Consider the following 57,671-nt stretch of genomic DNA (forward strand, 5'->3'; position numbering starts at 1 on the left):
GTCAGCGATGTTAATATGACCGTTTATACCAACAAGACCCGCAATAACACAATTTTTACCAATCTCAGTGCTGCCGGCAATAACACTACAAGCGGCCATAGCGGTATTCTCACCGATGATAACATTATGAGCGATCTGTATTTGATTATCTAAAATAACACCGTTCTTAATAATAGTGTCACTTAAAGCGCCACGATCTATTGTCGTACTCGCCCCTATTTCGACATTATCGCCAATAATAACAGTGCCTAATTGCGGTATCTTAACCCAACTACCTTTATTATTTGCATAACCAAAACCATCAGAGCCGATAACGGTGTTAGCATGCACTGAGCAATTTTTGCCAATAATCACGCCATGATAAATACTAACGTTAGACCAAATGCTAGAGTTAGCACCTATTTGAGCGCCAATACCAATAAAGCTCCCTGCACCTATACTAACGCCATCAGCAATATTAACACCGGTTTCAATCACTGCATTAGCGCCAATAGTTACACCTTCACCAATAATAGCGCCATCATCGATGGCAGCGCTAACATGAATACTGTGAGCAGGTTTTGGCGTAGTATCAAGTAACTGTGCAACTAAAGCATAGCCCATGTAAGGGTTGCCCATAACCAAAGCATTGGTTTGACATTTTTTTGCTTCAGCTTCGGTTACAATAACTGCACTGGCATTAGTTGTTGCTAATTGATCACTGTATTTACTATTCGCTAAAAAAGCGATTTGCCCGGCTGATGCCCCAGCTAAAGTGGCAATACTTAATATTTCACATTGCCCATCGCCCTGAACAACGGCCCCTATTTTTTCTGCAATGTCTGCAAGAATGTAACTCATAAGTATTAACTTCTTTTAAATGTTGTCTAAAGTAAGGACTTAAAGAAAAGTGCTAGCCATCTTAGGGCTAAACGCAATATTCCGAATCAACTTGATTCGGAATATTAAATAGGCGAGAAAGCAAAGAATAAAAGCTGGTTTAGCTTTTATTCAAACTACCTGACAATAAATTATTATTTCAGTACACTAACTTGCTTAACCACTTCTGCTGTAATAGCAGAGTCTGGTTTTGAGTAAACTACAGCACTTTGTTCCAACACTAAATCATAATCACCTTTAGCAGCGATATTGTCGATTGCTTGACGTACCAATGCAATAATTTTATTAGTTTCTTCGTTTTTACGCTCACCAGTTTTTTGTTGAAACGCTTTGCCTTTCGCTTGGTAATCTTGATAAAGCACACTAATTTCAGCTTCTAAATCGGCAATGTCTTTAGCACTCATTAAAGAACCATCGCGTTTGCGCTTTTCTTGAAGGTACTTAATATCTGTCTCAAGTTGTGATAATGCAGCTTTTTCGTCTTTAAATTCGGCTTCTAAGCTTTGCATTACTGCGGCAGTTTGCGGAATTTTGCCCATGACTTCTTGAAAGTTAACCACACCAATTTTTTGGTCTGCTGCCATAGCTGAACTTGCTAATAAAAACCCTGATGCTGCAGTAACCATTACAATAGATTTAATCAATTTTTTCAATTTTTACTCCTGGAATATTTTCCAATATTTTTATTTAATTTTATTACGCGGTAGTTATACCGCCTCAGTTAATTTGGTTCAAGCCTATTTATTTAAAGCCAGGTCAATTTTAGCAATTAACCACTTTTATTTCAGTAGCGCTTAAAAGGTTTGGCCAATATTAAAGCTAAAGAATTCGGTATCATCGCCTTTAACTTCTTTCAATGTTTTAGCAAAACTAAAAATCATCGGCCCCATAGGTGATAACCATTGTACAGATAATCCTGCTGACGCGCGATAACGACCGACGTCAGAATAGTCTGCAATCTTTTCACGCTCAACGCTATTCAAATCCTTATAACTATTTAAATCAAATTCCGTATCCCAAACATTACCCGCATCAATAAATATACTTGAACGAACACTATTACTAAAACCTTCATCTAAAAATGGCGTCGGTACAATAAGTTCAAGACCCGCAATAGCAATGGCATTACCACCAACAGAACGCCTAGACGTTTGGATGAAATCATGATCAGGACCTAAACAACAGCCGCCATCAGAGCCAACTGAATCAGGTGTACCTGGAATTGAGGTTGGTCTGCGGTATATGGCACGTGGTCCAACGATATTAGATTCAAAGCCTCTTAAAGTGCCAGAGCCACCCGCTCTAAAGTTTTCCCAAAAAGGTAAAACTTGATCGTTACCCTCAATTGAGCCATAACCATTACCATAACCTAGCTGAAACTTAGCTAAAACAGTCCAACGTTGGTCCTGCGTTAACGGGAAATACCATTTAGTATCTAAGTTAATTTTAAAATAATTCACGTCTGAATTAGGCGTGGTCATCTTATAAGACAGGCTTTGTTGCGAGCCGGCTGTAGGAAATGTTCCTCGGTTCAGTGTCGAGCGTGATATAGCGGCATTAATATCAAAGTTTTCAAAATTTAAACCACCATCCGGATCATCAGGATCTGAATATAGTTCGTAAAACTTCTGAATTTGTTCGTAAGATTCTAAACGAGTAATACCATTGTTTTTATAACCTGCTCCAAAACTTAAGCGCACATACTCATTAATAGGAAAACCTAAGGTCATACCTGCACCGTAAGTTTTGTTATTATACTCAACTAGGTTAGCATTACCGGCATCAAATTCTTGATAAAAAAGATTACCACCTAACGAAACGCCATCAACGGTAAAATAGGGGTCAGTGTAAGAAACATTGGCACTTTTTGAGTAACTTGAGGTATTAATACTAAAACCTAAGCGGTTACCGGTACCCAGAAAGTTATTTTGCTGTATGCCAGCGTTTAAACTTAGTTGTGTGGTTGAGCCATAGCCAATACCTGCAGTAAATGAACCCGACGGCTGTTCTTTGACTTTAAAGTCAATATCAACGAGATCGTCTTCACCAGGTAATTGATTAGTTTCAAATTCAACCGTTTCCATGTATGGCAGACGTTGTAACCAAGCTTTTGAGCCTTCAACGAGGTTATTAGATAACCAAGCACCTTCCATTTGACGCATTTCACGGCGTAAAACGGTCTCAGAGGTCACATTATTACCTGTAAAGTTAATGCGATTAACATAAACCCGTTTACCTGGATCGATGGACAACACCAATTTAACAGTTTTGTTTTCTTCGTCAATCTCTGGAATAGTCACTACTTTTGGATAGGCATAGCCATAGCGGCCTAGGAACTTGCTAACTAACTCTTCTGAGTAAGTCACTAGGGCACCATTATAAAGCTCTTCGGTTTTAATCGGGGTAATGGCACGAATCGTTTTTTCAAAGCCAGCCATATCACCCATAAAGTCAACTTCACTCACGGTGTAAATCTCACCTTCAGTGACATTAAGTGTGATGTATACCGCTTCTTTATTCGGTGTCATTGATACTTGCGTTGAATCAACTTTATATTGCAAATAACCTCGGTCGAGGTAATAGCTTTTAATGGTTTCCATATCACCTTGCAAGGTTTGCTTTTGATAGCGATCTTGCGCCATAAAATCCCACCAAGGTGAATCATAGGTTAATTCAATCCGCTCTAGCAATTCAGTATCTGAAAACTTTTCATTACCAACAATATTAATTTGCTCTATCGCTGCCGCATCACCCTCTTTAAAAACAAAGTCGATATTAACGCGGTTACGTGGCAAGTGAGTGACATTGGCTTTAACATCGGCGTTGTATTTCCCCACACTGTGATAAAAATCTTCTAACCCGACTTCAAGACCTGAAATAACCGTCATATCTAGCGTTTCACCAACGCGAATATCACTGCCATCAAGGCTTTCGGTTAATTGCTCTTCTTTTAGATCTTTATTACCATCAAAAGTAATAGCACTTATCGTTGCTCTTTCTCGAACCCGATAAATAACAGCATTAGCATCTCTTGACACCACAACATCACTGAAGTGGCCAGACTTATAAAGTGCCTTAATTGATTGTGATACCCGAAACTCGTTTAAGTTATCACCGACATTGAATGGGATATGAGTTAAGGCTGCTCCTAGCGCAACACGCTGCAGGCCTTTAACTTGAATATCTTCTACTTGAAAATCATCAGCCGCTTGCACTGAAGTTCCCAAACTACCTAATAATACCGCCAGGGCAAGTTTTTTAATAATCATAAAATATTAACTTTATATACTTCTTTTAGTTATAATCGCGATAAATCGTTAAATATGGCGATACTCATTAAGCTTAGTAGCGCTATAGTACCAAATTTAAAACCTATTTCTTGTATTTTTTCTGGCACGGGTTTCCCCGTTAAAAGCTCGATAAAATAATAAAATAAATGTCCTCCATCTAAAACAGGTAAAGGTAAAAGGTTAATTATACCAAGGTTGATACTAATTAACGCTAAGAAGCCCAAAAAGTAGACAAAACCATAACTAGCGCTATTACCTGCACCTTGTGCAATTGATATCGGGCCACTTAAATTTTTAACTGATACGTCACCGGTAATTAACTTACCAATCATATCAAAACTTAAGGTCACTAAATTCCACGTTTTTACCACACTTTGCTCAAGTGCTGATATTGGACCATAAGCTTGTTCAAATAAATATTCTTTTGGATAGGGATCTGATATCGGCTGTACACCTAGATATCCAATGACCTTGTCTTGCTGTTTTTTTGCTTCAGGTTGTACGTTAAGAGTTAATTCTTTGCCATCTCGTAATACCCTTATTGGAACATTTTTGTTTGGATAAAGTTTAATTTGATCAGAAAACCTCTGCCACTGGCCATTAATATTTTCATCCGCAATAGCCAGTAATTCATCACCAACGGCTAATCCTGCTTTTGCTGCTGGGCTACCTGCTGCAACAACCGCTAACGTAGCTTGCACATTAGCGCGGTATGGCATAAAACCTAAGCTCGCTATCGAAGATTCTTTTTCCGGAGCAAAGGTCCAATTCTTGGTGTTTAAATTAAAATCTTGACTTGATGTTCTATCCGCGGTCTTTACCGTAAAGATGATATTACTGTCGCCTATTGCGCTCACTAAGGCTAAATTAACCGCTTGCCAGTCTAAGGTTTTCTGCCCTGAAATAGCAATTATTTCGCTATTTTTTGGGAGATTCGCTTTGCTAGCAATTGAACCAACAGTAACTTCGCCAATAATGGGCTTAACGCTTGGCACACCGATTAAGAACATTAAGTAAAAAGCGACAATCGCAAAACCAAAATTAGCAAAAGGTCCGGCAGCGATAATAGCAATGCGTTGATAAACTGACTTGGCATTAAAAGTGCGACTTATTTGCGCTGCGCTTACGTCATCAACTCGACTATCAAGCATCTTAACGTATCCACCCAATGGTATCATAGCAATAACAAATTCAGTGCCGTGGCGGTCAACTTTACGCCAAATCGCTTTGCCAAAACCAATAGAAAAACGGTCTACTTGCACACCATTTTTACGTGCAACCCAAAAATGACCGTATTCATGAACAGTAATTAAAATACCCAGTGCAACGACAAAGGACGCGAGGTTCCATATAAACTCTATCATGCTACTACTCTTTAATTGCGCTAATGTTGGCTTCAGTAATCAGTGATTGTGCAAAAATTCTAACATTTTTATCCAGAGCAACAACGTCTTCAATTGAAGTCACCTGTTCTGAGACAAATTTATTGACAGAAGTTTCATTTATTTTCGCAATATCAGTGAATTTAATTTTTTCGTTCAAAAAAGCGTCAACCGCAATTTCATTGGCAGCATTGAGTGCTGTACAGGCGCCTTGACCACTTTTACAGGCGTCAATAGCTAGTTTTAAATTGGGGTATTTTATTAAGTCAACTGCTTGAAATTCTAATGATTTTGCGGCAAAGAAATCAAAGGGTGCGACGCCAGATTCAATACGTTGCGGGAAACTTAACGCATGCGCAATCGGGGTACGCATATCAGGATTGCCCATTTGAGCAATAACAGAACCATCTTTATATTGCACCATAGAGTGAATCGTACTTTGTGGGTGCAGCACAACTTGAATGTCATCAGGGTCAAGATTAAACAGCCATTTAGCCTCAATAAACTCTAAGCCTTTATTCATCATAGTGGCTGAATCAACCGATATTTTACGGCCCATATCCCAGTTAGGATGAGCACAAGCTTGTGCAGGAGTGACCTTTTCTAACTCAGCTTTTTCCCAGGTTCTAAACGGCCCACCTGAGCCCGTTAATAATACTTTGCTTACGCCATTATCAGCTAGGTCACAATAGCCAGGCTGTTGTTGTGCACTTAAAGGTAAACACTGAAATATTGCATTATGCTCGCTATCAATCGGTAAAAGTTGTGCGCCGAATTCTTTTACCGCTTCAATAAATATGGCGCCAGAAGTCACTAAAGCTTCTTTATTAGCCAGTAGTACTTTCTTACCGGCTTTTACCGCCGCTAGTGTCGGTAATAAACCTGATGCGCCCACAATAGCAGCCATAACCGTATCAGTGGCCGGGTCTTGCGCAATGGTTTCAAGCGCACAAGAACCTGATGTTACTTCGATGTTAGTAATTTTTGCCACAATTAATTTATTAACAAGCAACTGCGCATGTTTTGTAGAGACCATAACGACTCTATTAGGGCGAAACTCCAAGCATTGGCTAAACATATCATCAACGCTTGAATAAGCCGACAGACTCACAACATTAAATTTTTCAGGATGCAGCCGCACAACATCTAACGTACTTTTACCAATAGATCCGGTGGAGCCTAAAATACACAGTTTTTGCATTTATTCTACCAACCCAAATATACGTAACATAACGCATAGATAGGTGCTGTTGCGGTTAAACTATCAATACGGTCAAGCACACCACCGTGCCCTGGCAGTATTGTACCACTGTCTTTTACACCCGCTTGACGTTTGAACATACTTTCATTTAAATCACCCAAGACAGAAATAGTGGTAATTAAAATCGTTACCGGTATAACGACACGATATTGCGCTACAGACCAATCGATAAAATAACCAGCAACTGCCACCATAATACAGGCAAAAATAACACCACCTAAGAAACCTTCTAAGGTTTTACCTGGGCTGACATTAGGTAACAATTTGCGCTTACCAATAGACTTACCAACAAAATAGGCACCAACATCGGCACTCCACACCATTAAAAACAGAAACATCAATAATTGCGCACCATGATAGCTATCAGCTTGGTAATCGCTACTTCTAAGTACCATAAAAGCCAGCCATGTAGGCACTAAAGTTAACCAGCCAAAAAGTCCACGTACGGAACGGTGACTTGACCAAAATGTACTGCAGCGTGGATATAAAAATGTTAAGCCGGCCGACAACAACCACCAGGCAACCGCTAACCATAGCACTATATTGGCTTGTTCAAGTAAAAGCTTTGGTGCTTGCCACAATTGTTCAAGCGGTAAAAAATACCATAATGTCGCTATTAATATGCTGGTAATACTAACAAAAGCTATACGATAACGTTTGCTAGCACAGCCCATCAGTGGACCCCACTCCCATGCGCCGATGGCCATAACAGCCAGCATAACCGCTGCAAAGTTAGTTAGAGATAAATAAAAAATCGCCCAAACCGCAGCAGGTGCGAGTAGTAATGCAGTGATAATTCGTTGTTTTAACAAACGATATTCCTTAATTATGCGCGGGTTTTTTTTGCTCTTTCACTTTACTTATAATAATAATCTGAAAGTTCAATAACCCTTTAGTATTTTTAGTTTTTATTAGTTACTTGTTCACCCGTTTGACCGAAACGTCGTTCTCGTTGGTCAAACACAGTAATCGCTTTTGTAAACTCTTTTTCATTAAAGTCTGGCCATAGCACATCAGTAAAATATAACTCTGCATAGGCAGCTTGCCAAAGCAAAAAGTTACTGATGCGGTAATCGCCACCTGTTCTAATTAATAAATCTAATGCAGGTAACTGCGCTAAACTTGTCTGTTCATTAAGCGCTGCTTCGGTAATATCATCAGCGGTGATCTCTTGACGTGCTACTTTTTCTGCTAATTTTTTTGCTGCATGAGTGATGTCCCAACGTCCGCCATAGTTAGCAGCAATTGATAATACCATACCGGTATTTTCAGCCGTTAAAGCTTCTGAGTCTTCGATCATTTTCTGCAATTTGCTGGAAAACTTACTCAAGTCACCGATAACATTAAATTTAATACCATTTTTATGCAATCGTTTAACTTCTCGGGTTAGAACGAACATAAACAAGTCCATTAAAACGCCGACTTCACTTTCGGGGCGTTGCCAATTTTCGCTACTAAAAGCGAACAAAGTCAAAGCCTTAACACCATTTTTTGCTGCCGTAGCCACTGAAGATCTCACCGACTCAACACCAGATTTATGCCCTGCTGCGCGCTTTTTTCCTCTTAACTGTGCCCAACGGCCATTACCATCCATAATAATAGCAACGTGCTGAGGTATTTTCGCATCTGCTGCTAGCAATGGGTTAATTTGGTTATCTGTTTTACTCACATACTCTCCATAGTAAGCTTAACGCTGAGTATTAAATTGGTCTATGCAAAAACGCCGTAGTCATTATCTACGGCGTTATGGATTAAGCAATGAAAACTTTAAATTTCCATTAATTCCTTTTCTTTAGTGCTCAAAATATCATCAACTTGTTTGATAAACGTGTCTGTTATTTTTTGCACGTCATCTTCCGCTTGATGCATTTCATCTTCGCTAATTTCTTTTTCTTTATTCAATGATTTAATATCAGTATTTGCATCACGACGGATATTACGTATCGCAACTTTACCGCCTTCTGCCTCACCACGAACAACTTTAACTAAGTCTTTACGTCGCTCTTCTGTTAACACAGGTAGAGGAATGCGAATTAGCGTACCTTGTGACGAAGGATTAAGACCTAAGTCAGACTTTAAAATCGCTTTTTCAACCGCACCAATCATACCTTTGTCAAATACGGTAATAGCTAGAGTACGTGCGTCTGGCACAGCAATATTGCCCACTTGGTTAAGCGGTGTATCCATGCCGTAATATGAAACAACAATATTATCGAGTAATGAGCGATGTGCTCGCCCGGTACGTACTTTGTTCAAACTAATTTTTAATGACTCGATACTTTTCGCCATTCTTTCTTGAGCGTCTTGTTTTATTTCGTTTATCACTATGTTATTCCTGCACTAATTAATTTAAATTTTTGGCGTGATCTATTGTTGTACCTTCATCACCACCCATAATGACAGACTTTAACGCGCCAGGTTTATTCATGTTAAACACCCGTAGCGTCATACTGTGATCACGCGCTAGCGTAAAAGCAGCTAAATCCATCACTTGCAATTCTTTTTCTAAAACGTCTTGATAGGATAAATGGCTGTATAAAGTTGCGTCTGGATTGGCAACCGGATCTTCTGAATAAATGCCATCAACCTTGGTCGCTTTTAAAACCACGTCCGCTTCAATTTCAATACCACGTAAGCAAGCAGCTGAGTCAGTGGTAAAAAACGGGTTACCTGTGCCGGCGCTAAAGATAACCACACGGCCAGATTTTAGTAAGCTAATCGCTTCAGCCCAATTGTAGCGGTCACAAACACCGGCTAAATCGATTGCTGACATTAGACGCGTATTAACAAAAGCACGATGTAAAGCGTCACGCATAGCTAAGCCATTCATAACGGTTGCCAACATGCCCATTTGGTCACCTACAACACGATTCATACCGGCTTCAGCCAAGCCTTTACCACGAAACAGATTACCACCGCCAATAACTAAGCCAACCTGAATGCCCATTTCAATTAATTCTTTTATTTCTTGCGCCATGCGATCCAATACTTTTGGATCTATGCCGAAACCTTCTTCGCCCATTAGGGCTTCACCACTAAGTTTTAAAAGAATTCGACGATACATTGGTTTGGGGTTGATGCTCATGTAATAAACATTCCTTAAGAATTTTTAAATAAAAATAGACTAGGCCTGATCGACCACGATTATTTTAATACGTTTAGCCACGGTTCGAAAGTCAAATATGAAAAAAGTCTACCGTAGAAGCTATTTATCCTTTTTCGCTGATAAAATAGTACGATATTTGAGCAAAAAACAGTGTTCATCAAAAATAGTAGACTTATTAAGGCCTGAATTACCTGCAAAATTTTGCCATAAAAAAAGCGCCAACCGGCGCTCTTTCAAGAAATATGCTTTAACTTACATTAATTCACCAGAATGAATTAAGCTTTAGCCGCAGCGATTTGTGCTTCTACTTCAGCAGCGAAATCTTCTTGTTTTCTCTCAATACCTTCACCAACTTCTAAACGAACAAAGTTAGTAACTGAAAGGCTCTTCTCAGCTAAAATAGCACCAACAGTTTTCTTAGGTTCCATGATGAAAGGTTGACCGGTTAAAGAAACTTCACCCGTAAACTTCTTCATACGACCAATAATTATTTTTTCAAGCAATTCAACAGGTTTTTTCTTGTTTTCTTCAAGAGCATCGTTTTCAGCTTTTAAAATATCTAATTGAATACGCTGTTCATTTTCGACTACGCTAGCAGGAACATTTTCAGGGTTGATGTAATCTGGCTTGCTTGCAGCAACGTGCATAGCGATGTGCTTAAGTGCTTCAGCATCACCTTCACCAGCAACAACAACACCAATAGAAGCACCATGGCTATATGAAGCTAATAAAGTGCCTTCAATATATTCTACGCGACGAACATTGATGTTTTCACCAATTTTTGTCACTAGCGTAATGCGCTTTTCTTCGAATTGAGCTTGTAACTCTTCGATAGTTGCTTTAGAAGCAACAGCCGCATCAGCAACTTCATTAGCAAAAGCTAGGAAGTTATTATCTTTTGCTACGAAATCAGTTTGGCAGTTAATTTCAACTAAAGCAGCAACGCCAGCTTCAGTTTTAATTAAGATTGTACCTTCAGCAGCGATATTACCCGCTTTTTTAGCCGCTTTCGCTTGGCCAGACTTACGCATATTTTCAATCGCAAGTTCCATATCGCCGTTAGCTTCTTGTAAAGCTTTTTTACAATCCATCATGCCCGCAGCTGTGCGTTGACGTAATTCTTTAACTTGTGCAGCAGTAATTGTCATGAAATTTTCCTCAATATAAAAATTTATCAGTGATTACCACAACAACAGGAGTTGTTGTGGTAATAAAAGCATAAAACGCTATTTAAAACTGAATTTATTCAGTTTCAACAAAACCGTCTTTTTCAGCTTGTACTGCGATGTTTTGCTCGCGACCTGAAAGTACAGCGTTAGCTGCAGAATCTAAGTATAAGGTCACAGCGCGAATCGCATCATCATTACCTGGAACGATGTAGTCAACGCCATCTGGATTTGAGTTTGTATCAACAACAGAAATTACTGGAATGCCTAAGTTGTTAGCTTCTTTAATAGAAATATGCTCGTGATCGGCATCAATGATGAATAAAACATCAGGTAAACCACCCATGTTTTTGATACCACCAAGGCTTTTCTCAAGTTTTTCCATTTCACGAGTACGCATTAAAGCTTCTTTTTTAGTAAGCGCTTCAAATGTACCGTCAGAACTTTGAGCTTCAAGATCTTTTAAACGTTTGATTGATTGACGTACTGTTTTCCAGTTAGTCAACATACCACCTAACCAACGGTGATTTACGAAGAATTGATCACATTTTATCGCTGCATCTTTTATAGCATCGCTTGCTGCGCGTTTAGTACCAACAAATAGAACTTTACCTTTCTTCGAAGAAACATTGCTTAGTACAGCAAGAGCTTCGTTGAACATTGGTACAGTTTGTTCAAGGTTGATGATATGAACTTTATCACGAGCACCAAAAATGTATGATTTCATTTTTGGGTTCCAATAACGGGTTTTGTGACCGAAATGAACACCTGCTTTAAGCATATCGCGCATAGAAACGTTTGGCATGTTTTTTCCTTTGTGGGGTTAAGCGTTCATACATCCAATATACACGACCCTTATTGCGCTTTACTTATTGTAAATTCGCTGAGCACCCCGGTATATCTTTGCTAGATGTATGTGAGTTTAGTTTTAATGTACTGAATTTTTTCAATACCCTTTTTAGCGCTGAATATATTTGAAAAAAGCAGCGAGGATGAAGACAAACATCATCGAAGATTTAGACAAACAATTTAACGGCGCACTTTATACCATATTCAAGAGCAATTAACTAGTTTTTAACTTAAAATTAAGCTTAATACTATTTTATTATGTTAAGGGCTAGGATCTTTAATACCAGCAAGTTAAAATTAAACCACTTTTTTATCAGGCTAATTAACTCATGTCATTAAACACAACAAATGCAGAACTTTTTTATATTTACGATAGTCATTGTCCTTGGAGCTATGCCTCTGCAGTATTAGTTGAAAAAGTGTTAAGTGCTTTTCCATCCATTACTTTTAGATCTATGCACATAGCTTATTACGACGGTGACAATAAAGTATCACCGATGACCCTTACAGATGTAGGCGAATTTAGTCAGGTTGTGTTTGGGGCTAACTACGTTGATACACTCAATTATACAAAAGACTCTACTTTAGCCGCTAATTTAATGGCATGGGTGCAAAGCAAATCAGCGAAATCTGCCTTTGAGTTATTAACAAAATTACAGCATGCACATTTTGTTTTGGGTAATGAATTAACCGACAAAGAAAGCGTTAGTGATATTATCGACGAACTCAAATTATCACCACCGGCGAAATGCCTACAGTCTAATAAGCTAACCAAAGATGCTGAATTTGCTATTCATGATATTATAGAGGTGCAGGAAATCATCGGTACACAAGCTATTCCAGCAATGTTACTGGCATGCAATGAGAGTTTAATCTTGTTGAATCACGACCTTTATTTAGAAAACCCTGAAGCCATAATAGAAGCGGTTAACATTGAATTAGCAAATTTATCTTAACGCTAAGTGATGACAACCTCACGTTGTCGTCAGTCTTTTTTTAAAGACATTACTTAATAAAGTAGCCTAATAAAACAGCTCACTAAACATACTTTGATGAACATAAAATATCAAAGCTGAAGTTATTTTAAGGGCCTTTATCTACTTGTTGCATTATTAATATATACGCGCTTTAGCCAGCAAATATCCGCTATTTGTCATTTAATTATTCACTCTAGCGTTTTACGATTGGGAAAAGCGAATAAAAGCAGGTAAAATCACCAATAATTATTATTTACCTATGACCTAACTTTATTAAAATACTTTATTAAGTCGGTAACTAATTTACCCTAATCACATTATTTACAGAATCACGTTTGAGGTTTTATGACAATAACGATTAAAGATCAGCAAGAAATTCAAAAAATGAAAATTGCGGGGAAACTTGCTGCAGATGTATTAGAAATGATAGAACCTCACGTTCAGGCTGGCGTAACAACCGACCAGCTAAATACCTTATGTGCTGAATATACTGACAAGGTGCAAAACGCTATTTCTGCGCCTTTAAATTATCATCATTTTCCAAAGTCCATTTGTACCTCAGTTAACCACGTGGTTTGCCACGGCATTCCTAATGACACTCCTTTGGTTGATGGCGATATTCTCAATATTGATATTACCGTAATAAAAGATGGCTATCACGGTGACACCAGTAAAATGTTTTTAATTGGTGAAACATCGGCTGAAGATAATCGCCTTTGTCGTATCACTCAAGAAGCGCTCTATATCGGTATTAAGAAAGTTAAGCCTGGCAACACTTTTGGTGAAATAGGTACAGCTATTCAAAAATTCATCAAAAAATCGGGTCGTTATTCAATAGTTAAAGAATATTGTGGCCATGGTATTGGCACAGTATTTCATGAAGAGCCACAAATTGTGCATTATAAAAATAATGACAACGAAAAAATGCAAGAAGGCATGTGCTTTACCATCGAACCTATGATTAATTTAGGTCGTGCTAATACCTTGCTCGACAAAGAAGATAAATGGACGGTATATACTTTAGATGGTAAAAAATCAGCACAATGGGAACACACGCTTGTGGTGACCAAAACTGGCTGCGAAATATTAACCTTACGTAAAGATGACACCATAGCCCGAATATTACATAATTAATAACACGATAACCTATTAACGCTATTGTAAATTAACAACTAATGGCAATATCACTAAAAACTATGAGAGCTAAATATGAGCGCTAATTGTTGAATACATCATCATTAATTCCAGAAAAATACAGTGAGGCTCTTGCCGTTAGTGCCCCTTCATTAAGCAGTGCACAAGTATGTTTACTGAGTAATGAGTTTCTTCAGTGGCAAAAAGAGCAGTTTCCCATTAGTGAAGTTACCTCGCTTGTCGCCGCAAGGGCCTTTTATGTTGATTTGATTTTAACTAAGCTTTGGTGTCAACATCATTTGGATGAATTTCAAATTAGTTTGGTTGCTGTTGGCGGTTATGGTCGTAAAGAGCTTCATCCCTATTCAGATGTTGATATTCTATTAATTACCAAAAATGTCATAGCAGATGACCTAGCCGAAAAAATATCAGCTTTTATTACCCAGCTTTGGGATGTAAAACTGGATTTAGGCCATAGTGTTCGCAGCATAAAAGAATGCCTGAACCAAGCAATTGACGACGTTACCATCGCGACCAACCTGATGGAATTACGACAAATTTGCGGTAATAAAGCCTTGGTATCTCAATTACAGCCCTTGTTGATTGAAGATATATTCTGGACCTCTGAAAAGTTCTTTATTGCTAAGCGCAATGAACAATATCAACGCCATCAACAATACCATGGTGCCTCTTATACGCTTGAACCTAATTTAAAAGCTAACCCTGGTGGTTTACGTGATATTCAAACCATTGGCTGGGTGGCCAAACGCCATTTTATGGCGGATACGCTTGAACAACTGATTGACCATCACTACCTCACCACGAATGAATTTTTTGAACTACTTGAGTGTCAAGATTATTTATGGCGTATGCGCTGTGCATTACACTTTATCGCTGGCCGTAATGAAAACCGCTTACTGTTTGACTATCAGGCCGACGTTGCCGAGTTAATGGGTTTTGGCGATGGTGGTAAGCTGGCTATCGAACGGATGATGAAGCGATTTTTCCGCATTATCTCGCGTGTTTCAGAGTTAAATGGCATGCTATTGCAGCATTTTGAATATGCTATTTTAAACGAAAAAAAGCACAGTAAAAAAATAATCCTTAATGATGACTTCGTCATTATCGATGGTAAAATCAAGGTCTGTAATAAGCGGGTTTTTACCCGTTCAACCATGATCATGGAAATGTTTTTACTGATTGCTCAACATAAAGAAATTACCGACTTACATCCTGAAACTTTACGCTTAATGCGTAATGCTCGACGGCGCTTAGTATCAGGTATGATTGACTATGCCCGCTGCCGCGAAATATTTATCGCCTTAATAAAACACCCTCGCGGTTTAGGTTTAGCGTTTACGCTTATGCACCGCCATTCAATTATTGGTGCTTACTTACCGCTGTGGCGCAATATTGTTGGCCAAATGCAGTTTGATTTATTTCATGCCTACTCTGTTGACGAGCATAGTTTTCGTTTATTGAAAAATTTGTATCGTTTTAGCCAAGTAAAACATAATCATCAATACCCCTTATGCAGCAAAATTGTTCAACGTGTACGTAAACCTGAGCTATTATATCTTGCCGGTATATTTCATGACATTGCGAAAGGTCGTGGTGGTGATCATGCAAAACTTGGTGCGATTGACGCATTAAACTTTGCTAAAATCCACAAACTAGGTGATCACGATGGTCGAATGATCGCTTGGTTAGTAGAAAAGCATTTATTAATGTCAGTGACTGCTCAACGCAGAGATATATCTGATCCTGAGGTAATTAAGACTTTTGGCGCGATTGTACGAGACGAAGCTCACCTAGACTATTTATATTGTTTAACTGTCGCTGACATGCGTGCCACCAACGAAAGTTTATGGAATAGTTGGAAAGCTAATTTACTGGAAGATTTATATTATAGTACTAAACGAGCCTTTAGACGTGGTCTTGAAAAACCAGTAGATTTAAGAGCAAAAATTAGAGAGAATCAGCAACAAGCGATTGAAATTTTAAAAGTAGAATCACTCGATCAAGTCAGCTTAAAGCAGTTATGGAAAGAGTTTAAAGCCGATTACTTTTTGCGCTATTCACCTGAACAAATTGCTTGGCATTCTAAGCATATTTTGTCGCACAACAAAGTTAAGCCACTGGTTATTATTAGTCCAAAACCTTATCGTGGCGGTACAGAGGTGTTTGTTTATACCAAAGATAAACCTAATATATTTTTCAATATTGTCTCGTTGCTTGGTGCAAAAAAACTCTCTATTCATGATGCTAAAATCACCACCAATAAATCTGGCTTCACTGCCAACACCTTTGTAGTGTTGGATAATCGCAATAAAGCTATCAATGATAGTGCTAGATCCCTAAGCATAGCGCGTTCATTAAGCATTAAACTAGCGTCAAAAGAAATACGTATTAAGCCTAAGCCTTTGGCGAAGCGCTTTCGCCAATTTAAAGTACCAACTCATGTCAGTTTTATAGACGGTACGGCAAGAAATCGCACAATATTAGAAATAGTCGCTTTAGATCACCCTGGCTTATTAGCTAATATTGCCACGATTTTTCAAAAATGTAACATACAAATACATTCAGCTAAAATCACTACCTTTGGCGAAAAAGCTGAGGATGTTTTTACCATTTCAAATAATGACAATCAAATACTAACCGCAGAGCAAAAAAACACATTAGAAGCTATGCTTTGCGCTGATAGTCACCGATAAACTTTATCCAATTAATCTTAGGAATTTTTGATGTTAGCATTACAAACAATTATTGAACAAGCGTTCGAAGAACGTATGAATATTACGCCTGCCAGTGTATCTTCTGAGGTAAAAAAAGCGGTATTAGATGCACTAGCGGCATTAAATAATGGTTCAGCACGCGTTGCAGAAAAAATTGCCGATGAATGGGTTGTACACCAATGGCTAAAAAAAGCGGTGTTGCTTTCATTTAGAATTTGGGATAACGAAGTTATAGACGGCGCAGAAAGCACCTTTTTTGATAAAGTTCCGATGAAGTATACTGATTACACCCATGAAGATTTTGTTGCTGATGGTGTCAGAGTTGTACCTGGAGCTTCAGTGCGTACCGGTAGTTATATTGGCAAAAATGTGGTGGTCATGCCAAGCTTTGTTAACATTGGTGCCTATGTCGATGAAGGCTGTATGGTAGACGCTTGGGCGACGGTTGGCTCTTGTGCACAGATTGGCAAAAACGTACATTTATCTGGCGGCGTTGGTATTGGTGGCGTACTTGAACCACTACAGGCAGGACCAACCATCATTGAAGACAATTGCTTTATTGGTGCTCGCTCAGAAATTGTAGAAGGCGTTGTGGTTGAAGAAGGTGCAGTTATTTCAATGGGCGTTTATATCGGTCAAAGTACGCGTATTTATGACCGAGAAACTGGTGAAGTGCACTACGGTCGAGTACCAGCGGGCTCAGTTGTGGTACCCGGTAACCTACCATCAAAATGTGGTACCTATAGCTTATATGCAGCGATAATTGTTAAAAAAGTTGATGCAAAAACACGTGCTAAAGTAGGTATTAATGCCTTACTTCGCTCGGTATCTGAAGAGTAATTTTCTGCTTTAATTTTTAACCTTAACTTGTGTAGTGTCGTTAAGTACTCTACACAAATTTAATCTAAATATTATACTGTTTAAATAAATGCTATTTTTAACATATTGATTCTAAAATATATTTACCAAATAAACTTTCTAAAACGCCCTCACCATAATAAAACCAATATTATTAAATAAACTTTTAAATTAAAAAATTCATCAATAGATCAACACATTAAAGAGTCAGGCAAAAAAGTCAGATAATTTAGCCTCTCAAAATTAGGATTGGTTTAACCTTTGTTGCTATAACTTTTACAACGATAACCTTTGCAATGATGAAGCTAAGTACACTTATACCAATCCCATTAAGTTATTGCTCACTTGTACTAGTTAAAATAGCTCAATGCTGTGTTGCTCTCACTCCCAATAGCCAGCTATTGCTCAATCGAGCGCCTTACCTTGAGTTATTTTTCCTGCGCACAACAAGATCACAAACTTAATGGAACGGGTATTAGTTATCACCAACACTATGAAAAAATCACTACTAAAAACAGATGCAAAAGGCTCTTATACCAATCCCATTAAGTTATTGCTCACTTGTACTAGTTAAAATAGCTCAAGGCTGTGTTGCTCTCACTCCCAATAGCCAGCTATTGCTCAATCGAGCGCCTTACCTTGAGTTATTTTTCCTGCGCACAACAAGATCACAAACTTAATGGAACGGGTATTAGACAACGAGTCTATTAAACCTATTCCTGGTAATACCTAGCGGATTGTAGGCAGCAAATCAGCCCGAATAACCACAAAAAAACAACAGGTTTTATTGGTTATGATTAAATAAAAACTGCACACTCCCTCACTTAGTAGAGACAAACTCTTTCACTGAATCATTGAATTAATTCACCTGAGATAAAATCAATATTGCCTTATGCTAAATTTATAGCTGAATTGTTTTTTTTAATGGTAAGACTACAAGCATATGTTAAGCTTGGTAAAATTTATAGCAAACATATCTTAGAAGCTGGTTATAAAAAGGTTTTATTGTCAAATCGCCGTAACAGCAAAGTCTACAGAAAACTTACCCATAGGATCAATTGATGAGATTTTTAAATACCCTTTCTATCCGATCTAAACTGGTGGTTGCCATGTTAATGGCCGTTGTCATATCTACTAGCATTGTTGGGTTTGTCGGTCATTCAAAAGCTAAAGAGCTACTCATTTCTCGACTACAACATTCCGATTTACCAAACCTTCTGCTGCGCGTTCGCAATGCTGTGGATGGAGAAATTTCGGAAATGAAAGTGCTAACAAAATCAATTGCAACAAACCCGTTTTTGCTGGATTGGATAAAGTCTGGTGCGAGTGCAGAAAATGATGCTAACGTTATAAAAATGCTAGATAAGATAGCTAAAGATAACAATTTGAGTAATGCATCCTTTGCCGATCGAAAAACAGCTAAATATTGGAACCAAGATGGGTTTCTTCGTGTACTTAAAAATGACAATCTTGATGGTTGGTTTTTTGAGTTCACTAATGGCAACAAAGAAGAGTCAGCGAGTACTTACGCATACCCTAATGGTAATGTCGATGTGTTTATCAACTATCAACAGCTTGATGGGCGAGGTATATCAGGATTATCAAAGTCATTTAATGACATGGTCAGTTACTTAAACAGCTTTAAAATTGAAGAATCTGGCTTTGTTTATCTTGTTGATAATTCAGGATTAGTAAAAATCCATCAAGATAAGGAAAAAAGTGATAAAACAAAACTAACTGATCTTTATAATAATATAAACCCTCAAATCCTTTTATCCGAAAAAGAGTTCGCATTCCAAGAAACCGAAAACTTAATCATTGCAACAAGCTATATCTCAAGCCTTGGCTGGTATGTGGTGGCAGAAGTGCCAAAAGCTGAACTTTACTTAGCGTTAAACGAATCTCGAAATTATATGCTTATATGGTTTGGTATTATTGTTGTTGTGTTTATTTTTATCAGTATCATTTTAGCAAAGAGCTTAACCAAACCTATTAATGATCTTGCAGGAGTATTCAAAGAGTTGGGTGATGGAGAAGGCGATCTTAGTTACCGACTAAGTGAGAGCGGCAGTGATGAAGTATCGCGTTTGGCTCATGGCTTTAACACCTTTATCAATAAAATACACTCTGTGGTTAATGATGTCTCTACAACATCGAAAGATGTTCGCCAAGCAGCTATCAAAGTTTCCCAAGATGCAGAGCGGTCAAGATTAGATGCCGAGAGTCAGCGTGATATTGCAACACAAGTTGCAACAGCCATTAGTCAAATGGGTTCAACCATCACCGAAATTGCCGCAAATGCGGCGCATGCAGCAGACTCAACAAGTGAAGCAACAACTCAAGCTAAGAATGCACAAATTGTTGTTAAAGATTCTACTGAAAATATTTATCAGATGGCACAGAAGATGGAGTCAGTATCGACTACCATTGAATCATTAGCTAATAAGAGCACGTCAATTGGTAGTGTTCTCGACGTTATTCGTGCTATTTCGGAGCAAACAAATTTGCTTGCCTTAAATGCTGCTATTGAGGCAGCTCGTGCTGGTGAACAAGGTCGTGGTTTTGCTGTTGTAGCTGATGAAGTACGAAACTTAGCGAAGCGCACTAGTGAGGCAACAGATGAAATCAATAAAATGATTAACCTGCTGCAAGCGGAGTCTAAACGAGCGGTAGATGGTATAAGAGAAAGTAAAGAGACAGCTGAAATTGGGGTAACTGATGCTCAGCAGACCACAGAGGCACTTAATGAAATTGTTGTAAATATTCAACAAGTTTCAGATCTAAATACTCAGGTTGCCACAGCAACAGAGGAGCAAGCGGCTGTCGTTGGTGAAATTAATACTCATGTGCATGCGATTAGTGATAGTACAGAAAATAGTGCACAAATATCAACCCGTATAGCCTCTTCAAGTGAGTCGCTAACAGCAATAGCAATGAACCTAGATAGCTTAGTAGAACGGTTTAAAGTGTGAGAAAAAGTTTAATTACTAGTCGCAATATATAAGCGGAATATAAAAATTAGGGGAACTAACCATCTATATTGTTATAGAACCGTTAGCGCCAGAGAATATATCGATTAATACCAATTTGATTAATTAAGTGTTCTACTTTTTCATGAGGAAAAATGGATAAATACAAGGCATAAAATTTAATAAGTAGTTATTCACCTTATAAATTTTATAACGCTGTAGTTATTCATTTTAACCATTAAAAATGAGCAGGTAATTAATCAACTTGGTATAATGCCCATTATCATTGATGATAGTGGGCATTAACGTGACCTAATTAGGCTAAATATTGCAAGACAAAGGCTAAGCCATTGAAATTAACATACCCGTGATTACTTAGTTTCAAACAAATAATACATCACAACTTTCAACGCTAGACTTTACCATTCAAAAGCATTAAATATTTGCTGCCATTGTTCATCAAACTCAGCTTCAATTAGCATCTCTAATCCTGTAATAGGGTGAGTAAACTCCACCTGTTTAGCAATTAACATTAGCCGCTTAAAGCCAAAGTGTTCACCAAAAAATGGGTTCTGCTTATTGTCACCATAGTTTATATCACCAATGATAGGGTGGCGTAAGTGAGCCAAATGTCGACGAATTTGGTGACGGCGTCCAGTATGGGGCTGACATTTAATTAACGAGTATCGTACGCTTGTATACTTGCCTAATGGTAGCTGCAATGAAGCGATAGCTACTGATTTATAAAATGTTTCTGCACTTTGCGCTTCCTTATCACGACTAACATTTTTATCGCCTAAATCATCAAGTTTTTCTTTTAATGGGTGATCAATAACACCTTCATTTAACAAATGTCCGCGCGTTAAGGCAAAATAAGTTTTATTTATCTTTCTTTCACTAAATGCTTGCCCCATTAAGCGAGCGACATCTTGCGTTAAAGCAAATAATAAAACACCTGAGGTTGGCCTATCAAGTCGATGTAATGGGTAAACATACTGGCCAATTTGATCACGAATAAGCTGTAAGGCAAAGTAAATTTCATCTTTGTCCATAAAACTTCGATGGACAAAGAGTCCCGGGGGTTTATCAACAGCCACAAGATATTCATCTTGATATAAAATTTTTAATAGTGGTTTATCAACAATTACCCTACCGGCACTTTTAATGGTCATGTTAATTAATTATTCTCTCTCACATTAACTTATACCAATCCCATTAAGTTATTGCTCACTTGTACTAGTTAAAATAGCTCAAGGCTGTGTTGCTCTCACTCCCAATAGCCAGCTATTGCTCAATCGAGCGCCTTACCTTGAGTTATTTTTTCTGCGCACAACAAGATCACAAACTTAATGGAACTGGTATTATATTGTCCAAGACAATCTGGTCGATACTTTACTGGCCAAATCATCAATATTGATTGTCACTATATTATTGTTATTAATGGCTCTATAAAAATAGTACTTGGACGATTTAACTGTCAAAATACTATTTTATCCTGTTAAATTTAATACTAGCTTTAATAACTCCACAGCACAGCTACTTTAAGTGCTAAATATAAATTGTGCAGTAAAAACTTTATTGATAAAGGCTAATAATCGCTACCATTACCCAAAATAACAGGATAAAGATTAACGGTGGAGTTAAAGCGGCGATATCTCTATAATGTTAAGCTATAACAACGCCTAGGCACTTATCTAAAATTTTAATAGCGACAGTAGATTCTATGAGCATAACTTCGGACACTATTTCTTCAATTTCAGCATTACTAAACTTATCAGATTCTCAATATTGTATTTACGACATCGGTCGTCGCGTAGATAAAATATCAATAGAGCAGTTTGACAAAATTGAAGCGGCACAAATGCCCTACCCCTTTCCAATCCAAGGTCATGCACTAATTGCCATTGCATTTTGGCAAAAGCAATCTACCAGTTCCTACTTATGGTTTGTCAAACTACCATTAGATGAACGAGGTTTACTAAATCAAGGCGCTCGGAATCATTTTATTGCCATTATTATTGAAGCCTTAGGTGAAAACCTTACGGTGAATCCCACTGAGCAACAAGAAGCGTTATTGAAAAAAAATCCTTACCACTTTACACCAGCCCAATATAAATTAGCTGCGATAAATAGCGTTGTCTCAACATCTCTTGAACAAGCCGCTAGTAAGTTTTATGCACCTGCACAACGTTACTTATCAGGCGTCAACGGATGGGAAGCTTGGCAAGATGTTGGCGTGCAAGGTTTATCTGACTTTGCCTTTCGACTCAACGAAGCTAACAATAGTGAAGTTTTAACAAATGCCTTAAATTCTTTGCCTGAACAAGTGCTTGTACCCTTATGTTCTGCGCTAGAAAACGTTAGCTTACCTGCTGACGTTATTAAGCAAATAACGCTACGCTTTCAACAAGCGCAAACCAATAACAACCAAATTGTCACCATCGCGTTGTTACGTGCGCTTGCATCGAGTACACAGCACCCTGATAGTAAAAGCTTTCTAAGCACTTTAATGACCAATACCGCTTTAGATGAAGACACACTAATTATTATTGCCGGTCGTTTATGGCCAATATTAAGTACAGAAAAAACCCTTTTTATCTACTTAGAGCATTTAATAAAAGATAATGATAACGCCTTATTTTCGGCAATATTTAAAGATTTAGTTGCAATACCCATGATACGCCCCGTACTATTGCAAGCTATTCGTTCACCAAAGCGCAGCCCTGATTTGGCCCAAGCCATTGGCATGCTTTTTAAACTGTAGGCATTCTCATGGAAAATATTTACTATTTACTTTTTATAGGCTTAGTTTTTTGGTATTTCGTGTATTTACGAAAAGTTGCTGAATATGCTCGTTCTCATATTGATAAATATTGTCAACAAGAAAATTTGCAATTTTTAGCGATAGCGCGTTTATCGAGTCGATTTAGATTTTCTAAACGTTTGGGGCCACATTGGCTGAGTAGTTTTGATTTTGAGTTTAGTGGTGATGGTGAGTCTACCTACCATGGTACGATGACATTGCGAGGTTATAAACTTGATCATATCGACACCCCCCCTTACCGCGTTAATTAGTACAATGCTGAGTAAATAAGTAGATAAAAGAAAAGCGAGCTTAAGTCGCTTTTTTGATTTAACTAGTTATTCCATTAGCACATTATCCATAGAGGGTCTGCTCACTACATGAATAACCTACGTGTCCTGCAAAGTATCCATATTGACCTAAATTAAATAACCCAATACTCTCTTGGAAAATCTCTACTATCAGTGCCACCTAATTGTATTTAGCTAAGCCACTCAATTAAATTTAACCGTGCCACAAGATATTTCGATCTTATTGAGTATATTCTAATACTGCTAAGGCACACTTTTGCAATTTTTTAATGACAAAACCATCAATTTCTAAGGTCAGCTTAGCCACCATAGCCGACACTCAACGTTCAATTTATAACGCTAACTCATTGCGTATAAAAAGCGTTAGCTCTTGTTTTTTTTTTAGGTCAACTGATCGCTAAAACAAGACACTGATGCTGAACTTAAATGGCTAATTTTTTCTTGCTAGAGCTAGCTCAATCTAATGTCAGCTTTCTGCAAGGATAGTTGACATTAGCATATATACTCTAAGGCGCTTTCGCCCCCATAGTGCCATAGAAGTAGGAAATGTATGTCCGCTATATGATCATAGAATTGACCTTCATTTCATCAAATTTATTATGCCTTCAGAGCAAATTCAGTATTAAAGTAAATTGGGACATTTTCTCTCCTCACATTTTAACTATTATGAAATCAATAATTTTCCATAAAATTTGCTAGAGCATTAATGATCATGATGATGCAATTTTTTCAATATTTCACATTCACCAACAATATCATTTGAACAAGACTTTGCTAACGCATGTAAAGTTGATTCAAGCAATGATAACTCACTTATAGTTTTACGAACTTTTTCCAGTTGCTCTTCAATAAGTAAGTCTACTTCTCTGCATGATGATGTCCTGTCCACTTGTACTTGAATCAATATCTTTATCTGCTCAAGAGGAATCTGTAATTCTCGACATCGCCTAATAAAAATCAAACGTTCAACATCGGCTGGGCTGTACTTGCGATACCCATTGCTATTACGAGATGCTTTGGGAAGTAAACCAACTTCTTCATAATATCGAATGGTTTTACTAAGTACATTTGTTAATTTAGCTAGTTGATTTATTTTCATAACACTTGACCTTACTCCCACGGTAAGGTTTATGATGGCTCAACTACACAGTTAATTCAAGAATAAAATGAGCTTCTTATGTCAAATTAATGCGTCTTTATAACTAAAATACTTGTGGGTAGCTAATTTATTTTCTAAACACTTGACCTTCCCCCTACGGCAAGGTTTATGATGGCTCAATTAAACACAGATACAAGGATAAACGAGATTACTATGTCAAGTTGTTGCGGCGCAGAAGCAAAAAATGCTAAAGAAAGAAGACTACTATGGATTGTACTTATCCTTAACTTTAGTATGTTTGTCGTCGAATTCATTGCGGGTTGGTTAGCCAATTCCAGTGGTTTACTTGCAGACTCTCTTGATATGCTTGCCGATGCTGCGGTTTACTCACTCAGCTTGTATGCTGTTGGAAAAAGCTTACTTCATAAAGGCCGTGCAGCCCTAGCAAACGGATACCTACAATTATCTCTTGGTCTATTGGTTTTACTGGATGTCGCGAGACGAATATGGCTTGGTAGTGAGCCTCAATCTGACTTGATGTTTTCAATTGGCTTCATGGCCTTGATTATCAATATGATTTGTTTCGGTATCTTATATCAATTTAGACAGGGTGATGTGAACCTTAAAGCCAGTTGGATATGTTCTCGCAATGATATGCTAGCCAATATAGGTATATTGATTTCAGCATTTTTAGTTGGCCGATTAAACACAGCATGGCCAGATTGGGCTATTGGCAGTGTCATTGCTATCATCGTCATCCACTCTAGTATTGCTATAATTCGAGAAGCAAAAGAGTCGCTAAAAGAAAGTGAATCACAAAAAATAGCGGAAAGTAATGATTCAATTGCCTAACATATTTCGACCGAGTAAAGCATGGATACATCTCAAAATGGGATGCTACATAATGATTGCATTGATAACTCTGCAATCTACTTTTGCTATGGCTGACAGTTGCGACTTAAATATAAATAACGAACCACTTATTAAGCAACAGATGCAATTAAAATCTGTAGCTGCCGAATTCCTTTCTACAAGTGAATCTCCTTTTGAGCAAGAAATCAATCAAGATGAATGCTTGGATTGTAATGATAAATGTTGTCCTTGTTGTTCAAGTAGTATGTTTACCACGCTATCGGTAAAGACAAACATTATAACACCAGAGATATTCTCCAAGCGTATCGAATCAACAAAATTCGATACGCTTTATTATTCATTCAAGCGCCCCCCAAAAGCTTAATTTTACCTTCATTAACTCCGTGGTGGTTTACAAAACACTCTCAATATATATAAAAAATAGGATGTACAGATGCATTATTGTACTAATGTGCCTGCTAAAGGCACAAATAAGACTTGGTTATCTTTAAACTGGATGACCTGCTTTCAAATATTTACGCTCGGAATATGGGTAATTAGCCCTTTAGCACAAAGTATGGAAAAGCAGAGTATGGTTAAAGAAAAGACATTAACATTATCTTCTGCGATTAAACGAACGCTAAAAGATAACCCCTCCCTCAAAGTATTTAAATTTCGACAAGGCGCTCTTGAAGGTCAGTTAAAAAGCCAGGACTTAAGGCCTGCCTATGAAGTTGGCTTTGAAATGGAGAACTTTGCTGGCACGGGTGATATTGGCGTATTTAATCGTACCGAATTCACTCTCTCACTTTCTTCATTACTAGAAATGGGCGGTAAAAGAGAGGCTCGCGTTGGTGTCGTTAAAAGTCGCAGTTCACAACTTGTTGCGATGCGTAAAATTGAAGCGTTGAACTTACTCAGTGAAGTGACTCGTCGATATATAGATGTTCTTGCAGCACAAGAGCGAGTGTCATTAGCTCAAGAAGCAACATTACTGGCTGAAAACACCTTATTAGAAGTTGAAAAAAGGTCAAATGCGGGTGTTGCTCCCACAGCTGAAGTTAAACGAGCACTTGCCGCCTTAGGTAATTCAAGGTTAATCGCTTCATCTGAACAACAACAGTTTGACTATGCAAAAGTTGCATTAGCCATGATGTGGAAAGACACAACGCCATCATTTACTCAAGTCGATGGTAATTTGTTTCAGTTTTCCGCGGATATTGAATTTAAAAAGTTATATGCCAAGGTAGAGCAAAACCCTGAAATATTAATTTATGCTGCTGAAGAACGTTTACGAGATGCTCAACTTCGTTTGGCTCGTACTGAATCCAGTGCTGACATCAAGTGGTCAGTTGGCATTAAACAAATCCAAGAGGTTAATGATACTGCACTTACCGCAGGTTTTAGCATGCCGCTATTTTCTTCGAAGCGAAATACTGGTGCGATTATATCAGCACAAGCTAAGCGTGACGAAGTCACAGTAAAAAGAGAAGTTACAATGCTGGCTTTACATAATCAATTATATCGCGCTTATTCCAATAGGAAACAAGCTATTTTTACTGCTCAAAATCTAAAAGACAGTATTGTCCCTACATTAAAAGAAGCATTAATTGAGACTAAAACCGCCTACCAACGTGGTCGTTATAGCTATTTAGATTACTTGACTGCCAGGCAAGAGTTACTCTTTGCTCGTCGCGCCATGATTGAATCTGCGGCTATGGCTTTACGATACGGCACAGAAATAGAGCAACTGATAGCTGAGCCTTTACCTGCCTCTCAATATGGCTTGGCCTCACCAGTAAATTACAAATTTTAAGGATTTCACATGACAACAATTTTCATGAAAACTAAATATACAACATTATTTTTATTAATGGCGACGGCTCTAGGTAGTGCGGTGACTAGTAATAATGTAATCGCTGGCGACAATCACGATAAAACCGAGCAGCACATCGATAATCATGTTGAGGAAAAATCTCATGGTGATGAACATGGTGATGAGCATGGTGGAGAAGAGGGGCATGTTGAAATCACAGCTACTAACGCGATGCAGGCAGGTATAATCAATGCCACGGCGACTTCAGGTCAAATAAATCAAATGACAACAGTGTATGGGCGAACCATCATAAATCCAAATTCAATTAGTCAAGTGAGTGCTCGTTTTCCAGGTTTGATCACTAAGCTCACCGTTAATGTCGGCGACTTTGTTAAGGCTGGAGATAGCATTGTACAAGTAGAATCAAGTAATAGCTTAAAGCGTTATAATATTACCGCACCAATATCTGGCGTAATAACGCAACGCCTCGCGAACCCTGGTGAATTAGCAAATCAACAAACACTGTTAACATTAGAAAACTATGACCAATTGTGGGTTGAATATAAAATATTCCCCAGTCAACGACAAACAATTAAAACAGGTCAACAAGTTACTATTTCATCTTCTTTTGACAAAACACAATCAAATATTACCCATTTAATGGCCAATAAAGATCAGTCCTTTATAACAGCAAGAGTACCACTAGATAACCGCGATGGGTTATGGACACCAGGACAACTACTCACTGGTAGCATACTAACTAGCCAAATTGACGTCAGTTTACTTATCGATAATCGAGCCTTTCAAGAAATTGAGGGGAAGAATGTCATCTTTGTTACTAATAAAGGCGGCTATGAAACGCGTGAGCTAGAACTTGGTCAAAGTGATGGCCAATTTAGTCAAGTACTTTCAGGTCTAGAAGTTGGCGATGAATATGCGCTTATCAATAGTTATCTGCTAAAAGCAGATTTAGGAAAAGCTGGCGCTTCGCACGCACACTAAGGAGAAATACAATGATTGAATCAATTTTACGCTTCTCTATAGCCAGGCGCTGGCTGATGATGACTATGATTTTAGCACTCATGGGCCTAGGCTATTGGAGTTATCAAAAGCTGCCCATTGATGCGGTGCCAGACATCACCAATGTACAAGTACAAATAAATACCCGCGCACAGGGCTATTCCCCACTGGAAACCGAACAGCGCATTACTTTTCCTATTGAAACCGCGTTAACGGGTATTCCTAACTTGGCTTACACGCGTTCTATTTCGCGTTATGGCTTGTCACAAGTCACCGTAGTTTTTAATGAAGGTACCGACTTATATTTCGCTCGTAACCTTATTAATGCCAAATTAAGTGCCATTAAAAGTAAAGTTCCTGCGGGCTTAGAGCCACAAATGGGACCCATTACTACCGGCCTTGGTGAAATATTTATGTACAGCGTTAAGGCGTCACCTGGTGCACTAACGGCTGACGGCTTACCCCTTGATGCGACAAGCTTGCGAGAAATTCAAGATTGGATCATTAAACCACAATTGGCGCTTGTGCCCGGTGTTACCGAAATTAACACCATTGGTGGTTACGACAAGCAATACCATATAACGCCTTTACCGCAAAAAATGTTGGAATTTAACATCTCATTTAATGAGATAAATACTGCCTTAAGTACTAACAACAGCAACAGAGGCGCAGGCTATATTGAGCAAAATGGTCAGCAACTTACCGTTAGATCGCCAGGACAACTCGCGACAATTAGCGATATAGAGCAAGTAATTGTTAAAATGGTTAACAGCACGCCAATTAAAATTGCTGATATTGCTGAAGTGGCTATCGGTAAATCACTTCGTACTGGCGCGGCAACAAGCGAGGGTAAAGAAATCGTGCTAGGTAGCGCTATGATGCTAGTTGGCGAAAACTCTCGCGTGGTTGCCTTGGCTGTGGCTAAAAAGCTTGAGCAAATAAAGTTATCATTACCTGAAGGCGTTATTGTTGAGTCGGTATATGACCGTACCACCTTGGTTGATAAAGCCATGTACACAGTACAAAAAAACTTAGTTGAAGGTGCCTTGTTAGTTATTGTGGTGCTATTCCTCTTATTAGGTAATGTGCGTGCTGCTTTAATTACCGCCGCCGTTATTCCTCTAGCGATGTTAGCGACAATTACCGGTATGGTGAAAACGGGTGTTTCAGCCAACTTAATGAGCCTTGGTGCCCTCGATTTTGGTTTAATTGTTGATGGCGCAGTGATTATTGTTGAGAACTCTATTAGGCGATTAAGCGATGCCCAAAAAGCTCATGGGGGTATTCTCACGCGAAAAGATCGTTTAGAAGTGGTTTATTCAGCGACCAATGAAGTGATCAGACCAAGCCTGTTTGGCGTATTTATTATTACCATTGTTTATATTCCGTTATTTAGCTTAACAGGGGTTGAAGGCAAAATGTTCCACCCAATGGCGGCTACCGTGGTAATGGCATTAATTGCCGCACTTATTTTATCATTAACGCTAGTGCCAGCCGCGGTTGCCTTATTTATGAATGGCAAAATCAGTGAAAAAGAAAGTCCAGTGATCAGCGCCGCTAAAGCTGTTTATAAGCCACTATTAATTATCGCGATGAAGCTACGTTGGATAATTTTACTGGCCTGCGCAGCGTTAGTCGCTTTTTCAATTTGGTTAGCTACAACCCTTGGCTCAGAATTTATTCCTCAACTAAATGAGGAAGATTTACTACTGCAAGCGATCCGCATTCCAGGCACTAGTTTAAGCCAATCTATTGAAATGCAAAAAGCGTTGGAATTAAAAATACAGCAATTCCCACAAGTTAAAAATGTATTCTCTCGAATTGGCACGCCAGAAGTGGCTAACGACCCGATGCCACCAAATATTGCCGACACTTATGTAATGCTAATACCCCGCAGTGAATGGCCAGAGCCAACCCTGAGTCATGGCGAATTAGCGGCACAAATTGTAGAAGCTGTATCAGGTCAACCGGGTAACAATTTTGAATTAACCCAACCGATTGAAATGCGCTTCAACGAGCTAATTTCTGGTGTTAGAGCTGATTTAGGCATTAAAGTGATTGGTGATGATTTAGATCAGTTACTAACATCTGCCAATGCTATTCGAGAAGTGATTGAAAAAATTGATGGCGCTAGCGATATTCAAGTTGAGCAAGTGACCGGCTTACCTATGTTGTCAATAATACCTAAACGCCTTGAACTCGCGCGTTATGGTCTTAATGTTTCACAACTTCAAGATACCCTAGCAACCGCAATTGGCGGTAAAAATGCAGGGGTTATTTATGAAGGCGATCGTCGTTTTAACATCGTCATCAGACTACCTGAAAACGTTAGACGCAATGTTAACAAACTTAGTGAGCTGCCGATTGCTTTGCCTAATGGTCAATATGTGCCTTTGTCTGAGGTTGCCGAGCTTAAATTAGCGCCAGCGCCTAATCAAATCAGCCGAGAAAATGGTAAACGACGTGTAGTGGTAACTGCCAATGTACGTGGCACCGATTTAGGTTCGTTTGTTAAGAATGTTAAACAGAAAATTCAGCAAAAAGTGGCTATTCCAGCAGGTTATTGGCTTGAATATGGCGGTGCTTTTGAACAACTAGAATCGGCGAGTAAGCGACTTACCATCGTTGTACCTTTAACTTTAGCACTAATTTTAGGGCTACTGGTCATGGCGTTTGGTAACTTAAAGGACGCCTTAATTATATTCTCAGGTATCCCACTAGCGCTTACTGGTGGTGTAATCGCTTTGTGGCTTCGCGGTATGCCGTTATCAATTTCCGCAGGGGTCGGTTTTATTGCACTATCGGGTGTTGCAGTACTCAATGGCTTAGTGATGCTCGCTTTTATTCGTGATTTATGCCAAGAGCGCGGCGAACTTCTTTCTGGCATTATTGATGGTGCTATGATCAGGCTAAGACCCGTGTTGATGACCGCTTTAGTGGCTGGACTGGGTTTTGTACCTATGGCACTTAATATGGGTACAGGTGCAGAAGTGCAACGACCGCTTGCCACAGTCGTTATTGGCGGGATAATTTCTTCGACCCTGCTCACTTTATTAGTCTTACCAATACTCTATCGTATTACCCACCAATCCGATTTTAAGAAGACTTAACTAAAAAAAGCAGTAACCGATTGAATACAGGTTACTGCTTATTTATTGAGGTTATATGAAAAATATAAATTCTACAGTTAGCATTCCCTCTTCCTGGCTATTAGTCTTTAGCTGTTGGGTCATTGCTACAACAGCTACTCTTACTAGCTTATTTTTTAGTGAGATAGTCCAATTACCGGTATGTGTTTTATGCTGGTATCAACGCATTGCAATGTATCCTTTGGTACTTATGCTACCGCTAGCGTTATTTCCTTTTGATGCAAAAATAATTCGTTACGCTGGAGTATTGACCTTTTTTGGCGGTCTTATTGCATTGTTCCATGTGCTACTTGTCGCTGGGTATATTCCCGAAAGCGCACAACCTTGTGTCGCCGACATTCCCTGCTCACAGACCCACTTAAATCTTTTTGGTTGGCTTAACATGCCAATGATGTCTTTATTTACATTTGCTCTTATTGGCAAGTTACTTTTTTATGCAAACACTAAAACTAAACGAGGCTGCCTTGAATAAAAAAATCCTATTCCTTAGTACTACTGTTGTACTTTCACTAATTTTCTTTGCTGCAATTTCGTTATTCCAAACACAACAGGTGAGTAAAGGAAATGAACTAGTAAATAATAACCTAAGTGCTTTAACCCGTATTGGAGCACCAACGAAAGGTGCAGCTGATGCGAAGGTGACTATTGTAGAGTTTTTTGATCCAGCTTGTGAAACCTGTGCTAAATTCTATCCTCTAGTAAATAATATAATCAAAAAATACCAGGGTAAAGTAAAAGTGGAGATGCGTTATACACCATTTCATCAAGGCTCAGAGCAAGTAGTAAAGTTACTCGAAGCGGCTCACTTACAAGGAAAGTTTTGGCCTGCATTAGAAATTTTGTTTGCCAAGCAGAGTTTCTGGACATATAACCATGTGGCAAAATCAAGTCAAGCACTACAGTTACTATCACCTTTACCTTTGAATCAGCAGCAGTTGAAAATTGATATGGAAAGTAAGCAAATTAAAAATATTGTTTCCCGAGATATTACAGATGCCAAATCATTAGAGGTACGGGCAACGCCACAGTTTTTTATAAATGGTAAGCCATTAGCTAACTTTGGCTATAAACAATTAGTTCAATCCGTTGAGAGAGCTATAGCACTAGCTTATTAAAATTCATACCTATGAACTGGGCTTAAGTCGATTTTACAGGCGGATGAATGATTCGCTCATTTTAACAATCTGTTAGTTATCTGCTTTTTAATAAATCGACGATTGAACCGATAATAGAATTCATCTAAGTATTTGGCAGTGTTGAACGATATTCTCCACGAGTATCTACGCAACGTTATGGTTATCAAATATGATAAACATAACGTTCTCGTTATCATATTTGATAACCGGTTGTGACATAGCTAATTTGGACACACGTTAAGAGATATCAATAAAAACAAGCTATGGCGTTATGTGCCCCTTAACGAGTTAGAGCTAACCGTCACTTCTACCAAAGTGACCATAAAACCTATGGCGTTATGTGCCCCTTAGCGTCATAGGAGTACGAAATTTATGTCAGCTTTATGATCATAAAGCTGACCCTGGTTACATCTAATTATTTATGCCACCAACAACAGATTAAGTATTAAAATATAATTTTATTACGGTCAGCTATCGTATCAAAGTGATCGGTAGCAAAGTGGAAATTTGTACTTTGCTATTTATCTTAAGTGCCAAAAGTTAGCGTTCTGAGATGAAACTCGACAGGCCGCTTTGAGCTTGAAGCGGACTATAGGAATAACGAATTACCAGCTTCCGCTTCGCGCACAAAGTGATCATTATTATTGGTGGTAAACCTAATGTTATTCAGTGGCAGCAGTAAATGTTATTAAGTGACCGTGTTAGGTGATAATAACCGGCAGTTCTAATGCAATTGGGTGGCATAACTGATGTAATTATCCACTCTCTTACCAACAAGTCGATTAAACCTATAAAGACAGCGCTATTTTGCTATCTACTTACTCGCTCGCTTCCCTAACTCTACGCCTGATTGACCGCATCAAGTCTATTTTAATTGATATTCTAAAATAGCTAGATAAAATTTTATTTTTGTTAGCTTAATAAATAACGATAAATGCATAAACAAATATCTCAGATAAACTGACTTCACAGATAAAATTAGTTACCCTTGACTACTCTCATTGAGTTTTATTTTAGTAATTTTCAAGTCAGCGTATACTGCCATATAGCTGACTTATTTTTGGAGGTTTTTTGCAACTTATTAAGTCGCTATTTTGCTGGCACGGTTTTGATAACCGACAACGTTTTATCTTTATTAGTCTGACATGCTTTCTTGCTTTTATCATGCTAAATGAAAGCTTGAGTGATTATAAATTAAGCGCCATTGTTATACTGTCATTATGTTCATCAATATATTTAGCGGCCACTCAGCGTCGACTCAGTGATGCGCATTTGCATAACAGTTGGCTTCTAGCGCCTGCTGGTAGTTTTTTAGTGACAGGTTTTTTTATTGTTTTTACTGGCCACAACAGCAGCTATTGGTTGCTGTTAATACCTATACTGATGATGGTAGTACTTTTAACTTATCCAAGCAAAAGTCAAAGGCACTATATACTTGGCTATAGTGGCCCAGTTAATTTATCTGACTTTCAACCAGTAATAAAAACTCATTCACGCAACAACCAACGTATTGAACCTACCATGAATAGTGTCAATATCAATCAACCTTCAATTCATAAAAGTGACTACATACCACCTGCAGACAACAATGAAAATACCTTTTCAACAACCCATGCAAGTCCCTCCAGTGATAGTACGCAACATAAGATCGAACTTGCTGAATCAATTCGCTTAGCGCTTTTTAGCAAAAAAAATAGCCGACTTATTATAGCGTTTATTAGTTTTTTATTAGTGCTAGCATTCATCATATCAGTGCTATTTACAAAGCCAACGCCGGCTGAAAACCCTGTAAAACAAACAAGTAAAATTGCCAAGATAACAGGAAAATTTCAACATCAAATAACACTGCCAGACAACTTCTCCGTTATGCTCGCAGCTAATAACGCTATTGTTATTCAGTGGCAAGCTAACGCTAAAGATAATCCTAGTGTTTGGGCTCTAGGCACAGCTAAAGGCGATACAAGTTGTAATAACATCGCGTTTACTAAAGAAGATGTCATTAGAACTTATAGTGTTAGCACAATAGATAACAAGTATTATGCCTATTTCTCACCGTTAGACACCAAAGTGTTAATCAAAAATATCGCTTTTAAAAACAATTTTTCACTCTGTGGCTACAGCTTTTCATTAAAAGGCAGTCAAGCCAAGTTAGGAAAGTCACTTTTTTATAACAATTTAATTGAATATTAATTTGATCTGACGAAAAATGGTAAAACGACCTTGGATCGATGTATGAGTCATTTAAAAGATGTTTAAATGACTCTTTAATTAAACAGGTAATTATACCAAGTTGATTAATTACCTGCTCATTTTTAATGGTTAAAGTGAATAACTACAGCGTTATAAAATTTATAAGTAGAATAACTACTTACTAAAATTTATGCCTTGTATTTATCCATTTTTCCTCATGAAAAAGGTGATCACTTAATTAATGAAATTGGTATTATAAAAGATTTAGATAGGTTTATTAATTTCTTTAGCTGCGATTAAGGCATATTTATTTAAGATAATAATTTCACTGCATTGATACACAATATCAATTATCTACTTTTTCCTTGATGCTAATCTACTTAGTTTTTCAAGTGATGATCGCGACACTAGATCTGATTAACCACAATCCATATTTGGCTGGTAATAGTGAAAACAGCTTGTTGAGCAATCGCTAATGATGTCGATTAAAAATAAGGTAAACAGTAGATATAGGTGACTTTAACAGGAGGATTTTTAATCGGTTGGCTTAAAATTAGATGGGCACTAATACTTTAAGTAAAATTTAGACAAAAAAAAGCGGTTCAATGAACCGCATTTCTATAACTAGCTTATATGCATCCTGCATAAATATATAATGTTCCCTCTTCATCCGTAAAGAGCTATCCTTAGCCTTTCCTAGCAAACCTTTTGCTGTCCATATTGTCCTTAATAATAACTATCCTAGTTACATCAATTGTCTATACTCATCTTCCTGATGATTATTCCATGACAAATATTCATTCTATCCTTGCGAGACATCCTATCTCTTTGCTAATCTAAGCATCCTATTAGTATACCTTTACCGTTATTTGCAATCCCTTTGTCTTCCTGACAGGTATAATAGTAGACTAAATGCTAACTTTTCAAAGTAGGTAATTTTAAAAAAACATCAAATAATAAATTACAGATGAATATAAATAAAAATAAAACAACTAAAACAACCACTTAAAAAATAACTCTCCATTCACATGCATACCAAAAGTATTATATCTCACAGTAATGTGAGACATGTCTTACACAGTATTGGCATATTCAGGCGGTCAAAAAAAAAGCTATTAGTGTTGTCTAGTATTGCCCCACTGCCACTTTAAGCTGCCAACTTGAGTAAGCTAAGAAAGGGGTAGCTACTGGGTATCAATTAAGACGGTACAATGAGTAATTAAAGTAGAGCGAAGTCGGCTACGAGGGTCAATAATGGTTATTCTCGACAACTGCCCGTGCGTTGTATTAATAACCCAAATTTATGCGAAAACATCTCTGTGAGAGTCTCTATCTCAGAGTAATGTTGGAATGGATAGCACAAAAGATGCACTTTATCGGCTTACTCGTAAGACACTCAGTTAGAAGTGAAGCGAGTCTATAACAAAAACCCTACTAGACATTGTATGAGAAAACCTTTCAGTTATTTAAGTGCTTACGTCGCTATAATACCAAGTTGATTAATTACCTGCTCATTTTTAATGGTTAAAATGAATAACTACAGCGTTATAAAATTTATAAGGTGAATAACTACAGCGTTATAAAATTTATAAGGTGAATAACTACTGACTAAATTTTATGCCTTGTATTTATCCATTTTTCCTCATGAAAAAGGTGATCACTTAATTAATAAAATTGGTATAACATCACAGCCAATAGCTAAAGCTAAATGCCAGTCTCTCATAATCAATGCTTTATAAAACTATAATTCTTGCAGCGAATAATTTATTTATCTAGCTAAAGTAAAGCTTTTTGGTCGTGCCAATTTACTTATATAATAGGGTAGTTAAATTACTCATCATTAACTTTCTGCTGCTTCTCGATAGTAAACCATCAAAGAACCAGAGACATTACCCACAGCCACTTCTTTGATGAACTGATAGTTTACATTTTTAAAAAATGCTTTATATTTCTTACTAGTAGCATAAACGGCAACACCTTCACTATCTTTATGCTCTGCTAAAATAGTATTTACCGCCGCCATTAAATAATGACCAAAGCCATGATGTTGATGTAATGGGTGTATCGCAATAAAAGACAACATGTGAAATTTTTTCAATGGCACTGTCGCTAAAACAATTTTTTCTTTTTCAATCATTTGTTTGGTACTGAAATAACCTGCGCCAAGCAGCATTTTTAAACGCCAATGCCAAAACCTCTCAGATGACACGCCTTCTTCCGGGTTATTTAAGCAGGCAACACCCACCATTGTTTCACCTAAATACAAACCGATCATTGGCTGCTTTGCTTGCCAAAAAACATTCAATTCTTCACGTATCGCTGCCCGTAAGCGTTGTTCATAATCGCTTTTATCAGCAGCAAATATTTCAAGAAACACCGGATCGTCATGATACGCTTGGTATAATAATGATGCGGCTAATTTTAAATCTTCAGCCGAAAGGTATGCAGCTTTTATCTCGACATTGGTTTTTTCAATGACTTCTGGTGACATCTAGAGTCCCTCATAAATAGTACGATTTTCATTGTTTTTTATTCCTCAACCATATCAGGATATTAGAAATAAGGTCAAACTTTATTACTAGACACAAGCGACAAACCGCGCTATTTTCGCTAATAATCGCTTTATTACTACGAAATAACATAACCTTGTCAGTTTAAATACTTTTTTAATATTATTCTAATTAAACTAAACAATGACGATAACCTAAGACCAATAATGCACCGAACAACAACCAACTACTGCTTCCTCCGTGTTCATTGTGGTATTCAACCGCTATATATTCAGCATCATAGTCGCTACTTTCTAATGGTAGTGCATAAAGCGCATTGGTATCGTTTGCACTGTAAGTTGCCACTATCTCACTAAAGCCCACTTCATATAAGTCGATTAACACATCATAATAATCTGCTACATAACCTGAATCTAGCTGGGTAACCACTTCAAATTCATCTTCAGTGTCTTCACCCGTAATAACAAAGTCATCACTAGAAAAGTACAAAACCCAAGGACCACCATTTTGGCTCAGGTATAAATCAGCATAAACGACCGCTTGTTCATTAGCTACTGGCGATAATATATCAGCATCGAACGTTACGCCAAAGTTCTGATAATAGCCGTCTTCATCAATATCCAAAATAAGTTCACTGTCACCACTGTAAATTAAAAAACTATGATACGAACCAGCATCATATTCAACATCTTGATCCAGTAACGAAGTGGGTAAAAATGCTGTTATTTTTTGCTGACGGGCATAGCTTACCTCAGCTCGACTCATGCCTTTAAATGCTAAGGTTCTCTGGGAAACCTTGATTTGCTCTTTCAATTTAAGGCTACTCTTTTCACGCTCGACTAAATTATTTTTTAGTCCGCCAACAGAGCTATTTACCTGCTCAACTTGTGTTAGCGTTTGTGCAAAAGATAGTTGACTTACTAACAACAAGGTCGTTGTTAAATTGACTGTATATTTTTGATTAAACCGTTTGTTAAGCCATTTATAAAGAATTTTATTAAACATAATGATAGCCTCGATAAAGTATGGCTGTCATTTAACCTGAGTTATTCTGAACCCTAGCTGAACACCGTTTGTTTGACTTTTAAATATTACCGTCATTAAGCACCAGGATTGTCGCCTAATAAACAGTTAGCTTATATTCAGAAAGCATCCAGTTTAGTTATTTTAAAATAACGCTTACTTGGATTCTATCAAGCATTATTTTACACTGTTTGATATTCTCGTTTTAATAAGGTCGTTTTAATAAGGTGCCACAATGAAAAAACAATTGTTTACGTTAAGCGTAATAACGTCACTAATAGTAGCGCCAGTGTTTGCTGCAATTGAGGCTACGCCTAATAGCTTAATGATTGTAAAGGCTAAATATGGTCAATCTAATCATGCTAAATCACTTAGTGCTCAAGAAGCGGCCCGTATTGTCCAAAATAAATTTGGTGGTAAAATATTAAAAATTAACAACAGTGGTTCTAAAAAAAATCCAAGCTACCGGGTAAAATTACTTAAAGACAACGGTCATGTAATTTCAGTTAACGTTGACGCCTATTCAGGCCGTGTATCAGGAAACTAATTAATGCGAATCTTGCTCATCGAAGACGACAAAAATCTGCAGCAACATGTGAAAGATCATTTAATCACAGCAAAATACAGTGTTGATGTAGCAAGCGATGGCGAGCATGGCTTATTTCAAGGCCAAGAATTTCCATACGATGCGGCTATTATTGATTTAGGCCTACCAAAACTTAACGGCGTAAGCGTTGTTAAATCTTTACGTGAACAAGGCTTTACCTTTCCTATATTAATACTCACAGCGCGTGGTAGTTGGCAAGATAAAGTCTCCGGACTAGACGCTGGCGCGGATGATTATTTAACTAAACCTTTTCATATTGAAGAGTTATTAGCACGATTAAATGCCTTAATTCGACGCAGTGCTGGACAAGCGAGTCCGTTAATAGAAAATGGCCCCTTTGCGATAAATACCGCAAGTATGCAAGTAAGCGTTAATCAACAAGTTATTTCGCTTAGTAGTTATGAATACAAATTATTTGCCTACTTGATGTATCACTTAGGTGAAGTAAAATCAAAAACACAGCTCACTGAACATATTTATGATCAAGACTTTGACTTGGACTCAAACGTTATAGAAGTCTTTATCCGCCGATTACGAAAGAAACTTGACCCTGAAAATCAATACCAATTTATTGAAACTTTACGTGGCCAAGGCTACTTATTAAAAGACTTAACTAAGCGCTGATTAATCAAAAAAACTTAACCATAGTCTTGCTGCTTTACTTTAAAAAAGGTAAATTTAGTTGTTAAATTCGCTGAAAAAGTCACTAAGATCATTAAAAACTAGAGTGCTGCTTAGTGCCTTGTTGATGATTTTTATCTTATTACCCATCGTTGGGTTAATTATCAGCAATGCCTATGAAAAACATATGCTTGCTAGTTTGAAAAACGAACTTTCTGCCTACTCTTACTCTATTTTAGCTATTATCGAAATTGAAAATAGCACCTTAGTTATGCCAGAACAGCTCCTGGAAACACAATTTAATGTTAGCCAGTCAGGCTTATATGCTGTGCTCAGTAGTAGCTTCCCAACAATGCAAAACAATAGCGTAAATAAACGGCCAACCTTATCAAACAAGCTTTGGAGCTCACAGTCATTATTGTCGCCATGGCAGACAGAAAGATTTCAACAACCCCACTTAGGAGATAGTGCATTTTATCAAGCAGAGATAGCAACACAGCCACACTTTGTCTATAGCTTAAGTGTCAGTTATGGCAGTGAACAACAACCCTTTCCCATGACCTTACATATTATTAAGCAACAAAAAGACTTAACTCAAATGATGGCTGAGTTTCATCGCCAGTTAATGCTCGGATTAGCCGGTTTAATGCTAATACTATTACTGATTCAATATCTTTGGTCGTTATGGACATTAAAGCCTTTGAAAACCTTACAAACAGAGCTTAGTGATGTCGAACAAGGTAAAAGTGATCGTCTTACCGGCGTTTATCCAACCGAGCTAAATCAAGTAACTGAGCAATTGAATTTATTATTAAATGCTGAACAAAAACAGCGCCAACGTTATCGAAATGCACTGTCAGATTTGGCTCATAGTTTAAAAACACCCCTTGCTGTTATACAGACTCAAGCCGCGCTATCACTACTGACTCAAGAACAGCTCAGTATTATTAACGCCATTATTGAGCATCAGTTGCGCAAGGCACAAAGCGCAGGGCAATCCTCCTGGTACTTAGGTACAGCGGTAGCACCAATAGCGAAAAAGCTACTGAACAGTCTAGAAAAAATATATCGCGATAAATCACTATTATTTGTGGTCCATATTACCGATGAATGCAACTTCAAAGGTGATGAAGCCGACCTATTAGAAATACTAGGTAACTTATTAGATAACGCCTGCAAAGCTGCTAAGCAAGAAATTCAGCTTGAGATCAGTCATAGTAGTAAAAACATGATGATCGTTATTGAAGATGATGGTGCTGGCATCGCGCCCGATTTAAAAGAAGAGATATTACAACGTGGTACTCGGGTAGATACTTATCAACAGGGTCATGGTATTGGCTTAGCCATAGTGCGAGATTTAGTCAATAGTTACCAAGGTAGCATGCTCATTGAATCGTCAGTGCGACTAAAAGGGGCAAAGTTTACGCTTAATTTCCCGCTATAAAATTTAACTAGCCCGATAAGCGCACTATTCAGCTAACATTCAGTTTACAGCGGTTAATATTGCCAGCATAACTTAAAAAGTCACCTTAGCTGCTACACTAAGCTATTTACATTGGCGACTTTTCAATCATCTGCATTAAAGAGTGCTAACATGAAAACAATTAAATTTAAAAAATCACTGATTTATTTAATACTATCTTTATCAAGCGCCTTGGTGTTTTCAACTGTTGGTTTTGCCGCCAACAACACCCATGTAACTCTTTATGAGCCAAACATTGAAGCCAACTTAACAGAGCAAGCCAGTAATTTCACTGATGCTGAGTTGGAACAAATGCTAGCGCCCATCGCATTATATCCAGACGCATTACTTAGCCACATTCTTATTGCCACAACCTATCCAATTGAGGTTATTGACGCCGAGCGATGGTTAAATAAAAATAGCCTACTAAGTACTCAAGCACTTGCTGATGCCGCAGAAGACAAAGATTGGGATCCCAGCGTTAAAGCCCTATTACCTTTTCCAAACATAGTTAAAAAATTAAGTGAAGATCTACATTTGATGCGAAATTTAGGTGATGCTTTTTTGCAAAATGAAGCTCAGCTGCTCGCCAGCGTACAAAGGTTGCGTCAACAAGCAGATCAAGCGGGAAACTTGGCAAATATGGACAACGTCAATGTTGTTCGAAAACCCCAAACAATAATCATAGAGTCAAGACAGCCTGATATTATTTATGTGCCTTATTACGATACTCGAGTCGTTTATGGCGATTGGCGCTGGTCGCATTATCCGCCCATTTTTTGGCACCGCCCTATGCACTATGCTTCGCAGTATGGCCCCTATTATTGGCATAACCCTGTCCACCTAACTGTTGGACTATTCTTTGGTTCCATGCACTGGAACAATCACCATGTGGTTGTTAATCATCACAAGTCTCGATATTACAAACACCATAGTAATAAAAAAACGTCTACCAGTTATCAGGTAAAACGCTGGCAGCATAACCCTCGCCATAGAAAAGGCGTAGCGTATCGCACAGCCAACATACAGAAAAAGTATCGCAGTCACACACCTAGTGTTCAACAACATAAGGCTTTGCGTGTAAAACAAAAGCATTTTGTTAATAAAAATAAACACCGTGCTGAACATGCTGGTAATAAATATACCCACAGTAGAAGTAAAGGCCAAAGTCAAAGTCAAAGTCAAAACCTGAAACATAAACTGCAGGTTAATCGAGCGGTAAAAATTGACAAACATCCACTTGAAAAAAATTCATTAATTAAGCATAAAGCCTATAAAAATAAACATTGGCAACAAAGTAATAGCAGTAAAAAAACTTATAACGATAAAGTTAAAACAACTAAGTCGATTAATTCAGCGGCTAAGCTACATGCAAATATGAATAAAAATAGCCATGATCGGGTTAAAAATAATATAAAAAAAGACAATTATAAGCAAAGTAATCAAGTAATAACTAATAGAGGTCATACTAAAAGAAGTTATGTTAAAGCGGTAAAAGCGCCGAAAAGAAATGACCAGCACAACCAAGCTTCAACAAATGTAAAAAGAATGCATAAGCGTTCAAATGCTAAGGTAACCCGCAGCCGAAAAAACAGTGCGAGTAGAACACGTCAAAACAGAGCAAAGCAGCATAACTAATTTATATCAGCGGGTAGTTAATAACATAGTTATACCAGTTCCATTAAGTTTGTGATCTTGTTGTGCGCAGGAAAAATAACTCAAGGTAAGGCGCTCGATTGAGCAATAGCTGGCTATTGGGATTGAGAGCAACACAGCCTTGAGCTATTTTAACCAGTACAAGTGAGCAATAACTTAATGGGATTGGTATTAGTCAATGCTAAAAAACATTGTATTTGTAACAGTAAAAAGGCCGATATCAAATGATATCAGCCTTTTATTATGCGGCCTGTAATACTAAGCCCCATTAAAGAATTACTTGTTATCGCCCTTGTTCTATCGCCATTAAGTTATTATTAACAAAAACTAACTTGGTACACTCATCTTTCGTTGTTAAGCCATCTTTGTGCAAGCGATGTGTACGGAAATAAACCACATTAACCGTTTTGCCGTCATCGAAATAAGTTTCGTTAAAATCAGCGACGCCCATTACACGAGAGACATCAGCAAACGCGGTGTTTAATTGTATAGCGGCGATTTTCTTTCTATTTTCATATTCTCTATCGTCAAAATCGCCAGAAATCGAGTGACCATCTTCGCCGCCAACGGCAATAACGCAACCGGTTAAAGTTAAGGTTAACGGCGCAATAACAATTAGTGCTAATAACGTTTGTTTCATTTTATTTTTCTCTTATCAAAGTAATGAATGTAAAAGTAACGGTTTTGCTAAAGCTAGTTGCAAATGCCAAACCACTTTTATAACTAATTGATTAGACTAAATATAAATAAAATAATCAAAAACAAAACAAGACAGCGTTAGTGTTTTTCGCTAAAATATTGCTTCTTTAACATCTGAGTTATGCGTTATGACTATATCTGATGAAATTTCCATCATCGCCAACAAGCTAGCCAATGAAGGTAAAGTGCCCAGTGTTGCGCTAATTAAAAGTCAGCTTAATCAAACCCTGCCTTTGCCACAAATTATTGCTGCTTTAAAAAACTGGCACCACGACCCAACATTTATACACACTAAACATCAAGACGTTGCCACCAAAGCGTCGACGGAAGCAAAACCTAATAACACAGAAATAAGCTTACTTATAGCAAATGCTTTAGCGCCACTGCAGCAAGAAATAACTGAATTAAAACAACAGCTAAAAAAATTATTAGACCATCAAAAAAATAGCTAACTTTATGCTCAGCACCGCCGAAATCATTATAATGCTTAAGCTACTTATAGTTTACTGAGTATTTTCAATACTGCTTGGCGGTATCCGTGGCGTCAGTTGCGACATAAATTCAGCCAGCGTATCCGCTATTTTTTTATGTGGCTCACGGCCCACTTTTTCCACCCAAACTGAGCCCGTGTCATTGTCTAATGAAATGATATGGTCGTCATCATCAGTGAGTGCAAAAAATATCGTTAGCTTTTGTTTTAATTTTTTTTTCATTAAAATATGACCAATAATATTTTCTTGTAGACGAGCAAAGTCTTTTTCGCTCCATACAAATAACAATGACAAGTCTCCTTCTACGCAACTGGCGTCTAGGCTGTCACTATAAATAGTGGTGAAATATTGTTTAATATCATCATGAAGTTTGATTTCTAAGGCTGCTTCAACATTATCGAACGTTAGCACTTGTGCGATTTTTATTGGATGCCATAAAGAAAAGTCGTCTTCATGCACACCTTGCTCACAAGGCGATAACCAATCTTCATCCTTTTGAGTAATAGGTAAATGTTGAAACCTATCTTGGTATGCTTGTAAGTAATCTTGAGAAAAATGCCACACGAGTTCATGAAGAGAATGATTTGATATTTTCATCTAACAGTTAATTCCTATAAAATAGAGAAAGATTTCCACATTGTTACAATCAGAGAAGAAGTTACGCAAAAATGAGCACTTATACAAACGCAAAAGCGTTAAGCAAGTTAACGCTTGGAAAAGTAACAAGCTATTGCAGCCAATATACCCCAGAATTACTACAAGCGGTACCTAGGAGCTTAAATAGAGACAGTTTAGGTTTAACAACAAACAACCTACCATTTAAGGGTGAAGATGTTTGGTATGGCTATGAGCTGTCATGGTTAAATGACAAGGGTAAGCCCGTTGTTGCGGTGGCTGAATTTAGTTTTCCGTGCACCAGTCCTAATATTGTTGAGTCAAAGTCATTTAAGCTGTATTTAAACAGTTTTAATCAAACTACATTTTCCTCGTGGCAAAGCGTAGAGTCTGCATTAATAAAAGACTTATCAGCTACCGCCGGCGCTACTGCAGAAGTAAAACTTTTTCCTGTCAATAACTGCCCTGCACTAGCTTTACCTGGTGATACTGCGCTATGCATAGATGAGTTAGACATTGAAGTAAGTGATTACCAACTGGCGCCTGAAATACTGCAAGATATCAACCAGGCTCAAGCGGATGTTGTGACTGAATATTTAGTTTGCCATTTATTAAAGTCAAATTGCTTAATCACTAATCAACCTGACTGGGCAAGTGTTTATATTGAATACAACGGTAAACAAATTTGTCATGAAACATTATTAAAATATTTAATTTCGTTTCGTCAACACAATGAATTTCATGAACAATGTGTTGAACGAATTTTTTGTGATCTCAAGCGTTTTTGCGAGATTGAACACCTAACAGTTTTTGCTCGATACACACGCAGAGGCGGCTTAGACATTAATCCCTTTCGCTCAACAACCAAGACAAAAGCGCCTAAATTAAGAACACTGCGACAATAAGTCAACACAATGGGCAGTTTTTAAGCAGTCAGTTATTAGATATACACTTATACTGGCTTTTTATATGGTTGTGTTTATTATTATCATACAAGGCTAAAATATTGCTTTAGCCTTGATGTAAAAGTAATATTTTTAAAATGTATACAATGCTATTTTTTACATTCAATAAGTCTGTTTTAGATAACTTTTTTATAAATAAAAGCTCTAGCGCGCAAATAACCATCAGCCATTTATGTTCTTGGTTAATACCGCTATTGACGCTACCAGCGCACTAGCGGCATTATTAAACAACTTTATCAATAAATTATTACCCGCTTGCAAAGGTACTGACATATTACTGGATAATAAATTAACCAACTTAAAGTCTGCGCTAAAAAACTCACTATTTTGCTGGTTTAGAGAAAGAAATTAGCACCATTTACCCTAACAAGCGTTATGGCCAAAAATACTTTTATTAGCTGTTATAGCGGCGAAGAATTTGTTGAGCAATATGGATAAATCAACCGTAATAAACAAGCTCAATATGTTACATAAAAAAGTGGCAAGTCCACCTTTGACTTTTAAAAATGACCTTATCAGTATTAGTCTTTCTATTAACCTAAGCTTAATATAAAGACTGTAATGTTCACTCCGCATTTGAACATGCTAACGCGGCATGGTATCAAGCTATATAAGACGGAAAAATAGCGTTATTTACGGATAATAATTAGCACGAGGAAGTACCGTTATGCACACCCAAATTAATCCTGTTGGCAAAATGAATTTACTGTCTCAAGCAGAAGTTGACCGTTTACAACAATCCGCCACCAGTGAACTCTATAATCTCTATCGTAATTGTTCGTTAGCCGTACTCAATGCTGGCAGTCATACTGACAATGCTGAGGATATATATCAACAATTTTTAGACTTTAAAATTAAAGTATTAAGGCGTGAGCGTGGTGTTAAATTAGCTTTAGATAATCCACCCGAACATGCCTTTGTTGACGGTGTTATTATAAAAGGTATTCAAGAGCACCTTTCGGCAGTATTACGCGATATATTATTTATTGGTGATTGCTACAGCACTAAAGACCTTGATAGTGTGACTAATGTTATTTTTGATATGTTACGTAACGCCAACGCCATAATTCCTGACAGTTCACCTAATTTGATCACCTGCTGGGGTGGACATTCTATTAATAGTACCGAGTATAAATATACCAAACAAGTAGGTTATCACTTGGGTTTGCGTGGTTTTAATATTTGTACCGGCTGTGGGCCTGGCGCGATGAAAGGTCCAATGAAAGGAGCAACCTTTGGTCATGCCAAACAGCGCAACACAACTGGCCGCTATATAGGATTAACCGAGCCCAGTATTATTGCCGCGGAGCCACCCAACCCTATCGTTAATGAATTAGTCATTATGCCCGATATTGAAAAACGCTTAGAAGCGTTTGTTCGTATGTCACATGGTATTATCATATTCCCAGGTGGTGCAGGTACAGCAGAGGAGTTGCTTTATATTTTGGGTATTATGCTCAATCCAAAAAACCAGTGTCAAAAACTGCCTATTATCTTAACCGGACCGATTGAAAGTGCGGAATACTTTCAGCAAATTGACACTTTTATTGCCGCCACGCTCGGTGAATCAGCACAAAAACTCTATAAAATTATTATTGATGACCCTGAACAAGTCGCAAAAACCTTTAAATTAAGTACAGAAGAAGTGGTCGCACATCGAAAACTAACGGGTGACTCTTACCATTTTAACTGGTCATTAGTGATTGAAACTGAGTTTCAACAGCCGTTCGAACCTGATCATAAAAACATGGCCTCATTAAATTTGCATTATGACCAAAGTATAGCCTCGTTAGCCGCTAATTTACGTCGGGCTTTTTCTGGTATTGTCGCTGGCAATGTCAAAGCAAGTGGCATAAAAGCAATCCGAGAAAACGGACCTTTTGACATCAGTGGCGATAGTAAAATAATGGCATTAATGGACACACTATTAAATTCTTTCGTCAAGCAACAAAGAATGAAGCTACCTGGCAGTAAATACATTCCTTGTTATACAGTCATTGAAGGTTAAATTTTATGACGGTCCATTTGGTATTAATTGATGCATTAAATTTAATCAGAAGAATTTATGCTGTGCAGGAACGGCCATTTTTGTTGAACAATGAATTGGCTGAAAATACCAAGCAGCAAGTATTATTTAATACCGCTAAAGCATGTGAACAAGCCTTAGAAAAAATTATTGAACAACTACAGCCCAGTCATGCACTTATGGTATTTGATTCTCAAGCGCCATGTTGGCGTTATGATATCTATCCTGACTATAAAAAAGGCCGTAAAAAAATGCCTGAGCATTTGGCTGACAAGTTAACTGATATTCAAGACCGTTTTATGAAACACCACGTTGATTCTTTAGTTTCAGAAGCAGACGAGGCTGATGATTTAATTGCGACCTTAGCAATAAAAGTTGCATTACGTGGTCAAAATGTCACCGTTGTATCTACAGACAAGTGCTTTTTGTCGTTACTCAACCCCAATATACAAGTCTATGACTATTTTAATCGTCGCTATTTAGACGAAGAATATGTGCTTAACAAATTCACTGTAAAACCAGATAAGTTAATGGACTTGTGGACTTTAACTGGTGATAACACCAATAAAATCCCAGGCGTGGCCGGTATCGGACAAGTGACTGCAGCAAAATTGTTAAATCAGTATGGCTCAATTAAAAGTATACTTAATGCTACAGACTTAAAAAGTAGCATCAGTGAAAAGTTATCACAACATGATGAACAAATCGCGTTAAGTCGCAAGCTACTAACATTAAAAATTGATATCCCTTTAGGCTTTAATTTAAAAGACATCAGACTACCCGCTAAAAATGGACTTGCCAGTAGTTAACCATCTGGTAATATCATAGTCATAGCCTGTTACTGTCATTTTCACTGTAGCCATTGAAGTTCGCTATAAAATACTCATTATAATTTTACTTTAAAACTTAATAATGAGTCATAGTAAAAGCCGTAGCAACAAATAATGACTCAAATATAACCTTGGTTTATTTGCATAATAATAAATAACATTAAAATAATGACCAAGAAAGCTTTAAGGAATAAAAGTGAATAAAAAAATTATTGCTATAATATTAGTCGCATTAGCAGCATACGGTATATTTGTTACATTAGTGGTCAATTTTTACGATGACAGTCCTGCGAACATGCAATGGGAGGACCGAGAAGCTTATAATCAACAGTTTATTGCCAAACTTGAATTGAAAAAATTTAATTTTAATAGCGCCATCGAGCAGCTAGGTAGTCCTGATATAACCGAAGCAAAGATAGTCAACGAAAGCAGTTATCAAGTCAGCTTTTACCGCACCCAACATGTAAAGTCTGACGGTATCACTACACAAGATGAATGCACCGCATTATTGTTTACCAATGGTATCCTGACCGCTATAGGTAAAACAGCTTATCAGCAGTTTAAAACATTTTAAGCTGCGCATCTTAGCTATACTTAGCAACAGCTGTATTTAACATCAGCGATTGCTTATTATCTTGTCTGATAGGTAATTTTTATCTTTAACCCAATGGCTATGACTTATATTGCCTATATACCTGTACATTCACTTTCAAAGTCCAAAGGTCAAAGGTCAAAACTAAATATAATGCTAATACCATGCCACTAAGTTATTACCTGCATATACTGGTTAAAATAGCCTAAGTTTAGCCTAGAACAATAAACATCTGCCTTGAATTATTTTTCCTACCCACACAAGCAAATGTGATTGAACATGAATTAGACTAAAGTTTTACGGTAAAACTTACTAACTGCTGCGGTTAGTTGCTATAATTGCAGGCATAAACTCGGTTGAAGCAATAAGCGCAGTGTCAGGTCAAGCATATCGGCTGGTAAGTCTTTTATATTTAACCAATAACTCTCGATTCTCGCAATTCAAAAAAGCAATACTCAAAAGGCAAATAAACAATGGCAAAACAAACCATAACAGTGATCCCAGGTGACGGCATAGGTCCAGATATTATCGACGCAACTATCAAAGTATTAGATAAAGCCGGCTGTAATTTTGAATATGAGTATGCTGACGCTGGTCTAACCGCATTGGAGAATCATGGCGACTTAGTGCCAGAATCAACCTTAGCACTAATTGAAAAAAATAAAATCACCTTAAAAGGTCCGTTAACAACACCTGTAGGTGAAGGTTTTACATCAATTAATGTCACCCTACGTAAGCATTTTCAACTATATGCTAATGTTCGTCCTGTATTGTCATTTAAAGGCACGAAAGCACGTTATGAAAATATTGATATCATTACCATCCGTGAAAATACTGAAGGTATGTACTCAGGCCTAGGACAAACAGTTTCAGAAGACGGAAATCAAGCGGAAGCAAGAAGTCTTGTCACTCGTGAAGGTGCTGAACGTATTGTAACCTTCGCTTATGAAACCGCTATAAAAGAAGGTCGTAAAAAGGTAACTGCTGTTCATAAAGCTAATATCCTAAAATCAACATCAGGCCTATTCCTTAAAGTTGCCCGTGAAGTAGCCGCACGCTACCCACAAATTGAATCAACAGAAATGATTGTAGATAACTGCTGTATGCAGTTAGTCATGAACCCTGAGCAGTTCGATGTTATTGTTACCACAAATCTATTTGGTGATATATTGTCAGATCTATGTGCCGGTTTAGTTGGTGGTTTAGGTATGGCACCTGGCGCTAACATTGGCAATGGTTGTGCAATATTTGAAGCAGTTCATGGCAGTGCGCCTGACATTGCAGGCAAAAACTTAGCAAACCCTACCTCAGTTATTTTAGCCGCTATTCAAATGCTAGAATATTTAGGTATGGCTGATAAAGCTGATAACATTCGTCGCGCTATCACAGAAGTTATCGAGTCGGGCGATCGCACAACACGAGATCTTGGCGGCACACATGGTACTTCAGAGTTCACTCAAGCTGTGTTAGAGCGCTTATAATACTGTTAGAACTACTGCATATAAAAGCCAAGCCACAGTGCTTGGTTTTTTTATCTTCAAAATTTCTCTTATGTTGTGCATATTATTAAATTGGCCTAACAATTAAATAGATCACGAAGTCGTTGGTTGATCAACTATGCCACCCACACGCTCTGAGGTGGACAAACAACCTTTTTCACCTCAGGGCGTATGGGTGGCTTAGTAACAGTTTTTAAATTCGATTTATTACTTATATATTAAATGATGGGAGAAAGCAGGTATTTTACTTTGCCTTATACTAAGTTGATTAATTACCTGCTTACTTTTAATGGTTAAAATGAATAGGTACGGCGTTATAAAATTTATAAGGTGAATAATACCAGTTCCATTAAGTTTTTGATCTTGTTAAATAATTCAAGGTAAGGCGCTCGATTGAGCAATAGCTGGCTATTGGGATTGAGAGCAACACAGCCTTGAGCTATTTTAACTAGTACAAGTGAGCAATAACTTAATGGGATTGGTATAATACCAATTTGATTAATTAAGTGATCTACTTTTTCATGAGGAAAAATGGATAAATACAAGGCATAAAGTTTAGTAAGTAGTTATTCTACTTATAAATTTTATAACGCTGTAGTTATTCATTTTAACCATTAAAAATGGGCAGGTAATTAATCAACTTGGTATAACTACCGACTAAATTTTATGCCTTGTATTTATCCATTTTTCCTTATGGAAAGGTAGTTCACTTAATTAGGCAAGTTAGTATTAGCAGATAAAAAAAAGCCCCAAACTTCATCAGAAATTTAGGGCTTTTTTTCAGAATATTTTTAGTGAAAAATAACTAAATACCCATTGGTGGAGGAGATAGTAACCTAGCGTGTACCGTTACTTCTTCACGGTCATAATACAAATGCTTGGCATACAATTCGTACTTTACATTATGAAGAGAAAAAGCATCTTTCATGGTTTGTAAGTCATCATTAACTTGCTGATAACGACCTTTCATGGGCAATTTCAAGTTAAAGATAGCTTCTTGGCATAGCCCTTTTAGTAGCCATTCACTCATCAACTTTGCCACACGTTGTGGCTTTTCAATCATGTCACAGACTAGCCAATAAACATTTTTCTTTTGCGGCACGTATTTAAAGCCGTCCATTGTACGATGCTTTACTTGACCCGTTTGCATTAATGACTCGGCCATTGGGCCATTATCGATTGACGTTACCATCATACCACGACGAACCAACTGATACGTCCAACCGCCGGGAGCAGCCCCTAAATCAACCGCATTCATACCTGAAGTTAAACGTATGTCCCATTCCTCTTTAGGAATAAAATATAAGAAAGCTTCATCAAGTTTCAATGTTGAGCGACTTGGCGCAGCATTAGGGAATTTTAACCGAGGAATACCCATCACATGTGGTGAAGTATTGCGCGCTAATGAAAAACCAAATATAACTTCTTTGCCTGATAAAAATAACGCATGTAACACCGCGCCATCTTTATTACCTTTTTCAGTCAGTACTTTATCTTTTCTCAGTGCTTGTCGCAGTGGTACTGCTAATTTTCGACAAAACTTCGACAATTCTTTCCCGTCATTTGTATCAGGCGTTTCCATACGCAAATCAGCGTATTGCCACTCAGTGCCTAACACCTCTACAATGGCTTCAACGCGATTGTAGTCAGGTAGGTCTATTTTTTCAGTTACTGTAACAAACCACTGGCGAGCGAAAATAAGTCGCTTTAATGGAATTTTTTCCATTAAAATTTCGCCCTCTTCCGGCTTATTTAAATGAAAATAAACTACGCCCTGATTTTTAGTTAGCTCTAAATAGCCATAAACTTCATTCCATGAAGCTTTTTCTTGAATTTCTGCGCCACATTCTTTTTCAAATCCGGGGCGACAGTATAAAACTATTGCAGTCATTTTGATTAATTACCTAACTTTTGGTCAAACATTTTAGTACCTGCAAATCCAACCACTAGCCAGGCAAGTGCAAATGACAGGCCGCCTGATGGCGCCAACTTTCCAATACTCAACACATCGAATAACGTTCTGATGTACAAACTACCACTAAAAAATATGATACCAATAGCAAACAATATTCCTGCGATCAATAACATAGCTTTTGTGTGCAGCTTATATAAGATGATGGTTAGCATTAGCGCTAACGTATGAAAAAATTGATACGTTAATGCGGTCATTAGTCGTTCTTGTGACGCCAAAGGTAGCGATTGCCCACCATGGGCTAACCAAGCGCCGAATAATACAGAAAAACACCCACTGATACCAACAAATATCATCAGTAGTTTAGCAACTGTTATTAATTTCATCGATAAAATCCCTTATTTTATTAACCGCTGTAGTTTGATGCTGTTTTAAGTTGTAACCCGACTTTACCCGCGGCTTTAAATCGTGGTCACCATCACTAAAGTAATGTAACTGACAGCGTGAAGAGATTTCGTATTGCTTAATTTCACTTTCGCTACCCAGCGCATCTCTTTCACCTTGTAAGATCAACACAGGCAATTGTGTGTTTTGCAGTGGCGCTAAGCGTAACTTCTCTGGTTTTTTTACCGGATGAAATGGATAACCTAAGCAAATAACACCAGATACTAGCTGCTTTTGCATTAAAACTTTATCTCCAGCCAACGTAGCTGCTATCCGCCCACCCATTGATTTTCCAGCAATATATATTGGTAAAGTGCTATTGGCGTTTGCTAATATAGCTTGATAGCACTCAACTAGTGCGGGCATTCTGTCCGGTGGTCGCCTTTTGCCATCAAGTTTGCGCTTGTCCATAAAAGGAAAATTAAAGCGTAAAACACTCAATTGCTGAGCATTCATCAAAGCAATAAGCTCTTCAATATAAGCATGATGCATATCAGCACCAGCGCCATGGGCAAATATGACCAATGCCTTTGCGTCATCGGCACTATTTAGCTCGCTACTTACTTGTAATTCATTGTTACTCACACGACCTGTCCTTCATCAATAAGGGTTTGCTCATCGGCAACTGTTTGCAAGACCCATTCTCGAAACGCGGCTATTTTACCTAATTCCAATTGCTGTTCACGACAAACAATGTAATAAGAGTTTTTGCTGATTAACACTTCTTTAAATGGACAAACCAGTCGGCCACTATCAATATCTGGTTTCGCTAACACACTATGTGCCAAAGCAACCCCTTGGCCATGAATAGCCGCTTGTAACACCATAGCCGAGTGACTAAATATCGGGCCATGATTAACATTACCGCCTTTGAAATCAACATGCTTAAACCATCTTTTCCAATCTCTTCGTGAGGTATCATGTAATAAAGTATGATCTGCTAAATCGCCAATTATACTCAAGGGTTTAGTACCCGATAATAATAGCGGTGAACACACGGGGATCAAATACTCGGTATGTAATTGCTCCGCATGAATACCATTCCATCGCCCTCTACCATAATATATGGCTAAATCAACATCTTCAGTAAGCGAATTTTCAGGTTGATCAACCGCTTTAATACGCACGTCAATATCAGGATGTAATAAGTTAAAAGTGTTTAACCTAGGCACCAACCACTGGATTGCAAAGCTTGGTTGCAAGCTTACCGTAATAGCACCCTTTGCACCGCGGGCTAATAATCTTTCTGTGGCATCATGTAAGGCATTAAACACATCTTTGATATCAAGGTAATATGACTGGCCTTCTTCCGTCAGTAACAAACTTCTATTCTTACGCATAAATAATTTTATGCCTAAATTATCTTCCAAGGCTTTTATTTGATGACTTATCGCTGCTTGAGTAACGAATAACTCTTCTGCCGCCCGGGTAAAACTCAACTGCCTAGCAGATGCCTCAAAGGCCCTTAAAGCGTTAAGTGGTGGGAGTCTATTAGCCAAGTTACACCTATAAAATTACGTTAAAAATGAATCTATTTTTGCATAATCCATCAAATTTTCGACATAAGCATGTCGGATTAGTTTTTCTAATGAATGACATTATAATTAGTCATTATAAACTTTACCAGTTTTACCGTAATATGCACGCCATAGATGAAGGACTTCATCTTTACCCCGAAATAATCGGGTGAAAATCAAACAGGCTCCCAACCCTTGTTTGTCATTGAAAAGAATGAGTCCCAAAACATCTATAAAACCAACTAACGTTTTATTACAGGTGACTTATGAAAAACATTTTTAAATTATCAACCATCGCCATGCTAGCTTTAGTCGCAACTAACAGCCAAGCAACCCAATTAGTTAAAGTACAAGCTATCAACGCTATTGAACTTGTAGAAATTACTAAACTACATTTAGCTCAATCAATTAAGCTAAATGTGATAGTCATTAACCCTATCGAAAAAGCAGCTCGTGCTCAAGTTACGATGAACGATATGCATGTCAACAAAGGCGCTGACATTATAATCAAAGCAGTGACACTTGCTGAATAGTCTGGTTATTAAATTTATCACTCATTTTTCTACTCTTAATATTCATAAAAAAGGTGCCAAGTAGCACCTTTTTTGCTGTTTAAAATCAGCGAAAAACGCAAAATATAAAGCCATCAAACATCTAAAAAGCTTGATTTATAGTAAGTTGATTAATTACCTGCTCATTTTTAATGGTTAAAATTAAAAACTACGGCGTTATAAAATTGATAAGGTGAACAACGACTGACTAAATTTTACGCCTTGTATTTATCCATTTTTCCTTATGAAAAAGGTAAACACTTATTTAAAGCGATCTGAAGCACATAAACTATCGTTAGCTTGGTATTTGCCGCATCCACTATTGTTATTGGGTGATGATGTATAGCTTTTCAGTCAGATAATCAACTTCAAAGCTTCGCTGGGCAAATTGCTTATCTTTGAGCTCATTGGTCGCAATACATTCAATATTGAAGCCTGAAAACAAACTTTGAACATCAGAGGCTGTTGTCGAAAATGGCGGACCACTTAATTGCGATTTTGGAAACTCGACGGTCACTAAAAACAAGCGTGTATGTGAGCAAAAAAACGTTTTTAAATGCTTGACGTATGCTTGCTGCATTGCTGTTGGTAGCGCAATTAAGGCAGCACGGTCATAGATCCAATCTACGCGGTCAATCGCATCGGCAGAAAGCTTAAAAAAATCACCTTGTAGTAGTGAAAGCTGTGGACAAAAAAACTGCTCAAAATCACCTACAGTCTTTTTTTGATAATCAATGTTATTTTCTAGAAAGAAGTCGCGACAGGCAATTTCACTTAACTCATTACCTGTAACTTGCCAATACTGCGCTAAATAGGCCATATCAAGTGTTTTCCCACATAGCGGCACAAACACATGCTGATCAGAGGCTAAAGACAGTTTTTTGAAGTATTGAGACAATAAAGCATGCACATCACGTTGATGAAACCCCAGTTTATTGCGCTGCCAACATTTATGCCAAAAAACACTTTCCATTGATATGACCTATTAGTTTACATTAGCCAAAGTGATTAACTTGGGAAAATACGATTATTTTGCCAAACCTTGCTTATAATGCTGTCGAATGACAAAGACGCCGCTTTGGAAAACTTTTCAGCTAAACCTTTCTTGGTTGCATACTTAATTTGCACTAACTTGTGAGATTTACAATGCGCCTGTAGGTAATCGTCACTGGTTTGTATTTCGTCAACAAGGCCCAGATCTTTTGCTTGTGTGCCAAACCAATGCTCGCCTGTTGCCACTTTGGCGATATCTAGACTTGGACGATGCTCACTGACAAAGTTTTTAAATAACACGTGAGTATCTTCAAGCTCTTCAACAAATTTTTCACGACCTTTATCGGTATTTTCACCAAACATGGTTACCGTACGTTTAAATTCACCGGCAGTAAACTGCTCAAAGTCGACATCGTTTTTCTTTAATAGCTTATGAAAGTTTGGCACCTGTGCAATAACGCCAATGGAGCCAAGTATAGCAAATGGCGCTGAAACTATTTTATTAGCAACACAGGCCATCATATAGCCGCCACTGGCTGCCACTTTATCAACTGATGCCGTTAATGGAATGTTTCTTTGACGTATGCGATCAAGTTGTGAAGCCGCTAAACCGTATCCATGCACCATGCCACCGCCACTTTCTAAACGAACAAATACTTCATCGCTGGGCTGAGCAACAGTTAAAATTGCGCTAATTTCCTCACGTAAAGAGCCAACTTCTTTAGCATCAATACTACCGTTAAAGTCAACCACAAATAATCGCGGTGTGGCTTGTTTTTTGTCACTGCCGTCTTTGTGAGCTTTTTTATCGATTTTGGCTTGCTCTTTTACCGCCTTTTTATCTTTTTTCTCTTTTTCTTTTAACTCTTCTTTAGATAAAAGGTGGTGGGTAATATCTTCTTCAACTTCAATATATTGCTCTGATAAGTCAATAATTTCTAGCTCGCCTTTCTTACCACCTTGTTTCATTGCTGAAGAAGCAATAGCAATAATAATGGCAACCACCGCAACTACGAAAGTAATGGTTTTAGCTAAAAATAAACCATATTCATACAAAAATTCCAATATTTTTCTCCTAAAAAAACAAGTTAACACCTGTTAACCTTGTTGTTATATATTAATCTTAATGATTATTCTAGTTAACAATATGGGGGATATAGTTTGTAAAAAAAGGGGAATATTTAATTATTCACTCATGTTGACGCCAAAATGAGAATAAATAAGCAGCTGTCAGCTAATCTGTGATTTATAAAATAATAGCTAAGCTTCAAAATACCATTTAAAAATGTGCCCTTATTTGCTACTGCCATCACATTGTTAACTACTTGACTAATTTACACGTCGCTCTTTTGATCATCTGCTGGCGTCATTTAGCATAGCTTTGCCTTGGTATACGTTAAAGATAAATGGTCGCTGTGCTCTCAAAATTAGGCCTTATACCAGTTCCATTAAGTTTGTGATCTTGTTGTGCGCAGGAAAAATAATTCAAGGTAAGGCGCTCGATTGAGCAATAGCTGGCTATTGGGATTGAGAGCAACACAGCCTTGAGCTATTTTAACCAGTACAAGTGAGCAATAACTTAATGTAATTGGTATTATACCAGTTCCATTAAGTTTGTGATCTTGTTGTGCGCAGGAAAAATAATTCAAGGTAAGGCGCTCGATTGAGCAATAGCT

At 37.7% G+C, this 57,671-nt stretch carries 50 protein-coding genes (1 of these 50 only partly in view); 27 read left to right on the top strand and 23 right to left on the bottom strand.

Translation table 11 applies throughout. The features are described 5' to 3' along the window. The 11 genes from lpxD to rpsB form a co-directional block, all read right to left on the bottom strand. Positions 1-840 carry the 5' portion of a UDP-3-O-(3-hydroxymyristoyl)glucosamine N-acyltransferase gene (gene lpxD, locus ESZ39_RS01760; protein ID WP_146878076.1) on the bottom strand. The gene continues 183 nt to the left of window position 1, outside the view, so 840 of the gene's 1,023 nt are visible here — the first part of the coding sequence; its start codon is at positions 838-840; its stop codon lies off the left edge, out of view. Between the two features lie 173 nt (positions 841-1,013). Further along, on the bottom strand, positions 1,014-1,532 hold the full coding sequence (locus tag ESZ39_RS01765; RefSeq protein ID WP_146878077.1) for an OmpH family outer membrane protein: 519 nt from the start codon (positions 1,530-1,532) through the stop codon (positions 1,014-1,016). Between the two features lie 141 nt (positions 1,533-1,673). Further along, on the bottom strand, positions 1,674-4,148 hold the full coding sequence (bamA, locus tag ESZ39_RS01770; protein WP_146878078.1) for an outer membrane protein assembly factor BamA: 2,475 nt from the start codon (positions 4,146-4,148) through the stop codon (positions 1,674-1,676). Between the two features lie 29 nt (positions 4,149-4,177). Continuing rightward, positions 4,178-5,533: a sigma E protease regulator RseP gene (gene rseP, locus ESZ39_RS01775; RefSeq protein WP_146878079.1), complete on the bottom strand. Its 1,356-nt coding sequence runs from the start codon at positions 5,531-5,533 to the stop codon at positions 4,178-4,180. 4 nt (positions 5,534-5,537) lie between these two features. Beyond that, positions 5,538-6,752 (bottom strand): 1-deoxy-D-xylulose-5-phosphate reductoisomerase, encoded by a 1,215-nt coding sequence (gene ispC / locus ESZ39_RS01780; RefSeq protein WP_146878080.1) that lies wholly within the window; start codon positions 6,750-6,752, stop codon positions 5,538-5,540. A 5-nt stretch (positions 6,753-6,757) separates the two neighbouring features. Beyond that, the gene (locus ESZ39_RS01785; protein ID WP_146878081.1) at positions 6,758-7,624 is read right to left on the bottom strand and encodes a phosphatidate cytidylyltransferase; all 867 of its coding nucleotides are present in this window, start codon (positions 7,622-7,624) and stop codon (positions 6,758-6,760) included. Positions 7,625-7,713: 89 nt separating this feature from the next. Continuing rightward, positions 7,714-8,481 (bottom strand): polyprenyl diphosphate synthase, encoded by a 768-nt coding sequence (gene uppS, locus ESZ39_RS01790; protein WP_146878082.1) that lies wholly within the window; start codon positions 8,479-8,481, stop codon positions 7,714-7,716. Positions 8,482-8,579: 98 nt separating this feature from the next. Next, positions 8,580-9,137: a ribosome recycling factor gene (frr, locus tag ESZ39_RS01795; protein WP_146878083.1), complete on the bottom strand. Its 558-nt coding sequence runs from the start codon at positions 9,135-9,137 to the stop codon at positions 8,580-8,582. 19 nt (positions 9,138-9,156) lie between these two features. Then, positions 9,157-9,897, bottom strand: coding sequence for a UMP kinase (pyrH, locus tag ESZ39_RS01800; RefSeq protein ID WP_146878084.1), 741 nt, complete (start codon positions 9,895-9,897; stop codon positions 9,157-9,159). Between the two features lie 296 nt (positions 9,898-10,193). Continuing rightward, positions 10,194-11,066, bottom strand: a complete 873-nt coding sequence (gene tsf, locus ESZ39_RS01805; RefSeq protein WP_146878085.1) for a translation elongation factor Ts — start codon at positions 11,064-11,066, stop codon at positions 10,194-10,196. A gap of 94 nt (positions 11,067-11,160) precedes the next feature. Beyond that, positions 11,161-11,889: a 30S ribosomal protein S2 gene (rpsB, locus tag ESZ39_RS01810; protein WP_146878086.1), complete on the bottom strand. Its 729-nt coding sequence runs from the start codon at positions 11,887-11,889 to the stop codon at positions 11,161-11,163. A 373-nt stretch (positions 11,890-12,262) separates the two neighbouring features. Between rpsB and ESZ39_RS01815 the strand changes: the two genes are divergently transcribed. The 5 genes from ESZ39_RS01815 to ESZ39_RS01835 all read left to right on the top strand — a co-directional run bounded on the left by ESZ39_RS01815 (position 12,263) and on the right by ESZ39_RS01835 (position 20,609). Then, complete coding sequence (locus ESZ39_RS01815) at positions 12,263-12,889, top strand: hypothetical protein (RefSeq protein ID WP_146878087.1); 627 nt, start codon at positions 12,263-12,265, stop codon at positions 12,887-12,889. A gap of 366 nt (positions 12,890-13,255) precedes the next feature. After that, complete coding sequence (map, locus tag ESZ39_RS01820) at positions 13,256-14,044, top strand: type I methionyl aminopeptidase (RefSeq protein WP_146878088.1); 789 nt, start codon at positions 13,256-13,258, stop codon at positions 14,042-14,044. 86 nt (positions 14,045-14,130) lie between these two features. Then, a complete protein-coding gene (gene glnD, locus ESZ39_RS01825) occupies positions 14,131-16,758 on the top strand; it encodes a [protein-PII] uridylyltransferase (RefSeq protein ID WP_146878089.1) in 2,628 nt (875 codons plus the stop codon). Between the two features lie 30 nt (positions 16,759-16,788). Then, complete coding sequence (dapD, locus tag ESZ39_RS01830; protein WP_146878090.1) at positions 16,789-17,619, top strand: 2,3,4,5-tetrahydropyridine-2,6-dicarboxylate N-succinyltransferase; 831 nt, start codon at positions 16,789-16,791, stop codon at positions 17,617-17,619. Between the two features lie 1,079 nt (positions 17,620-18,698). After that, on the top strand, positions 18,699-20,609 hold the full coding sequence (locus ESZ39_RS01835) for a methyl-accepting chemotaxis protein (protein ID WP_146878091.1): 1,911 nt from the start codon (positions 18,699-18,701) through the stop codon (positions 20,607-20,609). 416 nt (positions 20,610-21,025) lie between these two features. Here the strand turns inward: ESZ39_RS01835 and truC are convergent, their stop codons facing one another. Next, entirely contained in the window at positions 21,026-21,778 is a 753-nt protein-coding gene (truC, locus tag ESZ39_RS01840; RefSeq protein WP_146878092.1) for a tRNA pseudouridine(65) synthase TruC, read from the bottom strand. Between the two features lie 551 nt (positions 21,779-22,329). Between truC and ESZ39_RS01845 the strand changes: the two genes are divergently transcribed. Both ESZ39_RS01845 and ESZ39_RS01850 read left to right on the top strand, forming a co-directional pair. After that, a complete protein-coding gene (locus ESZ39_RS01845; protein ID WP_146878093.1) occupies positions 22,330-23,370 on the top strand; it encodes a DUF3549 family protein in 1,041 nt (346 codons plus the stop codon). Positions 23,371-23,378: 8 nt separating this feature from the next. Next, complete coding sequence (locus ESZ39_RS01850) at positions 23,379-23,681, top strand: DUF3301 domain-containing protein (RefSeq protein ID WP_146878094.1); 303 nt, start codon at positions 23,379-23,381, stop codon at positions 23,679-23,681. Between the two features lie 742 nt (positions 23,682-24,423). Here ESZ39_RS01850 and ESZ39_RS01855 read toward each other — a convergent pair. Beyond that, on the bottom strand, positions 24,424-24,819 hold the full coding sequence (locus ESZ39_RS01855; protein WP_146878095.1) for a MerR family transcriptional regulator: 396 nt from the start codon (positions 24,817-24,819) through the stop codon (positions 24,424-24,426). Positions 24,820-25,032: 213 nt separating this feature from the next. Here ESZ39_RS01855 and ESZ39_RS01860 point away from each other — a divergent pair, with 213 nt between their 5' ends. The 8 genes from ESZ39_RS01860 (at position 25,033) to ESZ39_RS01900 (ending at position 34,982) form a co-directional block, all read left to right on the top strand. Beyond that, positions 25,033-25,671, top strand: a complete 639-nt coding sequence (locus tag ESZ39_RS01860; RefSeq protein WP_146878096.1) for a cation transporter — start codon at positions 25,033-25,035, stop codon at positions 25,669-25,671. A gap of 52 nt (positions 25,672-25,723) precedes the next feature. Next, a complete protein-coding gene (locus ESZ39_RS01865; protein WP_146878097.1) occupies positions 25,724-26,056 on the top strand; it encodes a hypothetical protein in 333 nt (110 codons plus the stop codon). Between the two features lie 69 nt (positions 26,057-26,125). Further along, a complete protein-coding gene (locus tag ESZ39_RS01870; RefSeq protein ID WP_223270198.1) occupies positions 26,126-27,487 on the top strand; it encodes a TolC family protein in 1,362 nt (453 codons plus the stop codon). 9 nt (positions 27,488-27,496) lie between these two features. Continuing rightward, a complete protein-coding gene (locus tag ESZ39_RS01875) occupies positions 27,497-28,489 on the top strand; it encodes an efflux RND transporter periplasmic adaptor subunit (protein WP_146878098.1) in 993 nt (330 codons plus the stop codon). Positions 28,490-28,500: 11 nt separating this feature from the next. Continuing rightward, positions 28,501-31,617 carry an efflux RND transporter permease subunit gene (locus ESZ39_RS01880; protein ID WP_146878099.1) on the top strand — a complete coding sequence of 1,039 codons (3,117 nt, stop codon included), beginning with the start codon at positions 28,501-28,503 and terminating at the stop codon, positions 31,615-31,617. Positions 31,618-31,672: 55 nt separating this feature from the next. Next, on the top strand, positions 31,673-32,128 hold the full coding sequence (locus ESZ39_RS01885; RefSeq protein ID WP_146878100.1) for a disulfide bond formation protein B: 456 nt from the start codon (positions 31,673-31,675) through the stop codon (positions 32,126-32,128). Next, positions 32,091-32,771: a DsbA family protein gene (locus ESZ39_RS01890; protein WP_223270199.1), complete on the top strand. Its 681-nt coding sequence runs from the start codon at positions 32,091-32,093 to the stop codon at positions 32,769-32,771. The genes ESZ39_RS01885 and ESZ39_RS01890 overlap by 38 nt, the downstream gene beginning before the upstream one ends. Before the next feature lie 1,092 nt (positions 32,772-33,863). Beyond that, positions 33,864-34,982, top strand: a complete 1,119-nt coding sequence (locus ESZ39_RS01900; RefSeq protein ID WP_146878101.1) for a hypothetical protein — start codon at positions 33,864-33,866, stop codon at positions 34,980-34,982. 1,840 nt (positions 34,983-36,822) lie between these two features. On the opposite strand, the gene ESZ39_RS01905 is transcribed toward ESZ39_RS01900, so the two are convergent. Both ESZ39_RS01905 and ESZ39_RS01910 read right to left on the bottom strand, forming a co-directional pair. Then, complete coding sequence (locus ESZ39_RS01905) at positions 36,823-37,473, bottom strand: GNAT family N-acetyltransferase (protein ID WP_146878102.1); 651 nt, start codon at positions 37,471-37,473, stop codon at positions 36,823-36,825. A gap of 190 nt (positions 37,474-37,663) precedes the next feature. Beyond that, positions 37,664-38,497 carry a choice-of-anchor H family protein gene (locus tag ESZ39_RS01910; RefSeq protein ID WP_146878103.1) on the bottom strand — a complete coding sequence of 278 codons (834 nt, stop codon included), beginning with the start codon at positions 38,495-38,497 and terminating at the stop codon, positions 37,664-37,666. A 253-nt stretch (positions 38,498-38,750) separates the two neighbouring features. Here ESZ39_RS01910 and ESZ39_RS01915 point away from each other — a divergent pair, with 253 nt between their 5' ends. The 4 genes from ESZ39_RS01915 (at position 38,751) to ESZ39_RS01930 (ending at position 42,843) form a co-directional block, all read left to right on the top strand. Next, positions 38,751-39,062 (top strand): PepSY domain-containing protein, encoded by a 312-nt coding sequence (locus tag ESZ39_RS01915; RefSeq protein WP_146878104.1) that lies wholly within the window; start codon positions 38,751-38,753, stop codon positions 39,060-39,062. 3 nt (positions 39,063-39,065) lie between these two features. Beyond that, positions 39,066-39,746 carry a response regulator transcription factor gene (locus tag ESZ39_RS01920; protein ID WP_146878105.1) on the top strand — a complete coding sequence of 227 codons (681 nt, stop codon included), beginning with the start codon at positions 39,066-39,068 and terminating at the stop codon, positions 39,744-39,746. A gap of 124 nt (positions 39,747-39,870) precedes the next feature. Next, positions 39,871-41,187 carry an ATP-binding protein gene (locus tag ESZ39_RS01925; RefSeq protein ID WP_146878106.1) on the top strand — a complete coding sequence of 439 codons (1,317 nt, stop codon included), beginning with the start codon at positions 39,871-39,873 and terminating at the stop codon, positions 41,185-41,187. A gap of 150 nt (positions 41,188-41,337) precedes the next feature. Next, positions 41,338-42,843 (top strand): DUF3300 domain-containing protein, encoded by a 1,506-nt coding sequence (locus tag ESZ39_RS01930; RefSeq protein WP_146878107.1) that lies wholly within the window; start codon positions 41,338-41,340, stop codon positions 42,841-42,843. Between the two features lie 301 nt (positions 42,844-43,144). Here ESZ39_RS01930 and ESZ39_RS01935 read toward each other — a convergent pair whose 3' ends face one another. Next, positions 43,145-43,501 (bottom strand): DUF3192 domain-containing protein, encoded by a 357-nt coding sequence (locus ESZ39_RS01935; protein WP_146878108.1) that lies wholly within the window; start codon positions 43,499-43,501, stop codon positions 43,145-43,147. Positions 43,502-43,688: 187 nt separating this feature from the next. On the opposite strand from ESZ39_RS01935, the gene ESZ39_RS01940 reads away from it, so the two are divergent. Beyond that, positions 43,689-44,012 carry a hypothetical protein gene (locus ESZ39_RS01940; protein ID WP_146878109.1) on the top strand — a complete coding sequence of 108 codons (324 nt, stop codon included), beginning with the start codon at positions 43,689-43,691 and terminating at the stop codon, positions 44,010-44,012. A 51-nt stretch (positions 44,013-44,063) separates the two neighbouring features. On the opposite strand, the gene syd is transcribed toward ESZ39_RS01940, so the two are convergent. Next, entirely contained in the window at positions 44,064-44,648 is a 585-nt protein-coding gene (gene syd, locus ESZ39_RS01945; RefSeq protein WP_146878110.1) for a SecY-interacting protein, read from the bottom strand. Between the two features lie 71 nt (positions 44,649-44,719). On the opposite strand from syd, the gene queF reads away from it, so the two are divergent. From queF to ESZ39_RS01975, 6 genes are all read left to right on the top strand, one after another. Continuing rightward, positions 44,720-45,571, top strand: coding sequence for an NADPH-dependent 7-cyano-7-deazaguanine reductase QueF (queF, locus tag ESZ39_RS01950; protein ID WP_146878111.1), 852 nt, complete (start codon positions 44,720-44,722; stop codon positions 45,569-45,571). Positions 45,572-45,803: 232 nt separating this feature from the next. After that, positions 45,804-45,983 (top strand): hypothetical protein, encoded by a 180-nt coding sequence (locus tag ESZ39_RS01955; protein ID WP_146878112.1) that lies wholly within the window; start codon positions 45,804-45,806, stop codon positions 45,981-45,983. A 315-nt stretch (positions 45,984-46,298) separates the two neighbouring features. Further along, positions 46,299-47,639, top strand: a complete 1,341-nt coding sequence (gene ppnN / locus ESZ39_RS01960; protein WP_146878113.1) for a nucleotide 5'-monophosphate nucleosidase PpnN — start codon at positions 46,299-46,301, stop codon at positions 47,637-47,639. A gap of 5 nt (positions 47,640-47,644) precedes the next feature. Then, the gene (gene xni, locus ESZ39_RS01965) at positions 47,645-48,466 is read left to right on the top strand and encodes a flap endonuclease Xni (protein ID WP_146878114.1); all 822 of its coding nucleotides are present in this window, start codon (positions 47,645-47,647) and stop codon (positions 48,464-48,466) included. 217 nt (positions 48,467-48,683) lie between these two features. Then, a complete protein-coding gene (locus ESZ39_RS01970) occupies positions 48,684-49,061 on the top strand; it encodes a DUF3192 domain-containing protein (RefSeq protein ID WP_146878115.1) in 378 nt (125 codons plus the stop codon). Positions 49,062-49,552: 491 nt separating this feature from the next. After that, positions 49,553-50,560, top strand: a complete 1,008-nt coding sequence (locus ESZ39_RS01975) for an isocitrate dehydrogenase (protein WP_146878116.1) — start codon at positions 49,553-49,555, stop codon at positions 50,558-50,560. A gap of 823 nt (positions 50,561-51,383) precedes the next feature. Here ESZ39_RS01975 and rlmM read toward each other — a convergent pair. Genes rlmM through ESZ39_RS01995 form a run of 4 tightly spaced genes read right to left on the bottom strand, consistent with a single transcriptional unit; the run spans position 51,384 to position 54,433 of the window. Beyond that, entirely contained in the window at positions 51,384-52,469 is a 1,086-nt protein-coding gene (rlmM, locus tag ESZ39_RS01980; RefSeq protein ID WP_146878117.1) for a 23S rRNA (cytidine(2498)-2'-O)-methyltransferase RlmM, read from the bottom strand. 5 nt (positions 52,470-52,474) lie between these two features. Beyond that, positions 52,475-52,876, bottom strand: a complete 402-nt coding sequence (locus tag ESZ39_RS01985) for a DUF423 domain-containing protein (protein WP_146878118.1) — start codon at positions 52,874-52,876, stop codon at positions 52,475-52,477. After that, positions 52,854-53,519, bottom strand: coding sequence for an alpha/beta fold hydrolase (locus ESZ39_RS01990; protein WP_146878119.1), 666 nt, complete (start codon positions 53,517-53,519; stop codon positions 52,854-52,856). Before ESZ39_RS01990 ends, ESZ39_RS01985 begins: the two co-directional genes overlap by 23 nt. Next, the gene (locus ESZ39_RS01995; RefSeq protein WP_146878120.1) at positions 53,516-54,433 is read right to left on the bottom strand and encodes a transcriptional regulator GcvA; all 918 of its coding nucleotides are present in this window, start codon (positions 54,431-54,433) and stop codon (positions 53,516-53,518) included. The genes ESZ39_RS01990 and ESZ39_RS01995 overlap by 4 nt, the downstream gene beginning before the upstream one ends. Positions 54,434-54,717: 284 nt before the next feature. Between ESZ39_RS01995 and ESZ39_RS02000 the strand changes: the two genes are divergently transcribed. Then, positions 54,718-54,984 (top strand): hypothetical protein, encoded by a 267-nt coding sequence (locus ESZ39_RS02000; RefSeq protein WP_146878121.1) that lies wholly within the window; start codon positions 54,718-54,720, stop codon positions 54,982-54,984. A gap of 343 nt (positions 54,985-55,327) precedes the next feature. Here the strand turns inward: ESZ39_RS02000 and ESZ39_RS02005 are convergent, their stop codons facing one another. Beyond that, positions 55,328-55,975 carry a thiopurine S-methyltransferase gene (locus ESZ39_RS02005; protein ID WP_146878122.1) on the bottom strand — a complete coding sequence of 216 codons (648 nt, stop codon included), beginning with the start codon at positions 55,973-55,975 and terminating at the stop codon, positions 55,328-55,330. Between the two features lie 35 nt (positions 55,976-56,010). Further along, positions 56,011-57,060 carry a protease SohB gene (gene sohB, locus ESZ39_RS02010; RefSeq protein ID WP_146878123.1) on the bottom strand — a complete coding sequence of 350 codons (1,050 nt, stop codon included), beginning with the start codon at positions 57,058-57,060 and terminating at the stop codon, positions 56,011-56,013. Between the last annotated feature and the right edge of the window lie 611 nt (positions 57,061-57,671).

Source organism: Colwellia sp. C1TZA3 (assembly GCF_007954265.1).
GTDB lineage: Bacteria > Pseudomonadota > Gammaproteobacteria > Enterobacterales > Alteromonadaceae > Cognaticolwellia.

Coding starts and splice junctions, on each gene's coding strand:
- ESZ39_RS01885 (WP_146878100.1), top strand. CDS start 31,673: ATGAAAAATATAAATTCTACAGTTAGCATTCCCTCTTCCTGGCTATTA.
- ESZ39_RS02000 (WP_146878121.1), top strand. CDS start 54,718: ATGAAAAACATTTTTAAATTATCAACCATCGCCATGCTAGCTTTAGTC.
- ESZ39_RS01855 (WP_146878095.1), bottom strand. CDS start 24,819: ATGAAAATAAATCAACTAGCTAAATTAACAAATGTACTTAGTAAAACC.
- queF (WP_146878111.1), top strand. CDS start 44,720: ATGAGCACTTATACAAACGCAAAAGCGTTAAGCAAGTTAACGCTTGGA.
- ESZ39_RS01890 (WP_223270199.1), top strand. CDS start 32,091: ATGCAAACACTAAAACTAAACGAGGCTGCCTTGAATAAAAAAATCCTA.
- ESZ39_RS01915 (WP_146878104.1), top strand. CDS start 38,751: ATGAAAAAACAATTGTTTACGTTAAGCGTAATAACGTCACTAATAGTA.
- ESZ39_RS01935 (WP_146878108.1), bottom strand. CDS start 43,501: ATGAAACAAACGTTATTAGCACTAATTGTTATTGCGCCGTTAACCTTA.
- ispC (WP_146878080.1), bottom strand. CDS start 6,752: ATGCAAAAACTGTGTATTTTAGGCTCCACCGGATCTATTGGTAAAAGT.
- pyrH (WP_146878084.1), bottom strand. CDS start 9,897: ATGAGCATCAACCCCAAACCAATGTATCGTCGAATTCTTTTAAAACTT.
- ESZ39_RS01880 (WP_146878099.1), top strand. CDS start 28,501: ATGATTGAATCAATTTTACGCTTCTCTATAGCCAGGCGCTGGCTGATG.
- ppnN (WP_146878113.1), top strand. CDS start 46,299: ATGCACACCCAAATTAATCCTGTTGGCAAAATGAATTTACTGTCTCAA.
- bamA (WP_146878078.1), bottom strand. CDS start 4,148: ATGATTATTAAAAAACTTGCCCTGGCGGTATTATTAGGTAGTTTGGGA.
- ESZ39_RS01835 (WP_146878091.1), top strand. CDS start 18,699: ATGAGATTTTTAAATACCCTTTCTATCCGATCTAAACTGGTGGTTGCC.
- ESZ39_RS01870 (WP_223270198.1), top strand. CDS start 26,126: ATGCATTATTGTACTAATGTGCCTGCTAAAGGCACAAATAAGACTTGG.
- ESZ39_RS01920 (WP_146878105.1), top strand. CDS start 39,066: ATGCGAATCTTGCTCATCGAAGACGACAAAAATCTGCAGCAACATGTG.
- ESZ39_RS01875 (WP_146878098.1), top strand. CDS start 27,497: ATGACAACAATTTTCATGAAAACTAAATATACAACATTATTTTTATTA.
- syd (WP_146878110.1), bottom strand. CDS start 44,648: ATGAAAATATCAAATCATTCTCTTCATGAACTCGTGTGGCATTTTTCT.
- ESZ39_RS01930 (WP_146878107.1), top strand. CDS start 41,338: ATGAAAACAATTAAATTTAAAAAATCACTGATTTATTTAATACTATCT.
- ESZ39_RS01985 (WP_146878118.1), bottom strand. CDS start 52,876: ATGAAATTAATAACAGTTGCTAAACTACTGATGATATTTGTTGGTATC.
- rseP (WP_146878079.1), bottom strand. CDS start 5,533: ATGATAGAGTTTATATGGAACCTCGCGTCCTTTGTCGTTGCACTGGGT.
- ESZ39_RS02005 (WP_146878122.1), bottom strand. CDS start 55,975: ATGGAAAGTGTTTTTTGGCATAAATGTTGGCAGCGCAATAAACTGGGG.
- ESZ39_RS01925 (WP_146878106.1), top strand. CDS start 39,871: ATGATTTTTATCTTATTACCCATCGTTGGGTTAATTATCAGCAATGCC.
- ESZ39_RS01850 (WP_146878094.1), top strand. CDS start 23,379: ATGGAAAATATTTACTATTTACTTTTTATAGGCTTAGTTTTTTGGTAT.
- ESZ39_RS01845 (WP_146878093.1), top strand. CDS start 22,330: ATGAGCATAACTTCGGACACTATTTCTTCAATTTCAGCATTACTAAAC.
- dapD (WP_146878090.1), top strand. CDS start 16,789: ATGTTAGCATTACAAACAATTATTGAACAAGCGTTCGAAGAACGTATG.
- ESZ39_RS01860 (WP_146878096.1), top strand. CDS start 25,033: ATGTCAAGTTGTTGCGGCGCAGAAGCAAAAAATGCTAAAGAAAGAAGA.
- rpsB (WP_146878086.1), bottom strand. CDS start 11,889: ATGCCAAACGTTTCTATGCGCGATATGCTTAAAGCAGGTGTTCATTTC.
- ESZ39_RS01975 (WP_146878116.1), top strand. CDS start 49,553: ATGGCAAAACAAACCATAACAGTGATCCCAGGTGACGGCATAGGTCCA.
- map (WP_146878088.1), top strand. CDS start 13,256: ATGACAATAACGATTAAAGATCAGCAAGAAATTCAAAAAATGAAAATT.
- ESZ39_RS01905 (WP_146878102.1), bottom strand. CDS start 37,473: ATGTCACCAGAAGTCATTGAAAAAACCAATGTCGAGATAAAAGCTGCA.
- truC (WP_146878092.1), bottom strand. CDS start 21,778: ATGACCATTAAAAGTGCCGGTAGGGTAATTGTTGATAAACCACTATTA.
- ESZ39_RS01865 (WP_146878097.1), top strand. CDS start 25,724: ATGATTGCATTGATAACTCTGCAATCTACTTTTGCTATGGCTGACAGT.
- xni (WP_146878114.1), top strand. CDS start 47,645: ATGACGGTCCATTTGGTATTAATTGATGCATTAAATTTAATCAGAAGA.
- ESZ39_RS01815 (WP_146878087.1), top strand. CDS start 12,263: ATGTCATTAAACACAACAAATGCAGAACTTTTTTATATTTACGATAGT.
- tsf (WP_146878085.1), bottom strand. CDS start 11,066: ATGACAATTACTGCTGCACAAGTTAAAGAATTACGTCAACGCACAGCT.
- ESZ39_RS01940 (WP_146878109.1), top strand. CDS start 43,689: ATGACTATATCTGATGAAATTTCCATCATCGCCAACAAGCTAGCCAAT.
- ESZ39_RS01910 (WP_146878103.1), bottom strand. CDS start 38,497: ATGTTTAATAAAATTCTTTATAAATGGCTTAACAAACGGTTTAATCAA.
- ESZ39_RS01955 (WP_146878112.1), top strand. CDS start 45,804: ATGTTCTTGGTTAATACCGCTATTGACGCTACCAGCGCACTAGCGGCA.
- rlmM (WP_146878117.1), bottom strand. CDS start 52,469: ATGACTGCAATAGTTTTATACTGTCGCCCCGGATTTGAAAAAGAATGT.